Raw genomic sequence first — 57671 nt, 5'->3', positions numbered from 1 at the left:
TGTGGAAATTGAACAAGGTAAGACATTGATGGTTAAACTTGTATCAATTGGAGAACCACAGCCGGATGGAAATCGTGTCCTTTACTTGGAATTTAATGGTCAACCACGTGAAATTGTCGTGAAAGACGAGAATGTGAAAGCAACAGTTGCACAACGTGTGAAAGGAAACCGTGAAAATCCAAATCACATTAGTGCAACAATGCCAGGAACGGTAATTAAAGTAGTTGTAAAAGAAGGCGATGAAGTGAAAAAAGGCGATTCTATGGCAATTACAGAGGCAATGAAAATGGAAACGACAGTTCAAGCGCCGTTTAATGGTAAAGTGAAAAAAGTATATGTTAACGATGGTGATGCAATTCAAACGGGTGATTTACTTATTGAATTAGATCACTAAAATAAAGAAAAGAGCTGTGTAAATACAGCTCTTTTCTTTATTGCAAAAAATCCCTTGCCTAATTGGCAAGGGATTTTAGTTTTAAATTATTTTGTTTGTTTAGAAGTTGATCCGGCTTCTTTTGCATTCACTTTACTTCTTGTTCCTAACATAACTAAATAGCATAGTACGGCAAACAAGCAAGAAATGAATAGAGAATGTAACAATGCCATCGCTAAACTAGCGTTTGTAAATACAACTAAAACTCCTACTACAGCTTGAAGTGTAACAAGGATAAATGAAATGATCCATCCCCAATATACTACAGGTTGCTGCTTGTAATGGCGAATAGCGAGAATCATCGCGTATAGTATCCAAGCGAAAATTAACATCGCTGCAACTCTATGGCCCATTTGAACCCATTCATGTAGTTGAGTTGGCATAGGTCTGTTTTTGCTACATAAAGGAAAATCTGGACAAGCTAAGCTAGCTCGTTCGTGACGTACTAAAGCACCTGTGTAGACGACGATATAGCTGTAAATTGTTACACCATAAATATGAAATTTCATTTTTTTGTCCATAATAAGTGAACGTGCATCAAATTTTTGGTCAATTTCAAAGATAAGACACGTTAATAAAATGACAGAAGCAAATGAAATTAAGGAAATACCGAAATGGATAGCAAGTACAGCTGGCATTTGTCCCCAAACAACTGCTGCTGCTCCCATTAATGCTTGTGCAACTAAAAATACGAAGGATAAAATTGCTAACGTTTTTGTTTCACGCACATGTTTATAATATTTCCAGGACAAAATACAAAGGAGAGTGACAAGAATTCCAGCTGATCCTGATGTTAATCGGTGGCTAAGTTCAATAATAGTTTCCATTGATAAATTAGATGGAACAAATTCACCGTTACAAAGTGGCCATGATTTACCACAACCTTGACCAGAACCTGTTTTTGTAACTAAAGCGCCTCCTAATAAAACTATTAATAAATCAAGGCTTGTAATGACTGCTAACCATTTAATAAAGCGTTGCAATCTCTTTCACCATCTTTCTGCTATGAAGTTATTGCGAAATATTTTCATTCCATTATGTATAGAATAAAACGCGCTAGTTCCTATGATATATAAAAAATAATAAAATAGCAAAGAAATGGAGGGGGAAGACAAGGGAGAGAAAATAGGTGTGAAAACAGGATTCGTAAGGAAAAATTTAGGTGAAAAATAGGCTATTTTGAAAAGAAATGGGGAGAATACGTGTTAAATAGGAGAAAATAGTTTATTATAGAATGTAACATCATGTTATGATAAGGACAACTCAGAATGAAGTTTTTTATATTCGACACAAAAAGTTCATGTTTTCTTCACAAAATGTTCGGGAAATATGATTTAATATATTGGAGTATGGGCGTAGATTAGTAGTAGAATGGGTTAACAATGTTTCTACTGTAATAATATTGCTATATAGAAGCGAATTATTTCATTTGAAATAGGCGCAAAAAGAAAGATGAAAGTTTTAAGAGGGGGTTAGAGTGATGAACCATGCAACAAGTGAGCTGCATGATGAGTCCGCTGTTACAAGTGTACCGGAAACAACTCGGTTACAAGATTTATCAGCACTCGTTAAAATGGGGATTGTAAACTCAAATACACTTACTGTATTTACAGGATTTTGGTTGGCGTTACACTTTAATGGATTAAGTGTGATGGACAATCTGGATAAGCTATTTTTTACAATCGTTGGTTCTGGATTAATTATGGCGGGGGTATGTTGTTTAAATAACTACATCGATAGAGACATCGATCCGTTAATGGAGAGAACAAAGACTCGTCCAACGGTTACTGGAAAGTATAAACCAGGATTTGCACTTACATTTGGACTAGTTATATTACTTCTTGGATTTGTATTCTTATTATTAACAACACCAATGGCAGTTTTAATGGGATTTATTGGTGCTTTCACATATGTTGTCCTATATACTTTATGGACAAAGAGAAAGTATACACTAAATACTGTTGTAGGTAGTATATCTGGAGCAGTTCCACCTTTAATTGGATGGGCAGCAATCGATCCATCTTTAGGTCATCCAATTGCTTGGATGTTATTTTTAATTATGTTTATTTGGCAAATCCCACATTTCCTTGCATTAGCGATGAAACGTGTTGATGAATATCGAAATGCAGGAATTCCAATGCTTCCTGTAGTTCATGGATTTGAAATTACGAAACGCCAAATTATGATTTGGACAGTATGTTTATTACCACTACCATTTTATATGAGTGGACTAGGGATAACATTTATGGTAATTGCAACACTGCTTAACATCGGATGGATCGCTTTAGGATTTTATGGCTTCCGTAAGAAAGATGACATAAAATGGTCCGTGCAAATGTTTGTTTATTCCCTAAATTATTTAACAATCTTATTTGTATCAATGATTGTAGTTACATTCTTCTAAGACAACGACATAATTGGATTTCTTTACGTTGAGATTTACTTTACTTAACTATAAAGTACAATCTAATTCACAAGGAAAGTGGGGGTTGTTTGTATGAAGAAACAGTGGCGACTGCTTTCGTTCGTTTCACTGCTGGCTTTACTGTTAGGGGGATGCGGTAAAGCCTTTCAATCTACTTTAATTCCGCAAGGAGAAGTAGCAAAAATGCAATATGATTTACTTCTACTGGCGAGTGCAATCATGGTAGGAGTAGTACTAGTAGTTACTATTATTTTCTTGTATGTAATTGTGCGTTTCCGACAAAAGAAAGGTCAGGAAGATTATATTCCAGAGCAAGTTGAAGGAAATCACAAGCTAGAAATTATATGGACAGTTATTCCGATTATTCTTTTACTAATCTTAGCTGTTCCAACGGTTACATATACATTCAAACTTGCTGATGTAAGTGCGATGGAGAAAAAGAATATTGATAAAGATACTATCGTTGTTGATGTAACAGCGAATCTTTATTGGTGGGAATTTTCTTACAAATCAGAAAAGATAGTAACTTCGCAAGATTTAGTCATCCCCACAGGTAAGAAAGTGTATTTAAATTTGAAGGGTGCCGATATTAAACACTCATTTTGGGTTCCATCTTTAGCTGGGAAAATGGATACAAATACAGACAATGTGAACAAAATGTGGTTAAAGGCAGATAAATCGGGCACTTATAATGGTTTTTGTACAGAATTTTGCGGCCCATCACATTCTTTAATGCAATTTAAAGTGAAAGCTTTAGATGAAAGCGAGTACAAAAATTGGCTTGCTGATATGAAGAAGATTGATGGGAAGAAAGAAGTAGCTTCAACAAAGGCGCAAGAGGGCCAAGAAATATTTAATAAAAGCTGTATTGGTTGTCACGCAGTTGGATCTAATGATAGTAGACCACCTTCCGCTCGTATCGCACCAAACTTAGCAAACTTTGCGGATCGCGATATGGTTGCCGGTATTGCCGAAAACAATGAAGAAAACTTAAAAAAATGGCTGAAAGATCCTGAAAATATGAAGCCAGGAAACAAAATGACTGGCAAATATGGCAACTTAACGGATGATCAAATTGATGCATTAAATGCATACTTACAAACGTTAAAAGTTGAAAAGTAAAGAGGGATTATTCGCGAAGGGGAGGTTGAAAACGTGAGTTCTGTAGCAAAAAAACAGGGGATGGGTGCTGTCATATGGGATTATTTAACGACAGTAGACCATAAAAAGATTGCCATTCTCTATTTAATTGCAGGTGGATTGTTTTTTGTAATAGGCGGAATAGAAGCTCTATTTATTCGCCTTCAATTAGCGATTCCTAACAACGCTTTTCTTGTTGGGGATGCTTATAATCAAGTATTGACGATGCACGGTACAACAATGATTTTCCTCGCAGCTATGCCACTCGTGTTTGCATTTATGAACGCCGCTGTACCACTTCAAATTGGTGCACGTGATGTAGCGTTCCCGTTTTTGAATTCACTCGGATTTTGGTTATTTTTCTTTGGTGGAGTATTTTTAAATTTAAGTTGGTTTTTAGGTGGAGCACCTGATGCAGGATGGACATCTTATGCATCTTTAGCTTTAGCCTCTAAGGGTCATGGTGTTGATTTCTATGTACTCGGTTTGCAAATCTCAGGTATTGGTACATTAATTGGAGGTATTAACTTCCTTGTAACCATTATTAATATGCGTGCGCCAGGAATGACGTATATGCGTATGCCGATGTTTACATGGACGACATTTGTAACATCTTCGCTTATATTATTCGCTTTTCCACCGTTAACTGTAGGATTAGGACTTTTAATGTTAGATCGTTTATTTGGAACAAGTTTCTTTAATCCAGCATTGGGCGGGAATACAATTATATGGGAGCATTTATTCTGGATTTTCGGTCATCCAGAAGTATACATTCTTATACTCCCAGCTTTCGGAATATTCTCAGAAATATTCGCGACATTTTCGAAAAAACGATTGTTTGGTTATTCATCGATGGTGTTTGCGACTGTATTAATTGGATTTTTAGGATTTATGGTATGGGCGCATCATATGTTTACTGTTGGACTTGGTCCAGTTGCTAATGCTATTTTCTCAGTTGCAACAATGGCGATTGCGGTTCCGACTGGTATCAAAATATTCAACTGGCTCTTTACAATGTGGGGCGGAAGTATTCGTTTTACGACACCAATGATGTGGGCAGTAGCTTTCATTCCATCATTCGTAATGGGTGGAGTTACAGGGGTTATGCTAGCATCTGCACCAGCTGATTATCAATTTCATGATAATTATTTCGTAGTAGCACATTTTCATTATGTAATCGTTGGCGGTGTTGTATTTGGTTTACTTGCAGGAGCTCATTATTATTGGCCACTGATGTTTAATAAAGTATTAAATGAAACATTAGGAAAGATAACGTTTTGGCTATTCTTTATCGGTTTCCATTTAACGTTCTTTATTCAGCATTTCCTTGGCTTGATTGGTATGCCACGCCGTTACTACACATATCTTGAAGGGCAAGGGTTGGAAATGGGGAATATGATTAGTTCTATCGGAGCGGTGTTTATGGCTCTTGGGACGATTGTTCTTCTATTCAATGTAATTAAAACGACAGTATCAAAAGAAAAAGCTGGTCGTGATCCGTGGGATGCACGTACATTAGAATGGACGATGCCAGCACCGACACCAGAATATAACTTTAAACAACTACCATTTGTTCGCGGATTAGATCCGTTTTGGATTGAAAAACGTGAAGGTAATAAAGAGATGACAGCAGCGGAACCAATTGGTGATATTCATATGCCAAATCCTTCGTTTTCACCATTTGTCATTTCTTTCGGATTGTTTATAGCGGCATTTGGTGCAATGTATATGCAGGGCGGAAAAGATAAGTTCTGGTTATTGGTAGCAATTATTGGTTTAATCATTACATTTGGCGCAATGTTCCTACGTTCAGTAATCGATGATCATGGATACCATATTCATAAGGAAGATTTAGATGATAAGGGGGGCAAGGCATAATGCATGTAGATGAAAAATTAACGAATGAAACATTTCCAGCAGAGCCTGAAAAAGCAACCCTTGAAGGGAAAAATAAGTTTGTTGGTTTTTGGTTATTTCTTGGAGGCGAAACAGTGTTGTTCGCTTCCTTATTCGGAACATATTTAGCATTAAAGAATTCTACAAATGGTGGACCAACATCTCAAGAAATGTTCCAAATGCCACTCGTTTTCATTATGACGATGCTTTTATTAACGAGTAGCTTAACAAGTGTATATGCGATGTATCACATGAAAAACTTTAACTTTAAGAAAATGCAACTTTGGTTACTAGTAACTGTATTGCTAGGTTTAGGATTTTTAGGGTTTGAGATATATGAGTTTTATCATTATACACATGAATTTAAGCATACTATGAGAAGTAGTGCGTTTGGCTCTGCATTTTATGCTCTTGTTGGTACACATGGACTCCACGTATTGTTTGGGTTGTGTTGGATTTTAACATTAATCTTTAGAAATGCGAAGAGAGGTCTAAATTTATACAATGCACCGAAGTTTTATGTTGCATCAATTTATTGGCACTTTATTGACGTAGTTTGGGTGTTTATTTTCACTGTAGTATATTTAATGGGAATGGTGGGATAAACAATGGCGATAAAGCAAACAAATAATCCTAAAGTTGATCTTGTTTATCGGAAGAGAAAAAGTGCGGAGGAAATGAAGCATCAAGTTATTACGTTTGCATTAATGATTTTTTTAACATTAGTTGCATTTGTAGCAGTGGCGTATCCAAAAACTTTTAGTCCGACTTTCTCTGTGCCATTTATTTTACTATTAGCAGTGGTACAAGTAATTTTTCAATTGTATTATTTTATGCATATGAGCCATAAAGGACATGAAGCAGCAAGTTTCTTTCTATACTCTGGTCTGCTAATAGGGTTAATTACAATTTTAGCTTTTATGACAATTGTGTGGATTTGAAAAGTGAAATATAAGGGAGCTTGTGTTGTCACAGCTCCCTCTTCATATTATGGGATAACCTTACGAAGGTAGGTGTGAAAATGAGTAACTTGTGGATATTTGGTTTTCAGGCTTTATGGAGTCCAATTTTTTTATTATTTATGCTTTCGATTCTTATTGGGTACTTCTTAATTATTGGACCTTATAGAATGCGATTTGAAAATGCGACGAAGGTAAGTAAGAAGCAAATTTTTTATTTTACGACTGGTATTGTTCTTTTGTATTTTGTAAAGGGAGGGCCTATTGATTTAATTGGCCATATTATATTTAGTGCTCATATGTTTGAAATGGCAGTCATGTATATTGCAGTTCCACCGTTACTGTTGCTTGGTATACCAACTTGGTTATATCGTTACATTACTTCTTTTAAGTTCGTTCAAATTATATTAAAGGTATTTGCTAAACCACTTATTGCGTTGTTTGTATTTAACGGCCTGTTTTCTTTTTATCATTTACCAGTTGTTTTTGATACGGTAAAACAAAGTCAAATTGCTCATCCTATTTGTCTCGCTATATTGTTTTTTACAGCAATCATGATGTGGTGGCCGATGTTAAATCCATTACCAGAATATCAAACGTTAAGTGATATAAAGAAACTTGGTTACATGTTTGCTAATGGTATATTATTAACGCCTGCTTGTGCGTTAATAATTTTTGCGACAGCCCCGTTATTTGCAACGTATACGGATCCGGCTGCTTGGATGAAAGCGATGGAACTATGTGTACCAGCGGGCACTTTATCAGATTTAAATATAACGGGACCGGAATTTTTGCACTGGATGCCAGTAGTACAAGACCAGCAAACTGGTGGTATCATAATGAAAATTGTCCAGGAAATAGTGTACGGTACAATTATAGGCTATGTATTCTTTAGATGGGCACGTAGAGAACGTGAAAAGGATAAGGAGCAGTTGCAACAATTGCCGCCGTATTTACAAACTAAGTAAAAAAAGTGTATGGGATTCCATACGCTTTTTTTACTTAGTTTTAGTTTTTCATGAAAGATTGAATTTTCTAATTATTTATGTTAAGTTAGTGTAGGCGTGTACTAAAAGTGGATATAAAATTTACTACTAGCTTTCATGCGTAATAATTCCATATGTGGTGCAAGTTTTTTAGAGAGTTACAAAAATATATTGTTATCTTTAATAAACACGAACTATTTTAAGGGGGAATTTTAATGGGTAGTAGTGGAAGTATGGTAAAGCCGATTAGTGGTTTTTTGACAGCACTAATTCAATATCCAGTACCAGTAGTAGAGTCACGTGCGGACATTGATAAACAAATTCAACAAATCATAAAAACAATTCATTCGACCAAATCAGGTTATCCTGGATTAGAATTAATAGTATTTCCTGAATATAGTACACAAGGGCTCAATACAAAAAAATGGACCACAGAAGAATTTTTATGTACAGTGCCTGGGCCAGAAACCGACTTATTTGCTGAGGCATGTAAAGAATCTAAAGTATATGGTGTTTTTTCGATAATGGAAAAAAATCCTGGTGGTGGAGAGCCATATAATACAGCAGTTATTATTGATCCACAAGGTGAAATGATTTTGAAGTATCGTAAGCTAAATCCTTGGGTACCAGTCGAGCCTTGGAAAGCTGGAGATTTAGGCTTACCTGTTTGTGTTGGACCTGGAGGAAGTAAATTAGCTGTTTGTATTTGTCATGATGGCATGTTCCCTGAAGTAGCTCGTGAAGCGGCCTATAAAGGTGCAAATGTCTTGATTCGTATTTCTGGATATAGCACACAAGTTAGTGAACAATGGATGCTAACCAATCGTTCAAATGCATGGCAGAATTTAATGTATACATTGTCGGTAAACTTAGCGGGTTATGATGGTGTATTTTATTACTTTGGTGAAGGACAAGTATGTAATTTTGATGGGACTACTTTAGTACAGGGGCATCGAAATCCTTGGGAGATTGTTACTGCTGAAGTATATCCAGAACTAGCAGATCAGGCTAGATTAGGATGGGGATTAGAAAATAATATATATAATCTAGGTTCAAGAGGATATGTAGCAACTCCTGGTGGGGTGAAAGAAAACCCATATACGTTTATAAAAGATTTAGCTGAAGGTAAATATAAGGTTCCTTGGGAAGATGAGATTAAAGTAAAAGATGGATCTATTTATGGATATCCAGTAAAAAAAACGATTCATTCTTAGGGAAGGGAAATAAAACAAGCGCATCATATTGATGCGCTTGTTTTTGTTAATCAATAATTTGAAGTTCTTTTAACTCTTTTTCGACATTTTGTAGGAGTTGTTCACTTTTTTGAAGTACATTCGTTGGGAAAGTCTCATCATCGCCATATTCAACGCCGTGAGGATAATAATGTTTTCCTAATAAGGGGGGGAGTAGTTTTACTTCAGCGTGTCTACTGCCGATGTCACCTTCAACAGCAACTCCTTGCACTCGTAAATAATAAATATCCTTTAATATTTCAAATTTATAATCGTATGTAACCCGTTCATAATCCCACTGTCCAGCAAGTACGAAGTGGTTGTTTTCCATGATTTCAGTTAAAAGAGTTAATTCAACGACGGCTCCATTAAATTTCGTATTTGTAAATTGCATATAATACCTCCTTTTTTAATGTTACACCATTATTTTTATAATAGTATGAATAATGAGAAAGTGCAATTCATATTGAGAGAAAAGGGATAATCCAGACTTTTTTCACGAAAATATGATATAGTGAAAAGAGTACGGTACACACAAAAAGAAAGAAAAGGATTTGTGTATATCTCAATTTTATGTTTTGTTCAGGAGGTATATCGTTTGAAGAAATTATTGCGTATCGTAATGATTACATTTTTAATTTTAGCTGTTGATTTATACGGAAAATTACTCGTTTCACAATATATATTAACCCCATCTCAATCAAAGCAAGAAAATAAAATTGTGAAAAAGAAAAAGCAAATTAAGGAAGACTCCTCAGACACTGTTTTAAATATGATTGGTGAAGACTCTGAAAATTTATTGGCGAAGTGGGGAGAACCCTCTCGAATAGAGCCGTCTGCATACGGATATGAATGGTGGGTATACAATCAGGATTTAACTCAGTATGCTCAATTTGGAGTTTCTGAACGTAAAGTTGTAACGGCGTATGCTGCTGGTGAACAAGTTAAGGTTCCACCTTATTATATAAATGAAAAATATGAAGAAGTATATAAAAAAAGTCCGCCTTCGCATGAAATTGCGTTAAAAAGAGGGAAAAATAGTTATCAATTTGAACTATCTGATACCGAAGTCATGGAACAACCGTTAATACCTGTAGAAGATGGATGGGCGCAATTGTATTTTGATCAATTTACACATGAGCTTGTGGGTGTTCGTTATATGGATGATGAAACATTATTACGCCAAAGACCGTATCAGCTCGTTTATTCAGGTGAATTAATAGCAGAACAACCATTGACTCCAGAAAAAATAAAACAAGTAGAAAATGGGAATATGCAACAAATTTTTGATTTAACAAATATCATTCGAAGTCGTCATAAATTATCATTATTAACATGGGATCAGGAAACAGCAGATGTTGCTGTTGGTCACAGTAAAGATATGAAAGACAATAATTATTTTTCTCATGACTCACCTACATTAGGTACGCTAGGAGATCGATTGCAGCGCGGGAAAGTAGGATTTCAACTTGCTGGTGAGAACATAGCGGCGCAACATAGTGATGGAATTGCGGCAGTGCAAGGTTGGTTAAATAGTGAGGGGCATAGAAAGAATTTATTAAATGAACAATTTACAGGATTAGGTGTTGGTGTATACGATAAATTTTATACACAAAACTTTATTCGAAAATAAAGCGAAACTGTAAGCGGTGGGGTGTTACATCACCTAATTAGTTACTTCGTATTCACTGAATTGTAGGTGGGAATCTGACCGTATGCAAATAGCAGAAAAAAAGGTGCATGAATCGTCTGAAAATAGGCGAACCATGTGCCTTTTTTTTCTTACTATATAGTAGATATACATGGAGAGGTGAGGATTATGCCAACAACAAAAGGGCCGTTACATCCATCGGTTCAACAGTTTAAAGAATTTGTAAACCATCACCCTAAAATGGTTCATGAGGTTAGAAATGGTCACAAAACTTGGCAACAATTTTATGAAGAATGGTACTTACTTGGTGAAGAAGATCCAATATGGGCAACTTATAGACCGGATGGAGCGCCTGCGTTTTCTTCGGTAAAAGAAAATAAAAAAGAAAAAGATAATCGAACTGAAGAGGAAAAAACTGCTGATGTGATGGGGCAAATGCTTTCTTTTTTTAAAAAGTTGGACGTGGAACAAATGCAGAACCATTTAGCCAATGTGACGAGTGCTATTGGGAGCGTGCAACAAGTTATTCAGCAATTTCAAGGTAACCGTACGCAGCAAGAACAAAGTACTTCAGAAAATAACCCGTTTTTCTTTCAAAAGGATTAGGGGGGAAAGATGATGAGAGCAGAAATTATGGAGTTTATAAAGGCTGATGAGGATTTATCTCGCTATATTAGAGAGCAACCGTACTGGTATAGAAAATTAACACGAAATCCTGAAGAAAAAGAGGCTTTTGAGTTAGCGGCGATGCAACATTTCAAAAAAACAATACCAGATAAAGTGGAAAAATTTCAAAATCAATTGGCTGTTGCTTCGATCATGATTGATATGTTTCAGTATATGAAGCAACAAAATGCAACCTAATTGCAAGTGAAAAATATGTCCGTCATGCAGAACTTTTGTTACAATAGAGATTGATTATTTAAAAAGGAGTTGCAGCATGACGGAAATTTGTTTAGTACGACATGGACAAACTGATTGGAATTTTCAAGAAATTATTCAGGGGCGAGAAGATATTCCGCTTAATGAAGTTGGTAAGAAGCAAGCGAGTCAAAGTGCAGCTGCTTTACAAGAAGAAACGTGGGATATCATTATAAGTAGCCCGTTAATTAGAGCGCAAGAAACGGCTAATGAAATCGCAAAGGCGGCTGGATTACAATCGATTTTATTAGATGATCGATTTGTTGAACGGAATTTTGGAGAAGCTTCAGGGAAGCCAGTTGCGACTGTTAGAGAGTTGATTGCTGAGGGTAAAGTAGAAGGTATGGAGCAAGATGAAGAGATTGTAGCTCGTTGCTTTGCTGCTTTAGAAGATGTTGCAACAACTCATTTTGGCAAACGTATTATTATTGTTGCTCACTCACACGCGATAAAAGCAATTTTACATGCCATTGAACCAGATGAAATTACATTTAAGACACCATTAAAAAATGCGTGTATTAGTTATGTGAAACAAAATAGTGGGAAATGGGATGTTCTTAAATATAATATAGCGGAACATATTAATGTATAAGTGTGTACGGATATAGTGTGAAAATAGTTTCATTATATCTTTCTTTTGAGTAAGTCACTTCAATTAGTAGTTCTAATCTAAATGTGGTATGATGGATACTCGGAGGTGTCTCTCATGATTGTAGCGACGCTAGAAAGCGTATTAATATTAGATAAGGCAGAGCAGCTTGCAAAAGCGATTATCTGTTCAGATATAGCAGAAGATTATCGTAAGTATTATAGAGAATTACATGAAGATATAGAACTTCAGACGTTAATTCAGCAATTTACAGCGATGAAAGAACGGTATGAGGAAGTACAGCGTTTTGGAAAATACCATCCTGACTACACTACCGTATCGATGAAAATGAGAGAATTAAAGCGTTCTGTGGACTTACATGATAAGGTTGCAGCTTTTAAAAGAGCAGAAACTGCTTTGCAGAAGTTATTAGATGAAGTTAGTGTAGCAATCGGTTCGGAAGTGTCTTCTTCCATTAAAGTACCAACAGGAAATCCATTCTTTGATGCTGGTGGCTGTGGTGGAGGTTGTGGTACTGGCGGAGGTTGTGGTTGTAAAAAAACGGGGTGATGTACCCCGTTTTTTAGAAGTTGGAAGAAAACGTATACAGAGTTTGTCCTGTAATGTTATAAATTTCTGATTGGTTTTCATAGAATATAAAATATATGTTTTTAAAAGGAGAAGATGGAGAAGATTATGTTCGGGCAACGACAAAGTATGATTGTTTATTTACATTCATTGAAACATGCCAAGATTTTAAGGAAATATGGTAACATACATTACATATCAAAACGATTAAAATATGCTGTAGTATATTGTGACATGGAACAAATTGAGCATATGATGCATAAGTTGAACAAACTTCCTTTTGTGAAAAAGATAGAACAGTCGTATCGCCCGTATTTAAAAACGGAATTTGAAAATTCCCGTCCTGATCGAGCAAAAGAATACGATTATAGCTAATAGAAAAAATCCCCTGCTAAGTTTAGCGGGGGATTTTTTAATTGAAATAAAGTGTTATTTCATCGGAGGAATGAAATTGTTCATTCGTAAAATGCCAATTAAATGATTAAAAAATAGTTCTTTTTCTGGGAAAGTTGTAGATGGCTTTACAGTAAAAGTAGCCACTTTTTTTCCGAGTTGCTCTGCCGTTTCTTCAAATAAAATGACACGTTTACTTTTTTTATTTTCAAATACAGGAATGCCTTCACGACATATGTATAATGGTTGGAAATCACCAGTAGTAGTTGGTTTTAATATTACAACAAGCGAACACACTTTTTTATCGTTTTTTATCGTTTCAAATTGTAACATATGTGCTATACGTTCTTGATTTGTTTTGGCAATTTCAAGTAATTCATATAAATCAGAGTAGCCTTCTCCGAGTTCTATAAAGCGTTGAATCATATTTTTTCCTCCTCTTTCTTTTACTGTACCATTTCACTTTTTAAATGAAAAGCACACAAAGAAAAAAAACCCTGCATAGCAGGGCCCTTCTTATACTAGCATGTACTAGTAAGAAGGAAAAGGGAGAGGAGAAACCGGAGGAAGAACTTATGGGGAAACGTAAGTCTTCTCCGCGGTTGGCAACAACATCGAAGGTGATGTTGTTATAATTATTTATGTCCAATCTAAATGAAGATATACATAATGAAATTAAATTTTATGTTGGGCTTTTTATTTTTCTTTTTTTTATTTTGTGATAGGATAAAAAAGATAAAGTGGAACTAATATACATATTGGATTCATATTAGTGAATGATGAGATGAATACATAAAAATAATGAGCGGTTATTTGATGGTGAGTTTTCCGATATTTAGGTGAATGTAATTTGTTAACGGTTACCGAAGTGGGAATGGCTTTGTATAATCGCTCGATAGATTGAAATAAAGGTAGTGACAACAGATGAGAGTAGTTTCAGGAAAATGTAAAGGACACCCACTTAAAGCGGTTCCTGGTAATACAACACGTCCAACGACAGATAAAGTAAAAGAATCTATTTTTAATATGATAGGTCCTTATTTTGATGGTGGTATTGCCCTTGATTTATTTGGTGGTAGTGGTGGTCTTGGAATTGAGGCTTTGAGCAGAGGGATCGATAAAGCGATTTTTGTTGATAGGGATAGTAAAGCGATAAAAGTAATTCATCAAAATTTAGAAAGTTGTAGAATACAGGAACAAGCTGAAGTATATCGAAATGATGCGGAACGTGCAGTAAAGGCGCTAATAAAACGTGAAATGTCATTCGATCTTATATTAATAGATCCTCCATATAAAGAGCAAAAAATTGTATCTTTAATTAGTGTAATGGATCAACATGGATTGCTGCATAGTGATGGATTAATTATGGCAGAGCATGGTAATGATGTGGTTTTACCTAATTCAATAGGCAGGCTTGTGAAAGTACGAGCTGAGAATTATGGGATTACTGCAATATCGATTTATAAGTATGAAGGTGAGGGGACAGAATGACAAGTATAGCTATTTCTTCAGGAAGTTTTGATCCAATTACCCTTGGGCATCTGGATATTATTAAAAGGGGAGCAAAAGTATTTGATGAGGTGTACGTAGTCGTTTTAAACAATTCATCAAAAAAACCATTCTTTTCAGTTGAAGAGCGATTAGAACTAATTCGAGAAGCGACAAAGGATATCCCGAATGTAAAAGTAGATTCGCATAGTGGGCTGTTAGTAGAGTATGCAAAAATGCGTAATGCAAATGCAATATTACGTGGTTTACGAGCAGTTTCTGATTTTGAATATGAGATGCAAATTACTTCTATGAATCGAAAATTAGATGAAAATATTGAAACATTTTTTATTATGACAAACAACCAATATTCATTTTTAAGCTCGAGTATTGTGAAAGAAGTTGCGAGGTATGGAGGAAGTGTAGTAGATCTTGTACCTCCTATTGTGGAGCGTGCTTTAAAAGAAAAGTTTCAAACCCCGTTAAAGTGAACGGGGTTTTTCTTTATACGTGCGCAAAAATAATAAAATAATATATAAGTATAGACAAAATAATGTAAAAATTGGTCCGTAATGTATAAAAGATGTCCAAATTTCATGTAGTATAGAAGGATGCTTGGATAAAAATACAGGAATATCTTTTGGTATAGGTGAGAAAGAACTCACTTTCTCATAAAATGGTGTCCAAAATACAAATGTAAAAATAGGGGCAAGAATACTTTGAATAATTCGTGCGAAAAAATAGGGTTTAAATCGGATATCTGTTTCAGCTAATATGCTAGCAACTTGTGCCTGAATAGAAAGACCGCTAAATGCTAAAATGAAGCTTGTTACCATAGCTTGTTGTAAGAGCGGTGTTTCATTTATTTGACTAATCATTTGGCTTCCGAGTGTCATTTCGAAAATACCTGATAATATAGGTATACTAAAATCCGTACTTAGTTGGAAGAATGATAAAATATGTTGCATAATAAAAGAAAGAGCTGCTGTAATGTGGAATACAGTAATCATTTTATTTAACACAGAGAATAAAATAATAAATCCGCCAATCATAAGTAATGTTTGAATAGAAGAAACGATAGCATCCCCAAGTAATTTACCGATTGGCCTTTTTTCTTGTAAGCGCGTCTCGTGAAGAATTAAAAAAGGGTTTTGAAAGCGGCGTTTTTTTGTAGTGTGTGTATTATTTTTGTAAGCGGTATTATGTCCGTAAAAACGCATAATTAATCCGACGGCAAAGTTACTGAAATAATGGGCAGCCGCTAATATAATTCCTAATTTCGGATTATTAAAAAAACCGATAGACACAGCACCGAAAATAAAAAGTGGATTAGAAGAATTTGTGAAAGAAACGAGGCGCTCCGCTTCAATCTGAGTTAAAAGATTGCTTTTTCGTAGTCTAGCGCTTAATTTGGCGCCTGCAGGGAAACCAGAAGCCATTCCCATGGCCCAAACAAATCCACCTATCCCTGGAACGCGAAAAAGTGGGCGCATGAGTGGTTCTAATATAACGCCAATAAATTTTACAACACCGATACTAATTAGAAGTTCTGCAATGATGAAAAACGGTAGTAGTGAAGGGAATACAACTTCCCACCATATATTTAACCCGCGAATAGAAGCTTGCAAAGCGGCTTGGGGGTGGAGTACAAGAGAAAAGGTTAAAAATAGCGTTGATATGGTAAGGAAAGCGGTTTTCCATTTTTCATACATGTAAGTAAATCCCCCTTTGTCCCAAAAAACGTTCATTTCAGTATACGTGGATACGTAGTGAATTTAGACCATAAGTATGAAAAAGGAATGAAAAAAATTAAAGGGTGAGAAAAATGAAAGAACCAAAGATTGGTTTAGCGCTTGGGTCTGGAGGAGCGAAAGGGTTTGCTCATATTGGTGTAATAAAGGTTTTAAGGGAAGCGGATATCCCTATTCATATGATTGCAGGAAGTAGTATGGGGGCGCTAATAGGTACGTTTTATGCGGCAAGTAGTAACGTTGAAAGATTGTATAAATTGGCATCTGTTTTTAAGCGGAAGTATTATTTAGATTTCACGGTACCAAAAATGGGATTTATTGCTGGAAAACGTGTCAAAGATATGATTAAAATGTTTACATATAATAAAAATTTAGAAGAGTTAGATATCCCGACGGCTGTTGTGGCTACTGACATACTGAAGGGGGAAAAAGTGGTTTTTACAAGTGGGCCAGTTGCAGATGCGGTTAGGGCTAGCATATCTGTTCCTGGAGTGTTTGTACCAGAAAAAATAGATGGACGATTATTAGTGGATGGTGGAGTTATTGATCGCATCCCAGTATCGGTTGTGAAAGAGTTAGGGGCCGATATTGTTATCGCTGTTGATGTATCTCCAATTAAGGTGAATGGAGATGTTACGTCCATTTATGACGTAATCATGCAAAGTATTGAAATTATGCAGCATGAGCTTGTAATGAATCGGCAAATTGCATCGGATTTAATGATGCGACCAGCTGTAGAGCAATTTAGTTCACGTGCTTTTACGAACATTGAAGACATTATTCGAGTTGGAGAAGTAGAAGCGGAAAAACATGTTTCAAATATTTATTTATTAATTGAGCAGTGGAAGGAGAAACATAATGTTTAAGCGTTTTCGGTTTATATATGCAATCTTAATAGGGGTTATATTGGCGATGTTACTTGTTTACGTACGTTTACCGTATTATGTAACAAAACCAGGAATGGCTGCCAAATTAGAGCCTTACGTTCAAGTTGAGGGTGGAACGAAAGAATCTGGTGATTTTATGCTTGTTACGGTTTCAATGGGGCCAGCAAATGTGGTGAATTTAATAGCGGCACAGTTTAATAAATATACACATATTTCGAAAGCGGAAGAAATATTGCAAAAAGGTGAGAGTGATGAAGAATATCAATTTCGCCAAAATTATGCGATGAAAGATTCACAAAATGCCGCAATTTATAATGCATATAAACGTGCAAATCGCTCTGTTTCTTTTGAAAATAAAGGTGTATTAGTTGCTGGTGTGGCAAAAGGAATGCCGTCAGAAGGAAAGCTTAAGCTTGGTGATGTTATTATAGCTGTTGACGGAAAAACATTTGAAAAGACGGAGCAATTTATTGAATATATGACTGGGAAAAAAGAAAGCGATGCTGTAAGTATTGAGTACATGAGAAATGGAAAACAATTGAAAGAAAATTTAAATGTAAAGACGATTCCTAATGGAAATGGACGTGTCGGTATAGGTGTTTCTATCGTTACGGAAAGAGAATTAGTGGTCGATCCGAAAGTGAAAATTAATTCTCATGAAATTGGTGGACCATCCGCAGGTTTAATGTTTACATTAGAAATATATAATCAACTTGTGGAAGAAGACTTAACAAAAGGACATGAGATAGCTGGAACAGGTACAATTAATGAAAAAGGAGAAGTGGGCCCAATTGGTGGTATAAATCAAAAAGTGGTGGCTGCTAGCGATGCCGGGGCTGAAGTGTTCTTTGCGCCAAATGAAAAAGGTGCGGAGAAATCGAACTATAAAGATGCACTTGAGACTGCAAAGGATATTAAAACAAAAATGAAAATTATACCAGTGGATACGCTGGATGATGCGTTAACATATTTAGAAAAGATGGATAAGGAAAAAACCTCTCTGAAATAGAGAGGTTTTTTTATAGGAATTTTGTAGTTGTTTCATCATAGCGAATAGGATGGTGTGTTATATCCTGTTTTAATAGTTGCGTGCGTAACGGTTCGTGCATGATGGAGAAATATACAGAGTTTGCTTTTTTCTCTATATCTAAAGCGGCATGGTCAAATGTTTTTGTATGAGTAAGGATTGGAAGTTCGATTTTTTTCTTGTTTTTTGAAAGATAAGTTTGTCCTTTTTGTGACATGCCTAACAGGCGGATATATGGTGCGTGTTGTTCTATATTTGCGCTACGTATTTCCTCTTTTGTTGTGTTTGTTAAAATGTGTGTACAAGCTCTTTGTAATCTAGTCCATGTATAACGTTTTGTTTTTAATGCTTCCATGAATGAATAGAAGGAGGAACTGTTTTGTATTTTTGATAAAATACGATGCTCTAAACCTTCTTCTATTTCATATATATGTCGTAAGTCCCCTGGAGACATCGTCATGAGTTTATATTTAAAAAATGAAAAGTATTGTTCCCAATTATGTAATATCCCGTAGTTTTGTTTGTAATTTGCTAAAAGCGAAGTGGTTGCCTGTGGGAGAAAAGGTTCAATTGTTGTAAATGATCCTTCTTCGCTAAAGAGTTGTTTTCGGATGCTTGTCGCGCTTGCAATATATTGGTCATTAAATGTTTCATCATGATAATGAGAGGCAAATCTTTGTATAGTTTGAGCTTGTATAGAACTATTCTGTGACAGAATTGCTTTCATATATTGGAAGCCTAAAATATTATTTGGTTGTGACATATCAATGTTGTTTTCGGATGTTAAAATGTGTGAGAAAGCATCTGATGTTGCTTTTGCATAACTATTACCAGCGTCCATGAATTGTTTTACAAGGCAGTTAAAAGTCTCTTCTTCGTTTTTTTGTACGGAGATGGTATTATAAAAGTTTTTGATTTGTCCATCCTCACTACCGAAACAAATTTCAGAAACACGTAGGGCATTTAAAATGGAAATAGCACCATTTGCGAAGGTTTCAGCCTTTTGTGTTGCAAAGACGTATGGAAGCTCTACAACAAGGTCTACGCCGTTTGCTAAGGCCATTTTAGTGCGATACCATTTGGAAATGAGTGCGGGCTCACCACGCTGTAAAAAAGGACCACTCATAACGGCAATTATTATATCGGATTGTGTTAACTTTTTTGTCTGTTGCACATGATAAAGATGACCGTTATGAAAAGGGTTATATTCAACAACAATACCACCAGCTTTTATGGTAATCTCTCCTTTCGATGTAGCATCTTTTTGAAAAACGTGATACTCTATATATTATTTACTATGATGACTTCATTATAGTGTAAAGAAAAAACATTGACAAATATAAAATGGCTAGCTATAATTTTGTTTGTTGCCTTGAGGTGATATGATATGAAATGGTCCATCCATCAATTGAATAAATTGAGAAATAAAGGATTGACATTGGATGAGATGGTAGATGTAAGTGAGCTAAAAGAGGTCGAGAAAGATATTCGTGAAATTAATCCTGTGCATGTAATGGGAAGAGTTGATTTTGGCTCCGGTAAGTTTACGTTTCATCTACATATAACTGGAAGCATGGTTTTACCATGTTCTCGCTCTTTAGTAGATGTGACATTACCATTTGACATTAAAACAACTGAGGTGTTCCAAACTTCACAAGAAGAATTTGAAACTGAAGCTGAAATTCATTCTTTAGAAGGAGAAGTACTTGACTTACTGCCCGTAATCAAGGAAAATATACTTTTGGAGATTCCAATGCAAATTTTCAGTGATGATGTTTCTGGTGGAGCACCGACGCAAGGTCAAGACTGGCAAGTGATTTCGGAAGAAGACAAAGAAAAGACTGTTGATCCAAGATTGGCAGGACTTGCAAAGTTTTTTGACAAATAATCGGAAGACTGGTTCAGGCCTTCATATGAAAATAACTATTTCTTTTAAGGAGGTGGGAAGAATGGCTGTACCTTTTAGAAGAACTTCTAAAACAGTAAAAAGAAAGCGTCGTACGCATTTCAAATTATCAGTACCTGGTATGGTAGAGTGCCCAAGCTGTGGTGAAGCGAAATTAGCTCACCGTGTATGTAAAGCATGCGGTACTTACAAAGGTAAAGAAGTAATCAGCAAGTAATTGCGGGAAAATAAACGCAGAAGATATCTTCTGCGTTTATTTTTTTTTGTCTTAATCTTTAGTTGTTGTATTCTATCTTTTCTAGTAACTGCATATGCTTAATAAAAAATGCATAGGGAGGACTAGAGAGATGGCGACAACAAGACAAGATGCTTGGACTGATGATGAAGATTTGCTTCTGGCAGAAGTAGTACTCCGGCATATTCGAGAAGGTGGAACACAACTTTCTGCCTTTAAGGAAGTGGGAAAAAATTTATCACGTACACCAGCAGCATGTGGATTTAGATGGAATTCTTACGTAAGAAAGCAATATAAAGAACGTATTGAGGAAGCAAAGCAACTTCGTAAAGTAGAAAATTATGAAGTGAAAGAGACGAAGGTGTTAGAACCTACGTCAATTACGTTGAATGATGTTATTGACTTCTTGCAAAATTATAAAGATGAAAACTCTTTAACGGTGTTGCAACAACAAGTTGAATCATTACAAACAGAAAGAGAGCGTCTTCTGGAGCGATTATCAGTATATGAGGAAGAGTATAGAACATTACTTGATTATATCGATCAAAAAAGAAGTGTAATGGTAGTGGAAAGAAACAACGCTCGCTCGAATGAAAAGTTAGAGAAGCTTAAAAAATAAAAAACAGCTGTTATACAGCTGTTTTTTTTATTTATTTATTAAGCCGATTCTTCGTTTGTAACCGCATTCAAATTTGTTTCTGGATGCCAAATATAAAAATCTCCATCAGTTACTGATACGGGGTTGAAACTTAATTTATCCCAAAAACCAGATGAATGAATACGCGCTATCGTTTTAATAGGAAATTGCATTTGTTTCGCATGATTTACAAGCATTTGCCCGAATCCTTGTTTTTGAAAAGTTGGTAATACTTCAAGTTTATAAAGTTCTAGGTAAGGACCTGTAATTTCGAATGGTTCTCCGCCGTTTCTTTTCATATATAGACTCATACGTGCAATTAGTGATCCGCCATAATAAATACCGTAAAATGGAGATTCACTGTCGTTTTCAATAATGTTTGCTTGCAATTCTTCCAGCATAGATAGTTCTTGGGCTCCGCACCCTTTAAATTTTTTAAATTCATCTAACGTTTTATAATTGATGAGCAAGCGCTCAACTTTTGGGAATCCCATTACATCACATCCTTTTCTTATCTCGTTGAATGCAGAAAAGTAAAAATATTTACAATAATAGTATAACTCATTTTTTTATTTTTATGAAGAAGATAGTATATTTCTTTTATTATTTTTTTGAGGATTTGCTAAACTAAGAGTATAAGTGTATTAATAGGCAGTATATACGTAGTGAAAAATGAGAGTGTATTTGTTTGGCAGAGGACAACGAAATTATAGGGCGTGCTCATGTACTTTAAAAAGATATAAAAAAAGGGGGGCGGCAAGGGCGCTTAATGTGAATCCCTTGTGTGAAAATGAAAATTGGAATTGTCGGACCAGGTGCTATTGGTCTATTGTATACATTTTATTTACAAAAAAGTAACCAAAATGTTACGTTGTTTACAAGAACAGCTAAGCAGGCTGAAGAGTTAAATGAAACAGGTGTAACTTGTATTAGAGATAGAACATGTGAAACAGTATATCCATCTGTTTTACCGATAGAAAGTATGGTAGCGCAAAATTTAGATTATATATTTATTGCTGTGAAGCAATATCATATAGATGACATACTACCGTTTGTGGAAGGGGCAGCATCATTAATCTTTTTGCAAAACGGAATGTCACATCTTCAAAAGATGCTGAACATAGGGTGTGAAAATATAGCTGTTGGTATTGTAGAACATGGTGCGAAAAAAGAGGGAGGGCATATCGTTCATCATACTGGAGTTGGGGTAACGAAATTTGGAGTGGTTTGTGGTCAATCTATACATTTCGAAAGTGTATTCCATTCTTTTCCCGTGTCTTATTTTCCAGTTCAAATAGAAACGGATTGGAAAGAGATTATGCATAAAAAATTAGTGGTAAATGTATGTATCAATCCGTTGACGGCGTTATTGGGAGTTAAGAATGGTGAATTAACCAAGAATCGTTTTTTTTATCAAATGATGGAGCAAGTGTTTCAGGAGGTCGCCTTTCTTATTAGAGGAGAAAAAGAGATGGTATGGCAAATGGTACGCAATGTGTGTGAAGGAACGTCTCGTAATACATCCTCTATGCTAGCCGATGTAAGAGCGAATAGACAGACGGAAATTAATGCGATTGTTGGATATGTATTAGAAGAGGCTAAGAAACAGCAACGACCAGTTCCGACACTTCAATTTTTGTTCGATGCAATAAAAGGGTTAGAAACAAGAGTATAAGTGTTATTCTTTGCTTTTACGTGAAACATTGACTACAATGTGGATTGGTGAGAGAACTGGATACGAAAGGAAGAATTATATGGAGATAAAAGAAATCTCTGTTCCGCAACAAGGTGTTGTAGCGGACTATATGAACGGTAAAAAAGAGATACAGTCATGTTTTGATTATATGTTAACAGAAGATGCTTTTAAACAGCGTTTACATGATTTGCGTGAAAGGGAGTTTTTCCGCCAAGATGTAGTAGCGCATTTATTAGAATATAATACAAAATTACAAGCGGGAGAATCTACACTTCAAAATGTAAAAGCGCTTGGAGATGAAAATACATATGTTGTAATAGCTGGACAACAAGCGGGGTTATTAACTGGACCGCTTTATACAATTCATAAAGTTATTTCAATTTTAAAGCTTGCAAAGGAAAAAGAAGAAAGTTTAGGGGTGAAAGTTGTCCCTGTCTTCTGGATTGCGGGTGAAGACCATGATATGGATGAGATTAACCATACTTTTTTAGCGAAAAATAAAAAGATGAAAAAAACTATTTTTTATGATCGTAATCCGAAAAAGGCGAGTGCTTCTGAGTCTGAACTTTCTGTTGAAGATTGTAGAAATTGGATTGAAGAGATTTTTAAAACATATCCAGAAACAAATTTTACAAAGGATGTATTAAAATTTGTTGATGATGCTTTGGAAAAATCGAATACGTATGTAGATTTCTTTGCTCATCTTATTACGAAAATCTTTGCTAATTCTGGTTTAATCCTTGTTGATTCACATCATCCTGAATTAAGAAAGTTAGAAATTCCATTTTTTAAGCGAATTATAAGTAAGTATAAAGAGGTACAAGAGGGCCTTCGTAATCAGCAGGAAGTAATTAAAGAACTAGGATACAAACCGATTATTGAAACGAAGTCTCATGCAGTGCATATATTTATGGAAATAGATAATGAACGAGTATTGCTTGAAGAGCATCAAGGTAAGTTTGTTGGAAAGGATGGGGCGCATTCATTTTCATACGAAGAGTTGATTGAAGAGATGGAGAGAAATCCGGCACGTTTTAGTAATAATGTTGTAACACGTCCTCTTATGCAAGAGTATGTATTTCCTACGCTCGCATTTATTGGAGGTCCAGGGGAATTAGCTTATTGGAGTGAATTACAACAAGTATTCCATACTGTCGGTTTTCAAATGCCACCTGTCGTTCCTCGTCTTACAATTACTTATGTGGAGAGATGTATAGCGACAGATTTATTCGATCTGCAATTGAGAGAAAGTGATCCGTTTTTAAATGATGTCGATAAACTGCGTGAAAACTGGTTGTCTAATCAAATAGAGGAACCGATTGATAATCATTTTGAAAAGGCGAAAAAAGAAATTGCCGATATTCATACATCTTTACAGCAATTTGTAAAGAAAATAGAGCCGGGGTTAAGTGCGTTTGCAGGGAAAAACGAATTGAAAATTAATGAACAAATTGAACTGCTGGAAAGAATGTTGAAAAGAAATGTTGAGAAAAAGTATGAGGTTCAGCTAAATAAATTTCGCCGTATACAATTCGCACTTCGTCCATTAGGTGCGCCGCAAGAACGTGTGTGGAATGTATGTTATTATTTAAATCAGTTTGGTTTGGATTTCGTTGATCGTGTAATGGAAAACCCTTTTTCTTGGGACGGAAAACATCATGTTATAAAACTATAAAATCTTGCTCCTTGGAGCAGGATTTTATTTTTATTCCGTTGAATTTACTGTGAAGTGATTTTTTTCTGAATTATCAATCAAAAAAATAGATGTGATAATTGTGTTGGATACTTAAATATATGACAAAATAGCACAAAATGTAAACGTATTATTCGCTTTTTCGACAGTTTTTTATTTAAATTCCCGCAAAAGATGATAAAATTTAGTATATAATAAAAGAAAATAGCGATTTGTATAGTATGTTGCCTTTATTGGTAAGTTAAATGAGTCGTTCTTTCGTATTATTTCATTCTCTAAGCGTGAAAGATGTGTTTAGAGGAAGGGATACATTCAACATAATTAATTGGAAAAAGAGTAGGTGCAACAATGTTTAAACACGTAACAGTGCTTTTAAAGGAAACAGTAGACGGCTTAGATATAAAGCCAGATGGTACATATGTAGATTGTACACTGGGGGGAGGAGGACATAGTTCTTATTTATTATCCCAATTAACTGAAGGTGGAAAATTAATAGCGTTTGATCAAGATGAGATAGCGATTCAAAACGCGAAAGAAAAGTTCTCTTCATACGGTGAACAGTTTATAACAGTAAAGAGTAACTTCCGCTATTTAGCTGAAAAACTGCAGGAAATAGGTATAACAGAAGTAGACGGTATTTTATTTGATTTAGGTGTTTCATCCCCACAATTAGATACACCAGAGCGAGGCTTTAGTTATCATCATGATGCACCGTTAGATATGCGGATGGATCAAGATGCCCCATTAACAGCATATGATGTTGTAAATAGTTGGTCATATGAACAACTTGTAAGGATTTTCTTCCAATACGGTGAAGAGAAATTTTCAAAACAAATTGCAAGAAAAATTGAAGCTTATCGTGAGAATAAAGCTATTGAAACGACAGGAGAATTAGTAGAGCTAATTAAAGAAGGTATTCCGGCTCCTGCTCGTAGAACTGGTGGGCATCCTGCTAAGCGAGTGTTTCAGGCAATTCGTATAGCTGTAAATGATGAATTAAAAGTATTTGAAGAAGCATTGGAATCTGCTATTGAGATGGTTAAGCCAGGTGGAAGAGTTAGTGTTATAACATTCCATTCATTAGAAGATCGTATTTGTAAAACAACGTTTAAGCGAAATAGTACTACGCCACAATTGCCGCCAGGATTACCGATTATTCCTGATGAATTTAAGCCAAAATTAAAGCTTATTACAAGAAAACCGATTTTACCTTCTGATATAGAGCTAGAAGAAAATAATCGTGCGCGTTCTGCGAAGTTGAGAATCGCTGAAAAACGATAAAAGGGAGAGAGAGGTATGACTAATTTAGCTGTAAAGTACAAACAACAAGCGCAAGAAGAGGTGCAAATTCAAACGCCCCCACAGCAGATGGTTAAGCCGAAAGTTAAAGCGAAAATTACAAGAATCGAAAAACTGTTGTATGTAGCGTTTATTGGCTTTTTATTGTATGCCTGTGTCGCGTTTATTGGAAATAAAGCAGGCCTTTATCAAGTTAATGTAGAAGCAGCGACGATAGAAGAAAAAATTGTACAGCAGCAAAAAGAAAATCAAGAATTACAAGCTGAAGTAGAGAAGTTAAGTCGCTATGAACGAATCGCTGAAGTTGCAAAAAAACACGGGCTAGAAATTAATGCGAATAATGTGAAAGGCCTCAAATAAGGCAATAGGTGTGAAGGAACGATGAAGAAGAATATGACTAAATTTCATACCAATAAGGGAGCAGGTTATTTTATGATATTTTTCCTCCTGCTCTTTTTGCTGTTATTAGCCCGATTTTTTTACATACAATCAACAGGAACAGTTCATAATCAAGATTTAGATGCACTTGCTAAACAAAAGCATAGTAAAACAGGAGTTCTTGAAGCGAACAGAGGAACCATTTATGATCAAAACGGTCATGTGTTAGCGCAAGACGCAAACTCTTATAAAATAGTAGCCGCCCTAAAAGGTGCTAACTCTGTTGAGAATAAAGAAGATACTGCAAAGAAAATTGCAGGAGTACTTGGAAAAGGCGAAGAGGATATTTTAGCTTCTTTAAATAAGGAAGGTAGAAGTCAAGTCGAATTTGGAACGTTAGGTAAGGATTTGACGAAAGAAAAGAAGGAACAAATAGAAGCGTTGAAGTTGCCGGGAATATCTTTTATTACAGAAAATGCAAGGGTGTATCCAAACGGTGATTTCGCATCTTACGTTATAGGTCATGCAAAACCAAATGAGAATGGAACCTCGGTAGGTCAATTTGGCATAGAGAAAAGCTTGGATAAATATTTAAGTGCTTCTAACGGAGAAGTAGCATATACAGGTGACCGTAAAGGTGTGTCTCTTGATGGTGGAAAAGTTAATGTAAAGGCACCTAAAAATGGAGATAACGCGTATTTAACAATTGATCACCGTGTCCAAAGTTATTTAGAAGACGCGATGAAAGCAGCAAGTAAGCAATATGAACCAGAAAGTTTAATAGGGATTGTTGCAGATCCGAAAACTGGAAAAATATTAGCGACGTCTACTAAACCTAGTTATGACCCTAATGATCGTCAAATTAAATATTTCTTCAATGACGCAATTGCCAATGCATTTGAACCTGGATCAACAATGAAAATTTTCACGTTAGCGGCAGCTATTAATGAAGGTGTGTACAAAGGGCAAGATTATTATCAGTCCGGGACATATCAAGTCGGAAATAGGAAAATAAAAGATCATAACGGCGGTGCTGGTTGGGGCTCTATCACGTTTGATGAAGGGGTAGAACGTTCTTCAAACGTAGCGTTTGCAATTTTAGGAGATCAAAAACTTGGTCCAGAACGTTTCCGAAAATATATTCATAGTTTTGGATTAGATGAAAAAACGAACATTGATTTATCAGGTGAAGGATCGAATACAATTTTATTTGATCAGCAAATACAACAAGTGACAACAGCTTTTGGACAAGGTTCCACTGTAACACCAATTCAGCTTGTACAAGCTGCAACAGCTATTGCAAATGATGGGAAAATGATGAAACCTTATGCAATTGATAAAATTGTAGATCCGATAACAGGGAAAGTAAAATTAGAACATAAGCCAGAAGAAGTAGGAAAACCTGTTACAAAGGAAACAGCAGCGCAAGTAAGACAGTTATTAGAACGTGTTGTTACATCTCCGAAAGGTACAGGGACAGCTTATAAAATTGATGGATATTCAGTTGGTGGTAAAACAGGTACAGCGCAAATTCCGGATGGAAAAGGCGGCTATATGACAGGAAGACAGAATTATATATTCTCATTCTTAGGTATGGCACCAATGGACGACCCACAACTTGTTGTTTATGTAGCTGTAAAACAGCCGAAATTAAAAGATGATGAGAACGGTGCACAGCCTTTAGCTGATATTTTTAAATATGTAACAAAAAATAGTTTAGAGTATTTAAAGATTAAGCCAAATGAAGTGAAAGATCCGAAAAAACATCTGAAAGAGCAACAAACTACTGTTCCAGATGTAACTGGTAAAACGATGGCTGAAGCGGAGAAAGCAATTGATAAAGCAAAACTTCGTCCAATCGTATTAGGTGAAGGGAAAGTACAGCAACAAGTACCAAAAGCGACTGAACAAACATTGAAAGGCGACCGAGTCTTCTTGGTAGGAGATAAGCCTACAATGCCAAATATACAAGGATGGGCACTGCGTGATGTTATGAATTTAGCGAAGACATTACAGCTTAACTTGAAGCCTTCTGGTACAGGATACGTAACAGAACAAAGTGTGGCGGAAGGAACATTATTACAACCTGGTACAGAATTAGGTGTCACACTCGTACCGCCACTCGAACCACAACAAGAAGCAGAAAAGCCGTAATGGTAAAAGAGAAGAAGTTCTAATTAAATAAGTACAAGCATATATTGGAACAAGCTAGGCGTAAGGGAGGCTTGTTCCGATATGCGTGTATCAAATGTAACAGTTAGAAAACGACTTATTTTTATACTTATATCAGGTATACTTATCTTCACTATTATCGATATTCGTCTTGGATATGTGCAATTTTTTCTTGGGAATATGTTAACGGATCGTGCGAAAGATTCATGGAGTCGTAATATTACTTTTGAACCCGAACGTGGGAAAATTTTAGACCGAAATGGTGTGGAACTTGCCACGAATAAAAGTGCTCCAACTGTCTTTGTTGTACCGAGGCAAATTGAAAAACCAGCAGAGACTGCAGAGAAGTTAGCTGCAGTATTAGGTGTGGAAAAAGATGAGATTTATAAGAGGATTACAAAAAAAGAATCGATTGTAAGGTTAGATAAAGGCGGAAGGAAAATATCACATGACAAAGCGAAAGAGGTACGAGGCTTAAGTTTGAAGGGCGTGTATATCGCAGAGGATTCTATCCGGTACTACCCATTTGGGAATTTTTTATCACATGTATTAGGTTTTGCAGGTAGCGATAACCAAGGTCTTATGGGACTAGAAAAATATTATGATAAGGAGCTAAATGGGGACAAAGGTCATGTGCGTTTTTTTGCAGATGCGAAAGGACAAAGGATGCCTAATGTTGGTGATGATTTCAAAAAACCAGAAGCTGGTTTAAATTTAGGATTAACAATCGATGCGCGTATTACAAGGATTATGGAAAGAGAAATGAATATTGCGGAGTCAACTTATAATCCAGACGGTATGATTGCGATTGCAATGAATCCTAAAAATGGTGAAATTTTAGGTATGTCTAGTCGGCCGAGTTTTGATCCAGCGGATTTTCAAAGTGTCTCTCCAGAAGTGTATAACAGAAATCTACCTGTGTGGAGTACGTATGAGCCTGGTTCAACATTTAAGATCATTACATTAGCTGCAGCATTGAATGAAAATTTAGTAGACTTAGAGAAGGATACGTTTTATGATGATGGAGCAGCTGAAGTCGGTGGAGCTAGATTGAAATGCTGGAAAGCAGGAGGTCATGGCAGTCAAACGTTTTTAGAAGTCGTTCAAAACTCATGTAACCCGGGATTTATTGAACTTGGTGATCGCCTTGGTAAAGACCGATTATTTAAATACATTCGTAATTTTGGTTTTGGGCAGAAGACTGGAATTGACTTGCAAGGTGAAGGCAGTGGGATTTTATTTAATTTAGATAAAGTTGGTCCAGTAGAGCAAGCAACAACTTCATTCGGCCAAGGGGTTTCTGTTACACCAATTCAACAAGTAGCAGCTGTAGCGGCGGCTGTAAATGGTGGAACATTGTATCAGCCGTATATAGCTAAGGAGTTTATTGATCCAAAAAATAATCAAGTTGTTAGTAAAAAGACACCTGTTGAGAAAAGAAAAGTTATTTCCAAGGAAACTTCAGAAAAAGTTCGTTATGCATTAGAGAATGTTGTAGCGAAAGGTTCTGGTAAAGGAGCTTATATTGATGGATATCGTGTAGGTGGAAAAACGGGTACTGCTCAAAAGGTGAAAGATGGTAAATATTTAGAGAATAATTATATTGTATCTTTTATCGGATTTGCTCCAGCGGATGATCCAGAGATTGTTGTGTATGTTGCTGTGGATAATCCAAAAGGGGTTACACAGTTTGGTGGAGTGGTAGCAGCTCCAATTGTCGGGAATATCCTTCGAGATGCTCTTCCTGTTATGGGAGTGAAACCGAGAAAAGAACAAGTTGAGAAAGAATATAAATGGGGCGATACACCAACTGTGGAAGTTCCGAATTTAATTGGAATGAAAAAGAAAGACTTACAAACACAACTCGTCGATTTGCAGCTTGATATAAGTGGAGATGGAGAGAAAGTAATTAAGCAATCACCAGAAGCGGGAGCTAAAGTAAAAGAAGGCTCAAAAATTAGAATTTACTTCGGGAATTAAAGGTAACATAGTACGTTTTATGGTACAATTGGTGGAAGTGAGTTCTTTATAGAACAGTTACTTAATGTGAGACAATAAGTGTCTCATTCATAAATAGGCCAGTAGCACTTACCTCCTTATATAGGAGGTAATGTGTTGCTTACTGAAAAAAAGATAAATAAACAATGTAGAGAGGGTTTAGTGAAATGAAGTTGCATACACTTTTATCATGTTTGCATGATTTTCCAGTTGTTCCAAAAGAAAATCCAGAAATCACATCTATAGAAGCTGATTCACGTAAAGTGAAAGAAGGAAGCTTATTTGTATGTATGAAAGGATATACGGTTGATAGCCATGATTTTGCTAAGCAAGCAGCGGCACAAGGAGCGGCTGCTATTGTTGCGGAAAGACCAATTGATGTTGACGTTCCAGTTGTACTTGTGAAAAATACTTTTCGTTCGTTAGCGGTTTTAGCTGATTATTTTTATGGTCAACCGACACACAAGTTACATTTAATCGGAATTACAGGTACAAATGGAAAGACAACAACATCGCATATTATGGATGAGATTATGCGAGCACATGGTCATAAAACAGGGCTAATTGGGACGATTAATATGAAAATCGGTGATGAAACATTTGAGGTGAAAAATACAACACCAGATGCACTAACACTTCAACAGACGTTTTCAAAAATGGTTGAACAAGGTGTGGACAGCACGGTAATGGAAGTTTCGTCACATGCGTTAGATCTTGGTCGTGTACACGGATGTGATTACGATGTAGCGGTGTTTACGAATTTAACACAAGATCATTTAGATTATCATAAAACGATGGAAGAATATAAACATGCAAAAGGGTTACTATTTGCACAGCTTGGCAATAGTTATAATCATAATCGTGAAAAGTACGCTGTGCTGAATAGCGATGATAATGTAACAGAAGAGTATATGAGAAGTACTGCAGCAACAGTTGTAACATATGGTATTGATACAACAAGTGACATTATGGCAAAAAATATCGTTATGACGAGTGGCGGGACTACATTTACGCTTGTCACACCGTATGAAAGTGTAAATGTTACGATGAAATTAATAGGTAAATTCAATGTATATAACGTACTTGCAGCAACAGCAGCAGGACTTGTTTCGGGTGTGAAATTACAAACAATCATTGCTGTTATAAAAGAACTAGCTGGGGTTCCAGGACGTTTTGAAGTTGTTGATGGCGGACAAAATTATACAGTTATTGTTGATTACGCGCATACGCCAGATAGTTTAGAAAATGTATTAAAAACTGCAAAACAATTTGCAAAAGGTGATGTGTATTGTATCGTTGGTTGTGGCGGCGATAGGGATCGAACAAAGAGACCGATAATGGCAAGTGTTGCAACAAAATATGCAACTCATGCAATTTATACATCAGATAATCCAAGAAGTGAAGATCCAGCGGCTATTTTAGATGATATGGTACAGGGTGCAAGTGGGAATAATTATGAAGTGATTATTGATAGAAAAGAAGCGATACACCATGCGATCGCTAATGTGAAAGCAGATGATATCATTATTATTGCTGGTAAGGGTCATGAAACGTATCAAATTATTGGTAAAGAAGTTCATCATTTTGATGATCGTGAAGTTGCGAAAGAAGCAATTACAGGGCGTTTAAACAACGAAGAGTAACAACGTGAGAGGAGGACTACATGTGCTTGAGCAAGGTTTATTAGTAACGGCTGGGGTAGCATTCTTAATTTCTGTTGCCCTTTCGCCATTGTTTATTCCATTTTTAAGAAAATTAAAGTTCGGACAGAGTATTCGTGATGAGGGACCAAAGTCACATCAAAAAAAATCAGGGACACCGACAATGGGCGGTATTGTCATATATGTATCTATGATGGTCACTTCACTTATTATGGCGATTAAGTTTAATCATTTAGGTGCAGAGGTTTCGTTATTATTATTAGTGACATTTGGTTATGGATTGATTGGATTTTTAGATGACTACATAAAGGTAGTTAAGAAGAGAAATCTTGGTTTAACATCAAAACAAAAATTAGTAGGTCAGCTTGTTATTGCTATTGCGTTCTTTTTAATTGGAAAAGGGCAAGCATTTCACACATATATCATGATTCCAGGTACGGATGTTAAGTTTGAATTAGGTTGGGCGTATTTTGTACTTGTACTATTTATGCTAATCGGTGGCTCGAATGCGGTTAACTTAACTGATGGTTTAGATGGTTTATTATCAGGAACAGCGGCTATTGCATTTGGAGCATTTAGTATTATTGCAGTAGCACAAGAACAATTTGGAGTTGCGATATTCTGTATGGCAGTTGTCGGAGCAGTACTGGGATTTTTAGTATTCAACGCGAATCCAGCAAAAGTATTTATGGGGGATACAGGTTCCTTAGCTTTAGGTGGAGCTATCGCAGCTGTAGCAATTTTATTAAAACAAGAATTACTACTTGTAATTATTGGTGGAGTATTCGTAATGGAAACTTTATCTGTTATTATTCAAGTTATTTCGTTTAAAACAACAGGAAAACGTGTCTTTAAAATGAGTCCATTACACCACCATTATGAATTATGTGGTTGGTCAGAATGGCGCGTTGTTGTAACGTTTTGGTCTGTAGGATTTTTATTAGCTGTGTTAGGAATTTATATCGGGGTGTGGATGTAATTGAAAACTGTAACTGAATTTCAAAATAAAAATATTCTTGTATTAGGCATTGCAAAGAGTGGTTATGCAGCAGCTACTTTGTTGCAAAAATTAGGGGCGAATGTCATTGTAAATGACGGAAAGCCTTTAGCAGACAATGTACTTGCTGCAGAATTACAAGCAAAAGGAATGGACGTTGTATGCGGTGGCCATCCTTTAGAATTATTAGAGAGAAATATTTCTCTTGTCGTTAAAAATCCAGGAATCCCGTATTCTAATCCAATATTAGTTGCTGCGAAAGAAAAAGAAATTCCAATTGTTACGGAAGTTGAATTAGCATATCGTATTTCAAAAGCACCATTTGTTGGAATTACAGGGTCTAATGGTAAAACGACGACAACAATGCTGACATTTGAAATGTTAAAAGAGGGACAAAAGCATCCTGTTATTGCAGGGAATATAGGAACTGTAGCTTGTGAAGTAGCACAGGATGCAAAAGAAAATGAAGTTGTAGTTACAGAGCTTTCATCGTTCCAATTGATGGGAGTAGAATCGTTCCAACCTAAAATTGCAGCGTTCTTAAACTTATTTGAAGCCCACTTAGATTATCATGGGACGAAGAAGGAATATGGTTTAGCAAAAGCAAATGTTTTTAAAAACCAAACAGAAAACGATTATAGTGTAATAAATGCGGATGATGCAGATGTGATGGAGTTATCTGCGGATACTAAAGGTCAAAAAATCCTGTTTTCGACAACGAAAGAAATTGAAGATGGCGCGTGTATAAAAGATAACGCTCTTTATTTCAAAGGTGAAAAAGTTGTTGAAGTAAGTGATATCGTTTTACCTGGTCAACATAATCTAGAAAATATTTTAGCTGCGATGAGTATTGCGAAATTATTAGGTACTTCTAATGAAGCAATTACGGTCGTGTTAAAACGTTTTACTGGTGTAAAACATCGTTTAGAATATGTAACAACGATTAACAACCGTAAGTTTTATAATGATTCAAAAGCAACGAATATGTTAGCGACTGAGAAAGCACTATCTGCGTTTACACAACCGATTGTGTTACTAGCAGGTGGGCTTGATCGCGGAAATGAATTCGATGATTTAATTCCGTATTTCAAAAATGTAAAAGCGATTGTAACATTTGGACAAACAGCTCCCAAACTAGTAAGAGCGGCAGAAAAAGCGGGATTAGATATAATTGAAAGTGTCGATACTTTAGATGAAGCAGTGGTGAAAGCTTATGCTCATTCTAAAGAAGATGATGTTGTTCTTCTTTCTCCAGCGTGTGCAAGCTGGGATCAATTTAAAACATTTGAAGAAAGAGGAGACATTTTTATACAAGCTGTGCATAAACTTATATAAAGTAAATCAAAACATCAGTAGGCTAACACCTACTGATGTTTTGTTACATAGGGCAAAAGGTTCTGCCTAAAGAGGTGGTGTTTGTGGGTAATGAAGAAAACGCCTGATTTTATTCTCATCATCGTAACACTTTCATTGTTGACAATCGGAATGATTATGGTTTATAGTGCGAGTGCAGTTTGGGCCTCTTATAAAATGGGGGACTCATTCTTTTTTGCCAAAAGACAATTACTGTTTGCGGGTCTTGGTGTAGTAGCTATGTTTTTTATTATGAAAATTGATTATTGGGTGTGGCGTACGTATTCAAAAGTAATTTTGCTAGTTTGCTTCATTCTTCTTATTCTCGTTCTTATTCCTGGAGTAGGTCTTGTTCGAGGAGGAGCACGAAGTTGGATTGGGATCGGAGCATTTTCGATTCAACCGTCAGAATTTATGAAGTTTGCGATGATTATTTTCTTGGCAAAGTTTTTAGCGGAACGGCAAAAATTGATTACATCTTTTAAACGTGGTTTATTACCGGCTCTTAGTTTTGTGTTTCTTGCTTTTGGGATGATTATGTTACAGCCAGACCTTGGGACAGGAACGGTAATGGTTGGGACATGTATCATTATGATATTTATTTCGGGAGCGAGGGTCTTTCACTTTGCGATGTTTGGTTTGCTTGGTGTAGCAGGGTTTGTAGGGTTAATCGCATCAGCACCGTATCGAATGAAGCGCATTACATCATATTTAGACCCGTGGGCAGATCCGCTTGGAAGTGGATTTCAAATTATCCAATCATTACTCGCAATTGGACCCGGTGGATTATTTGGACTTGGGCTTGGACAAAGTAGACAAAAATTTCTTTATTTACCTGAACCACAAACTGACTTTATATTTGCAATCTTATCCGAGGAATTAGGTTTTATTGGTGGTTCATTTGTGTTATTATTATTTAGTCTATTATTATGGCGCGGGATTCGTATCGCATTAGGAGCGCCAGATTTATATGGTACGTTTTTAGCAGTAGGTATTGTGGCGATGATTGCGATTCAAGTAATGATTAATGTTGGTGTTGTAACAGGACTGATGCCCGTTACGGGTATTACCTTGCCGTTTTTAAGTTATGGTGGATCAAGTTTGACATTAATGTTAATGGCAGTAGGTGTATTATTAAATATAAGTCGCCATTCTCGCTACTAAACCCTGTTTATAAGACAGGGTTTTTCGTATGTGTGTAAAAATGCAATATGTATATAGAAATAAATATAATGGAAATAAGAAAAGAGAAGCGGAGGAGTTAGTAGTGCGTGTATTAGTGAGTGGTGGGGGTACTGGTGGTCATATTTATCCAGCTCTTGCTTTAATTAGAGAAATAAAAAAGTTAAATCCAGAAGCAAGATTTTTATATATTGGTACGGAAAATGGACTAGAGAGTACAATCGTTCCAAAAGCAGGTATACCATTTCAATCTATTGTTATAAGCGGATTTAAACGAAAAATATCATTAGATAATGTGAAAACAGTAATGCGTTTTCTAAAAGGTGTACAGGATAGTAAACGATATATTCGTCGTTTTAATCCGGATATCGTAATTGGAACGGGTGGATATGTATGTGGACCAGTTGTATACGCTGCAGCCAAATTAGGTATTCCGACTATTGTACATGAACAAAATAGTGTACCAGGTGTAACGAACAAATTTTTAAGTCGTTATGTTGATAAAGTTGCTGTTTGTTTTGAAGCAGCTACAGAGCATTTTCCAGAGTCAAAAGTGGTAATGACAGGTAATCCGCGAGCATCAGAGGTAATGGATCAAAATGGAATGAAAGGGAAACGTTCAGTTGGGCTTTCTCTTCCTAAAAAGTCTGTACTTATATTTGGTGGAAGTCGTGGGGCTAGACCGATTAACGATGCCTTCGTTGAAGCAATTGAACAGTTTGGGAACAAAAGCTACGAAATACTATATGTAACAGGTGAAGTACATTATGACAAAGTGATGGAAGCCGTGAAGCAAAAAGGGAACCCGAACAATGTTATTATTAAGCCGTTCATTCATAATATGCCAGAGGTACTAACTGGTGTAGACCTTGTTGTTTCAAGGGCTGGGGCAACAACACTTGCAGAATTAACAGCGTTAGGAAAACCAAGTGTGTTAATACCGAGTCCGTACGTAACAAATAATCATCAGGAAAAGAATGCACGTTCAGTTGTTGATAAAGGAGCGGCAAAAATGTTACTTGAAAAAGATTTAACAGCTGAAACACTTATTCGTGATATTGATGAGATTTTATTGGATGCACAAACATTACAAAATATGAAGCTAGCTGCTAAGAAACTAGGTATTCCAGATGCAGCAAATAAGCTGTATGAAGTAATGAATAAGCTTGTAAAAAAATAAAGTGAGGCTTTAATCAGTGGGGAGTGATTCTCTCTCGTTGATTATTACCTTTCACTAATCGGATGTTTACTGGCATCCCGATACCGCCTAACTTCTTTGTTACCGCCGAATTTTGATTTAGGAGCTGTAATGCCCGTAAATAGAGGGATAACGTTAGGTGAACGCCCTGCATATTATTGTCATAAGGAGACTTAATATGGGGGAGATTGTCTATGGAACAATTAGTAAATGAGCTTATAGAAGCAGACGTTGGTCGTGTTTTAGTTAACGAGTCGTTAGCGCGTTATACAACTATGAAAATAGGTGGACCAGCGGATATTTTAATTGTGCCTAAGCATGTAGCCGGTATTGAAAAAACATTACAGTTAGTAAAGCAATACAAAACGAAGTGGACTGTAATTGGGCGCGGTTCAAACCTTCTTGTATCTGATCGAGGCATAGAAGGTGTTGTTATTCGTTTAGGAGAAGGATTAGATCACTTAGAGGTCGAAAAACATAAGGTAAGAGTTGGTAGTGGATATTCTCTTATTAAATTGTCAACTTTACTTAGTCGTCAAGGGTTAGCTGGATTGGAGTTTGCAAGCGGTATTCCAGGAAGTGTCGGTGGTGCAGTATATATGAATGCAGGTGCACATAAATCGGATATATCGAGTGTATTATCGAAGGCTCTCATTCTGTTTGAAGACGGTACAATTGACTGGTTAACGAATAAAGAACTGGAGTTTTCTTATCGGGCATCTGTATTGCAAACGAAACGGCCTGGTATTGTTTTAGAGGCGGAGTTTCAATTACAGGCGGGAAAACGTGAAGAAATTGTACGTAGCATGCAAAATAATAAAGATTACCGCCGTGAAACGCAACCATGGAATCACCCGTGTGCAGGAAGTATATTTCGGAATCCAATCCCACATTTTGCAGGCGATTTAGTAGAAAAAGCAGGGCTTCGTGGTTATAGGATTGGTGGAGCTCAAATTTCTCAAATGCATGGCAATTTTATTGTTAATACCGGGGGAGCTTCAGCGCAAGATGTATTGTCCTTAATTGAATTAATAAAACATACAATTAAGGATAAATTTGATGTAGATATGCACACAGAAGTAGAAATCATTGGAAGATAACGGTTATTCGTTCCGCTCATTATCATTTATGTTATAATAAGAAGATAAGAACGGCATGAGGAACATGCCGTTCTTTATGTTACATAGGGGGATCGTACATGAATAATAGTAAAGTGATTAAACTACAAGATCGTGTACCAAAATTGAAAAATCAAAAGAAAAAAAACAAAAAAAATGTTAATCATCGATTGATTTTATACATATCAATTTTATTTTTATTAGTGCTCTTTTTAATTTATTTTCGGTCTCCGCTTAGTAATATAAAAAAGATTAGTGTGTTTGGAAATCATTATATGACGGATGAGCAAGTAATGAAGGATTCAGGCGTGACATATGATACAAGTTATTTCCGAGTGACAGCACATAAAGCTGAAGAAAACTTAACGAAGCGAAAAGAAATTAAAGCAGTAAATGTAAAAAAACGTTTTCCAAACAAGATTGATGTTCATATTGAAGAATATTTAACGATTGGTTATATAAATAAAGAGGGAAAATTACAACCGTTATTAGAGAATGGAAAAACACTTGATGTACTACCTAATGGAAAACTTCCTGTTGCAGCACCGATTTTCGAACCTTTTAAAGAAGAGAAAATGAAGGAGTTAATCGCTGAACTAGAAAAATTAACACCAGCTATTTTAAAATCTATTTCGGAGATTCGCTATTCTCCAACGAATGCGAATGAAGATCATCTTACTTTATATATGAATGAAGGTTATGAAGTGAGCACTACGATTCAAAATTTCGCAAAACGTATGGAAGCCTATCCGCTTATTTTAAAAACAATTGAACCAGGTAAGAAGGTATTAATTGATTTAGAAGTAGGTGCATATACGAAAGAATTAGGTGCGGGAGAAAAAAAAGAATAGAATGGTAGTTTTCGTTGCTTATAGCAGAAAAAACAAAACAAACGTTCTATTATATGCATACGAATTTAGAAGAATGGTTCATTTGATGAAAAATATGTAAAAATTCTTAGATTCATACTAGTATTGGTACAAGTTTCACTTTTCTATGAGTACATCTTAGTGTAGACTTATACTTGGCGGTAAACTTTACACTCGAAATAGAATTATTTCAAGATAAGCAGTTATTCATAGTTTACTGCGATATTCTTAATTGAATGCTAAATAAAAATAAGAAAAATATAGGGTTAAAAAAGGGAAACGTATAAAGACGTTGAATATTTTTCTTATAAATAGTAAAGTTGCGATTGTTGTTCCATATATTGAGTTGTATGGTATAAATAAAGAAGGAGGTGCCAAAGAATGAACAGCAATGAAATATATGTTAGTCTTGACATCGGTACATCCAATGTTAAAGTCATCATTGGTGAAATGGTTAATGACAGCTTAAACATTATTGGTGTTGGAAATGTAAAATCAAATGGTTTAAAGAAGGGATCGATAGTTGATATAGACGAGACTGTTCGATCAATTAAAAAAGCAATTGAACAAGCTGAGCGTATGGTGGGAATCCACATTGAGCAAGTTGTAGTAGGTGTCAATGCAAACCAGGTACAGCTACTTCCTTGTCACGGAGTAGTCGCTGTTTCAAATGAAGATCGTGAAATCGGGAATGAAGATGTCTTACGCGTTCTAGATGCAGCACAAGTTGTGTCAATTGCTCCAGAACGTGAGTTTATTGATGTGGTACCTCGACAGTTCATCGTAGACGGTCTTGACGAGATTAACGATCCACGCGGGATGATCGGTGTAAGATTAGAAATGGAAGGCACACTTATTACAGGCTCGAGAACTTTACTACATAACCTACTTCGTTGTGTAGAAAAAGCAGGTCTTGAAATTGTTGATATTTGTCTTCAACCTTTAGCGGCTGCAACAGTTGCTATATCTTCAGATGAAAAAAATAGAGGAGTAGCCCTTGTTGATATGGGGGGAGGATCTACAACTTTATCTATTTTTAAAGACGGAGAGTTACAAGCGACGAGCGTATTACCATTAGGTGGAGACCATATAACGAAGGATATTGCAATTGGGTTGAAAACTTCAACAGAAAATGCAGATCAAATTAAGTTGAAATATGGACATGCTTTTTATGATACAGCATCTGAAGAAGAGATGTTTACGGTTCCTATTATGGGAAGTGATCAAACAGAACAATATTCTCAGTTGGAATTATCGGATATAATAGAGGCTCGTGTAGAGGAAATTTTAATGTTTGTTCAAGATGAAGTGCGTAAGTTAGGAGTAAAGCAAGTGGCTTCTGGTTATGTACTAACTGGCGGAATTGCTTCTATGCCAGGTGTTCTTGATCTTGCATATGATATTTTACATGAAAATGTTCGTGTAGCAACTCCTGATTATATTGGTGTGCGTGAGCCCCAATATACAAGCGGAGTTGGATTAATTAAACATTCTTATCAAAAAGCTAAATTACGTGGGAAAAATGTGCAGGAAAAGCAAGAGCATTTTGAAACAGTACCAGCACCAGCACCAACGCCGGTACAACAGCAACCTGCGAAACAAAAAACTCGTAATCAAAACAATAATAATCAAAATGATGACCGTATGATGTCAAAAGTAAAACGTGTATTCCGTTATTTATGGGATTAAAATTGGACACGAAAAATGAGGTTCTAGGGGGATTTCGACATGTTAGAGTTTGATACTACTCAAGATCAATTAGCGAATATAAAAGTTATCGGTGTCGGCGGTGGCGGAAACAATGCTGTAAACCGTATGATTGAACACGGTGTACAAGGTGTAGACTTTATCGCTGTGAACACTGATGCACAAGCATTAAATCTATCAAAAGCTGAAACGAAAATGCAAATTGGTGGAAAATTAACGCGTGGACTTGGTGCAGGCGCAAACCCTGAAGTAGGGAAAAAAGCTGCAGAAGAAAGTAAAGAACAGATCCAAGAAGCACTTCGTGGTGCGGATATGGTCTTCGTAACTGCTGGTATGGGCGGTGGAACTGGAACTGGTGCAGCTCCAGTTGTTGCTCAAGTTGCAAAAGAATTAGGTGCTTTAACAGTTGGTGTTGTAACACGTCCATTTACTTTTGAAGGACGTAAACGTGCAACGCAAGCAGCATCTGGTATTGCAGCATTTAAAGAAAATGTAGATACTCTTATTGTAATTCCAAACGATCGCTTATTAGAGATCGTTGATAAAAATACGCCAATGTTAGAAGCATTCCGTGAAGCTGATAACGTATTACGTCAAGGTGTTCAAGGTATTTCGGATTTAATTGCAACGCCAGGTTTAATTAATTTAGACTTTGCAGACGTAAAGACAATTATGTCTAATAGAGGTTCTGCTTTAATGGGTATTGGTTCTGGTAACGGGGAAAATCGTGCTGCAGAAGCTGCGAAAAAAGCGATTTCTAGTCCATTACTAGAAACATCTATTGATGGAGCTCAAGGTGTTATCATGAATATTACGGGTGGCGCTAACTTAAGCTTATATGAAGTACAAGAAGCGGCAGATATCGTAGCCTCAGCTTCAGATCCAGAAGTAAATATGATCTTCGGTTCTGTTATTAACGAAGGATTAAAAGATGATATCGTTGTAACTGTAATTGCAACTGGTTTTGATGATAGCATTGCAACTCAACCACCAAAACCAATTATTCGTCCGAATGCGAACCACACGCAACAACAGCAACAACCAGTAGCTCAACCTTCAAAACAACGTGAAGTAAAACGTGAAATGAAGCGTGAAGAGCCAGTTGTACATGAACGTCATTCAGATTCAGATGATATCGATATTCCAGCATTTTTACGTAACCGTCGTAGACGATAAAAAAAGGAGCTTTCATGCTCCTTTTTTGTTTTTTAAATGGAAAAGACCTGCTAAGCAGGTCTTTTTTTATTTGGTATATTTCAATATATTTTGTTGGTGAAAATAAGAGTATATCATTCTATGAATTTGTACTTTTATTCTTTACCGACAGATTATGTCTAGAAATCACAAAATAACAAAAAAACACCTCCGCAAATTGACACACTTTCCTATTGGATATGCATTATACTAGTCTCAACTTGAAAAAAGAGGTGAATTGTTTGGTTGTTTACGCCGACGTTGTTTGGTTGTTAAACGCCTGCATTGATTTTCTTTTGCTTTTATTAACAGCTACCGTGTTAAAAAAGAAAATCAAAAGATGGAGGCTTGTGTTAGGGGCATTTATAGGTTCAACTATTGTTATTTTTGCCTTTACTCCTTTTGCTTCTATGATGACACATCCAATTATGAAACTACTGTACTCGTTACTTATTGTGTATACAGCATTTGGGTTTACAACATTTAGAAATTATGCACAGACTGTTTGTACTTTTTACTTTGTAACCTTTATGGTTGGCGGAGGATTAATTGGAACTCATTTCTTTTTGCAAACGAATGAAATGGTAAATGGATTGGTTCAATCTCAGTCAATTTCTTACGGCGATCCAATTAGTTGGTTATTTGTTATTTTTGGTTTTCCGGTAATTTATTATTTTTCTAAAAAGCGTATTGAAAGCGTAGAGGTCACGAAAATACACTATGACCAAATTGTGAAAGTAAAAATTCAATTGGCCGAAGAAGAACTAGAACTGGCAGGTCTTATTGACAGTGGGAACCAACTTTACGATCCATTAACAAAAACACCCGTTATGATTATGCATGTTTCATCATTAGAACATTGCTTACCATCTTGGTTAACAGAACAAATTTATTCCAAAACAGAAATTCCTCAAATACCAGAAAATGATTCTGGTTGGGCGACAAAATTACGTTTAATTCCTTTCCGTGCAGTAGGAGTAGAAAGTCAATTTTTGTGGGCAATTAAGCCTGACAGTGTGCAAGTTGATCATGAAGGTAGTTCTATTGTTGTAAACAAAGTATTAATTGGATTAAATACACAACAACTGTCTACAAATGGGGAGTATCAATGTATTGTGCATCCAAAAATGTTGATTTCACAAAAAATGGTGATCGCTTAATAATGAGAGGCGGGATAATATGATGAAATTAAAATTTTATTTAGTATACCTTTGGTATAAAGTATTGCTGAAATTAGGAATTAAGACCGATGAAATTTATTATATTGGTGGAAGTGAAGCGTTGCCACCACCGTTAACGAAAGAAGAAGAGGAAGTTCTTTTGAATAAATTGCCAAAGGGAGATCAGGCAGCAAGGTCATTACTTATTGAACGTAACTTAAGGCTCGTTGTATATATAGCAAGAAAGTTTGAAAATACAGGGATAAATATTGAAGATTTGATTAGTATAGGAACAATCGGCCTTATTAAAGCGGTAAATACATTTAATCCAGAAAAGAAAATAAAATTAGCAACATATGCATCGCGTTGTATAGAAAATGAAATTTTAATGCATTTACGTCGAAATAACAAAAATCGTTCAGAAGTTTCTTTTGATGAACCGCTAAACATTGATTGGGATGGGAATGAACTGTTGTTGTCTGACGTGTTAGGTACAGATGATGATATTATTACAAAAGATTTAGAAGCTACTGTAGATCGTCACCTTTTAATGAAAGCATTACACCAATTAAATGATCGTGAAAAACAAATTATGGAACTTCGGTTTGGTCTTGCTGGAGGAGAGGAAAAGACGCAAAAAGATGTGGCGGATATGCTTGGGATTTCACAGTCATACATTTCGCGTTTAGAAAAAAGAATTATAAAAAGATTACGAAAAGAATTTAATAAAATGGTGTGAAGAATAAGACCAGCCGTTATGTAGGCTGGTCTTATTCTATTTAGTTGTATTAGGAAAGATAATTTAAATAAAAAATCGTGAAAAAACCATATGCATAAAATCCCCTTCAAAGGAAATACTTTACACTGTACAGCAACTCCCGATAGGAGGGAACACTTTGACGAGAAACAAAGTAGAAATTTGCGGTGTTGATACAGCTAAACTTCCAGTATTAAAAAATGAAGAGATGCGTAAATTATTTCGTGAAATGCAAAGTGGAGAGATAAGCGCAAGAGAAAAATTAGTGAATGGAAACTTACGTCTTGTACTGAGCGTCATCCAAAGATTTAATAACAGAGGAGAATATGTTGACGATTTATTTCAAGTTGGTTGCATTGGACTTATGAAATCAATTGATAATTTTGATTTAGGCCAAAATGTAAAATTTTCAACGTATGCTGTGCCGATGATTATTGGGGAAATACGCAGATATTTGCGTGATAATAATCCAATTCGCGTATCGCGCTCATTGCGAGATATTGCGTATAAAGCTTTGCAAGTAAGAGAAAAGTTGATTGCAGAAAATTCAAAAGAACCAACAGCAATGGATATTGCAAAAGTGCTAGAAGTAACTCATGAAGAGATAGTATTTGCTTTAGATGCGATTCAAGACCCGGTTTCATTATTTGAACCGATTTATAATGATGGAGGAGATCCTATCTTTGTTATGGATCAGTTAAGTGATGAAAAACAAAAGGACGAGCAGTGGGTTGAAGAATTAGCATTAAAAGAAGGAATGAAGCGTTTAAATGATCGAGAGAAAATGATTATTAGAAAACGTTTCTTCCAAGGAAAGACACAGATGGAAGTTGCAGAAGAAATTGGGATTTCCCAAGCGCAAGTATCACGTTTAGAGAAGTCAGCCATTAAACAAATGAATAAAACGATTCAAGGATAAGGTCTCACCAATTATGGTGAGACCTTTTTATATGTAATATGGTTTGTGCTCATAGTAGGGGATTAGTGTTCATATAATGAAACTAGCATGGTGTTTCGTATAGGTGGCTTCCTGTAAATATGAGAAACAGTTTCCAATTCGTCATATAAGGGAGAGGATAAAAATGGTGATACGAATTTCAGAGTTACAGATGAAGGATGTTATAAATATTTCAGATGGAAAAAGGATTGGGAATATTGGAGATATTGAAATTGATATGAACACAGGGAAAATTTGTTCTGTTATTATTTCCAAACAGACACGTATGCTAGGTATTTTTGGAAAAGATGTTGAGATTGTAATTCCTTGGAAGGAAATTGTGAAAATTGGGGAAGATGTCATACTTGTAAGAGTAAATCCTGTTAATTCTGTAACAGAATCAATACAAACACCGACAATTTCATAAAGAATATTACAAATTCCTCTTTTTTTTCTGTTAGGATTATGAAAAAATAAAAGTATGGTAAAATAGACAGGAAGTACCATGCTTTTTTCTGTTATTTTAATTAAAAGGAGCCGCTTTATTATGAGAGAACCATTTAAATATGTGGACGGTATACTGTATTTACAAGCGTGGAAAGAACTTGGAAACATTACTGCTGGATTTACGACAAAAGATGGTGGGATAAGTACGGGCTCCTTTCATGCGATGAATTTAGGATTACATGTGAATGATATCGTGGAGAACGTTCATGAAAACAGACGCATTTTAGCAAATAAGTTACAAAAACCATTAGAAAACTGGATTTGCTCTGAACAAGTTCATGCTCATCATGTTGAAAAAGTAGGGCAACAGGAAAAAGGAAGTGGCGTCTATTCATATGAGGACGGCATTTCAAAAACAGATGGCATTTATACGAGTAATGAAGATGTTCTGTTAACGTCTTGTTACGCGGATTGTGTTCCGCTCTATTTTTATGCACCATCACATGGTATGATAGGACTTGCGCATGCTGGATGGAAAGGCACTGTACAAGAGATTGCAAAGGAAATGATTCAAAAGTGGAATGCAGAAGGTATTTCAAGTGATGAAATTCATGTTGCAATTGGGCCGTCGATCGGATCTTGTTGTTATGTTGTGGATGATCGTGTATTAACAGCAGCACAGGAAGTAGTTAGCGGTGCTGTTCCTCATCAAAAAATTTCTGACGGGCAGTACGCAATTAATTTAAAAGAAATTAATCGTATATTATGTGTACAAGCAGGCATAAAAGAAGAGCATATTGTAATGTCATCTCTTTGTACAAGCTGTGAAGAGCAACTATTTTTCTCTCATCGTCGTGATCAAGGTAAGACAGGAAGAATGTTGAGTTTCATAGGTTTTAAGGAGGAAGGAAGCAAGTGACAGTACAAGAAAATTTAGTGATTGTAAACGAAGCTATTAAAGAATCTTGCGCTCGAGCTGGACGTTCGTTGCAAGATATTAAACTTGTTGCAGTGACAAAAACTGTAGGGATTGAAAAAACAAACGAAGTAATTGAAGCTGGAATTATCGATTTAGGTGAAAATAGAAATGAAGGTTTCTTACAGAAATACGAGCATTTCGGTTCAAAAGTTAATTGGCACTTTATTGGCTCATTACAAACGAGAAAAGTAAAAGAAATCATTAATGAAATTGATTATTTACATTCGTTAGATCGTCTTTCCCTGGCGAAAGAAATTCAGAAACGTGCTGATAAGAAAGTGAAATGCTTTATTCAAGTGAAAACCTCATCCGAAGAATCGAAGCAAGGATTGGCAATAGAAGAGGTTGTTTCTTTTATTCAAAGTTTGCAAGAATTCGATAAAATTGAAGTGGTCGGACTAATGACGATGGCTCCATTTACAGAAGAAGAGGAAGAAATCAGACGCTGTTTTAAGGAATTACGTATGCTACAAACAGAGGTGCAGGAGCTAGAGTTATTACATGCGCCATGTAAAGAATTATCAATGGGAATGTCCAACGATTACACGATTGCAATTGAAGAAGGGGCTACATATATTCGTTTGGGAACGATTTTAGTAGGAAAAGCGTAAAAGGAAGGAGAATCTTATTATGAGTTGGTCAAAAGTAAAATACTTCTTTTTTGATACACCGGAAGAAAAAGAAGCAGCTCAATATGGTTATGAAAAGGAGCAAACAGACATGAAAAAGCAGCAAGATCCACCAGAACAACAAGATGTTACGTTTCCGAAAGCGCAACCGAAGCAAAATGTTGTGAGTATTGAAACAGCAAAACAATCTTCAAAAGTTGTTTTATTAGAACCACGCACATATTCGGAAGCGCAAGGGATTGCGGACCACCTAAAAGGTAGACGAGCTGTTGTAATTAATTTGCAGAGAATGTCTACTGATCAAGCGGTACGTATCGTTGACTTTTTAAGTGGTACTGTATACGCTATAGGCGGGGACATTCAAAAAATAGGACCGAAAACATTTATGTGTACACCTGAAAATGTTGATATTGTTGGTGCAATTTCAGAGTTATTCGGTGAAGAAGAAGAAACAAATATAAAGAGGTGGTAATACGCCATGACAACAGTTTTAATGGTGTTAAGTTCTGCTATCGAGATTTACTCGTGGGCACTGATTATTTACATTCTCCTATCATGGTTTCCTGGTGCAAAGGAATCATCTTTTGGAGAGTTCTTGGCGCGAATTTGTGAACCGTATTTAGAACCATTCCGCAGATTTATTCCGCCGCTGGGTATGATTGATATTTCTCCACTCGTTGCGATTTTTGCGTTAAAACTTGCTAAAAGTGGTTTGTTCAGCTTGTTCGGCTATTTCTTATAGTAAGAGGTTAAATACATGAGCATTTACGAACATTTTAGGCCTGATGAAGAGGTCTTTGTAGATAAAGTGCTAGAGTGGAAGCGAACGGCGGAGTACCATCAAGTGAAATTAACAGATTTCCTTGATCCAAGACAGCAACAAATTGTTTCTATGGTAATTGGACAAGGAGATGTTGCTGTGCAATTTGGTGGTGCAACGCCTAATGCAGAGCGTAAAAGAGCACTCATTTATCCAGACTATCTAGAATTAAATGAAGAAGAATTTCAAGTAGAAGTATTAGAAATTGACTATCCTTCCAAGTTTTATACGCTAGAACATAGGCAAATATTAGGTACATTTATGTCTCTTGGTTTAACGAGAGAAAAATGTGGTGATATTTTGCTGCAAGAAAATCGTGCCCAAATTGTAGTTGCGAAAGAAATCGTATCGTACATTGAGATGAACTTACAAGCAATAGGAAAAGTAAAAGTCTCCTTATCAGCAGTACAAGGAGAACAAATTCTACAGATACATGAAACGTGGGGGGAGAAATCTGGAACGGTTTCTTCACTTCGTTTAGATGTTATGTTAGCTGAAATGTTACATTTATCTAGACAGAAAGTACAACCTTTCATTAAAAATGGTTTAGTAAAAGTTAATTGGAAAATAGTGGAACAAACTTCTTATGAATGTTATCCAGGAGACGTTTTCTCTGTTAGAGGATATGGCCGAAGTAAATTATTTTCTGTAGAAGGTAGAACAAAACGCGACAAATGGAGAATTTTGTATGGTATACTAAAATGATTGGTTTTTTAGAAGGAAATCCTCCTATTTTGTCGAAGAAAAGATATAATTGAAAGAGGAAATTTAGATAACTACTTGGAGGTGGCGTTGTGCCGTTAACACCATTAGATATTCATAACAAAGAATTTGGTCGCGGATTCCGTGGCTATGATGAAGATCAAGTAAATGAGTTTCTTGATCAAATTATCAAAGATTATGAATTGGTCATTCGTGAGAAAAAAGCTTTAGAAGAAAAAGTTGCGCAGTTAGAAGGGAAGTTAGATCATTTCTCTAATATTGAAGATACGTTAAACAAATCTATCGTTGTTGCGCAAGAAGCAGCGGAAGAAGTAAAACGTAATGCGCAAAAAGAAGCGAAATTAATTGTGCGTGAAGCTGAAAAGAATGCTGATCGTATTATTAACGAAGCATTAGTAAAATCAAGAAAAGTTGCTTTTGATATTGAAGAGTTAAAGAAACAAGCGAAAGTATTCCGAACTCGTTTCCGTATGTTATTAGAAACACAGCTTGAAATGTTAAACAACGATGATTGGGATAAACTAATTGAGTTAGAAGACGAAGTAGATGAACTGTTGAAAAAAGAAGAAACAGTGTAAGCTTGACGTTTTTCTCATTATTACATATAATTTTAAACAACATATTTATTAAGAAAAACGAAGATAGGGATAAGTACCTTTTCAAACCTTATATAGCGAACTGAGGACGGTGTAAGCTCAGGATAAGGAGATAGTGGGAATATCACCCTGGAGTTCCGCGCTGAACAAATAGAGTAAGCGTAGGCGTGTATTCGCGTTAAGAATATAAGAGGATTCTATACATATGTATATGATCTACTAGGGTGGTACCGCGGGAGACTTTCTCGTCCCTTTTTGGGATGAGAAAGTCTCTTTTTTATTCCGTTTTTTAAGTATTTCTTATATACATGTAAGGAGGAATTGAGCATGGAGTACAAAAATACATTACTGATGCCGAAAACAGAGTTCCCAATGCGTGGGAACTTACCAAAACGTGAGCCTGCAATGCAAGAAAAATGGGCTGAAATGAATATTTACGAAAAAGTACAAGAACATACAAAAGGTCGTCCTTTATTTGTATTGCATGATGGACCTCCATATGCGAATGGTGACATTCATATGGGACATGCATTAAATAAAGTATTAAAAGACTTTATTGTTCGTTATAAATCAATGACTGGTTTTAGTGCGCCATATGTTCCAGGATGGGATACGCACGGTTTACCAATTGAACAAGCTTTAACAAATAAAGGTGTAAAGCGTAAAGAAATGACAGTTGCTGAGTTCCGTAAGTTATGTGCAGAGTATGCATATGAACAAGTAGAACGTCAACGTGAACAATTTAAGCGTCTAGGTGTACGTGCAGATTGGGATAATCCATATATTACTTTAGAGCCCGCTTATGAAGCACAACAAATTAAAGTGTTTGGTGACATGGCGAAAAAAGGTTATATCTATAAAGGTCAAAAACCAGTTTACTGGTCTCCAACGAGTGAATCTGCTTTAGCAGAAGCTGAAATTGAATATCAAGATAAAAAATCAGCATCTATTTACGTAGCATTCCCTGTAAAAGATGGAAAGAACGTATTAGAAGGTGATGAAAAGTACATCATTTGGACAACAACACCTTGGACATTACCTGCAAACTTAGGTATTTCTGTTCACCCAGAGCTTGAATATAGCATTGTAAAAGTAAATGATGAGAAATATATCATTGCTTCTGAGCTGTTTGAGACAGTTGCAAAAACGTTAGAGTGGGAAAATGCTGAAGTTGTGAAAACAGTAAAAGGTAGCGAACTGGAGTACACAGTTGCAAAACATCCATTCTACGATCGTGATTCATTAGTAATGCTAGGAGATCACGTAACAACAGATGCAGGTACAGGTTGTGTTCATACAGCACCAGGACACGGGGAAGATGACTTCGTTGTTGGTAAAAAGTATGGATTAGAAGTACTTTGCCCAGTTGATGATAAAGGTGTATTAACAAATGAAGCACCTGGATTTGAAGGCTTATTCTATGATAAAGCTAACAAGCCAATTACAGAAAAATTAGAAGAAGTAGGCGCGTTACTGAAACTAACATTCATTACGCATTCATACCCACATGATTGGAGAACGAAAAAACCAATTATTTTCCGTGCGACAGCACAGTGGTTTGCATCTATTGAAGCATTCCGTAAAGAATTAATAGAAGCTGTAGCGGAAACAAAATGGGTACCAGCATGGGGAGAAACTCGTCTTCATAATATGGTTCGTGACCGTGGTGACTGGTGTATTTCTCGTCAGCGTGCATGGGGTGTGCCAATTCCGGTATTCTATGCTGAGAATGGCGATCCAATTATTACAGATGAAACAATTAACCATGTAGCAGATTTATTCCGTGAACACGGTTCTAACGTATGGTTTGAGCGTGAAGCGAAAGATCTATTACCAGAAGGATTTACACATCCAGGTAGCCCAAATGGCGAATTCCGTAAAGAAACAGACATCATGGATGTATGGTTCGATTCAGGTTCTTCTCACCAAGCTGTATTAGAAGAGCGCGAAGATTTACAGCGTCCAGCTGATTTATATTTAGAAGGATCTGACCAGTATCGTGGTTGGTTTAACTCTTCATTATCAACAGCAGTTGCTGTAACAGGTAAAGCTCCATATAAAGGCGTACTAAGCCACGGTTTCGTACTAGATGGTGAAGGACGTAAAATGAGTAAGTCGATTGGAAACATCGTCGTACCGAAGAAAATCATGGATCAATTAGGCGGAGACATCTTACGCTTATGGGTATCTTCTGTTGACTATCAATCTGACGTACGTATTTCAGATGATATTTTAAAACAAGTAGCAGAAGTGTATCGTAAAATCCGTAACACATTCCGTTTCTTATTAGGAAACTTAGACGACTTTAAGCCAAGTGAAAATGCAGTAGCTGTAGCTGAGCTTCGTGAAGTAGATCGTTACATGTTAGTGAAATTAAATGACTTAATTACAAAAGTTAAAGAAGCATATGAGACATACGATTTCGCTGCTGTGTATCATGCAATTCATAACTTCTGTACAATTGATTTAAGTTCATTCTACTTAGATTTTGCAAAAGATATTTTATACATTGAAGGTGCAAACCACGAAGATCGTCGTGCAATTCAAACTGTATTATATGATGTTCTTGTTGCGTTAACGAAACTTGTAACACCAATCTTACCGCATACAGCTGATGAAGTATGGCCATACATTCCAGGCGTAACAGAAGAAAGTGTACAATTAACTGATATGCCAGAAGCTGTACAATTAGATGACGCGGAAGCATTAAAAACAAAATGGGATGCATTTATGACATTACGTGATGACGTGTTAAAAGCACTAGAAGTAGCTCGTAATGAAAAAGTAATCGGTAAGTCATTAAATGCAAGCATTACGCTATATCCAACTGCAGAAATGAAAGCTATGTTAGAGTCTATTAGCGAAGACTTAAAGCAATTATTCATCGTTTCTGAGTATAAACTTGGTGGTATGATGGAAGAAGCGCCAGCAGATGCACCGAAGTATGAACATACAGCGGTTGTTGTTGCTCAAGCAACTGGTGAAACATGTGAACGTTGTTGGGTAGTTTCAGAAACAATTGGTAAAGATGCTGAACATGAAACATTATGTGAGCGTTGTGCAACAGTTGTGAAAGAAAACTATGTAAAATAATAAAAAACTGACTGCTATTTATGCAGTCAGTTTTTTATTTTGATGATATATCAAAATAACTTTCAGGCTCTTTCCTGTGAAGGAAAAATGTGTGTGAGGTAAGCAAATAAATTTCGGACACACTAACTGTACATTACAGCTAGGAGGAATGTACACGTGAATGAAATCTACATGGAAATAAAAGAAGAATTGCAATTGATGAGAAAAGAGTTGCAAGAGAGACTAGCTAAAGAAGTAATGCACAAATATGATGTCGAGTTCAGCCAAGAGCTTGGATATGAAATTAAGGAAGAGATAAAGAAAAAATTGCTATTACATGATATAAAAGAGGATTTAAAGGATGTAGAACGTGCATTATTTAAAATGGAAATAGACATGTACGGTATTTGTGAAGAGACCGGGAGATTAATTTCGACAAAGCAAATGAAAACAATGCCGACTGCCCGAACAATTCATGAATTTTTCTATGAAAAGGTAAATGTATGAATACGCACAACGATATTATATTACCTTTTTTTAATTTATTTTATTCTTCTATAAAGGTTCATTGTGAAAAGGTAGCAGCTATGCTAAAATTTTGAGGTACACTGTCTTTGTGGGGGAAATGAAAATGATATATTATGTAATAGCGTTATTTGTCATTGCTATCGATCAAATATCGAAGTGGTTAATTGTAAAGAACATGGAATTGGGTACGAGTATTCCAATTATCGACAATGTATTATACATAACATCACATCGAAATAGAGGCGCTGCCTGGGGTATTTTAGAAAATAAAATGTGGTTCTTCTACATTATTACAGTTGTTTTTGTAGTGTTTATCGTATTTTATATGAAAAAGTATGCGAAAACAGATAAGCTTCTAGGTATTTCGTTAGGCCTAATTTTAGGCGGGGCAATTGGTAACTTTATTGATCGTGTATTTAGACAAGAAGTAGTGGATTTCATTCACGTGTATATTTTCTCGTACAACTATCCAGTATTCAATATAGCTGATTCAGCGTTATGTATTGGTGTTGTATTAATTATTATTCAAACATTATTAGAAGGCAAGAAAGCGAAGGAGTAATTGAATGAGTGAAGTAGTACAAGTAACAGTTGTAGAAGAGCAAAAAAATGAGCGAATTGATAAATTCGTTGCAGGAATAAATAACGAATGGTCACGTTCACAAGTACAGCAATGGATTAAAGATGATGTTGTGACAGTAAACGGGAAAGCAGTAAAAGTGAATTATAAAGTAAAAGAAGAAGATGAAATTACAGTAACGATTCCTGATCCAGAAGCGTTAGATATTCAACCAGAAGATATCAATTTAGAAATTTATTATGAAGATGCAGATGTGCTTGTTGTAAATAAACCACGTGGTATGGTTGTACATCCAGCGCCAGGACATACAAGTGGTACGCTTGTAAACGGCCTTATGCACCATTGTACAGATTTATCAGGTATCAACGGTGTAATGCGTCCAGGTATTGTGCATCGTATTGATAAAGATACATCTGGATTATTAATGGTTGCTAAGAATGATATGGCGCATGAATCACTTGTAAATCAACTTGTAGCAAAAACAGTAACAAGACGTTACAAAGCAATTGTGCACGGTGTTATCCCGCATGATAAGGGGACTATCGATGCACCAATTGGTCGTGATAAGAAAGAGCGTCAAAGTATGACAGTTGATGAAAATGGTAAAAACGCTGTTACTCACTTCCAAGTGTTAGAACGCTTTAAAGACTTTACACTTGTAGAATGTCGCTTAGAAACGGGACGTACGCACCAAATTCGTGTTCATATGAAATATATTGGCTATCCACTTGCAGGAGATCCGAAGTATGGTCCCAAGAAAACGTTAGATATGAATGGACAAGCACTTCATGCAGGTATTTTAGGCTTTGATCATCCTCGTACTGGTGAATATATTCAGTTTGAGGCACCGATTCCAGAAGTATTTGAAGAAGCATTAAATATTTTACGGAAATAGTATTGACAAATCACAAGAAAACTGAGATACTGACAACAGTTAAATAATGATCCTTTAACACAGCCCCGTGAGGTTGAGAAGGTAACGGTTTGAAATACTTAGGGTATGTTGTACCCTTTTTTCAAAAGTCCTCTCGCACACGCTGAGAGGACTTTTTTTATACCATTACTCTCACGCAAGAAAAAAAGCTTGGAGGTGTAGAGCATGCAAGAGAAAGCTGTCGTTTTAGATGACCAAATGATTCGCCGTGCTTTAACACGAATTAGTCATGAAATCGTGGAACGAAATAAAGGTGTCGATAATTGTGTTCTTGTCGGAATTAAAACTCGTGGAATTTTTATTGCACAACGTTTGGCAGAACGAATTGGTCAAATTGAAGGAAAAGAAATGGAAGTTGGAGAGTTAGACATTACGTTATATCGTGATGATTTAACACTGCAATCCAAAAATAAAGAACCACTTGTAAAAGGTTCTGATATCCCTGTAGATATTACGAAGAAAAAAGTTATCCTTGTGGATGACGTGTTATATACAGGAAGAACAGTTCGAGCAGCAATGGATGCTCTTATGGATTTAGGTAGACCATCTCAAATCCAACTGGCGGTTCTTGTTGATAGAGGTCATCGTGAACTACCAATTCGCGCTGATTATGTAGGAAAGAACATCCCAACATCAAGTGAAGAGCGTATCGAAGTTGATTTGCAAGAGACAGATCAACAAGATCGAGTAAGCATATACGATAAGTAAAGCCCTTTTAAATGTAGTCCTGTGAGGCTGCCAAAGGGTCTTGGCTTTCATATGTCAAATTTGGCATACGAAAGTGTAGGACTCTTTGTGCACAGGCACAAAGAGTTTTTTTATTGCAAAGATTTAAACTGAAGGAGGATGTAACAATGGAACAAAAGCCAGTGTTAGACGTTAATGAAGTACCGAAACCGGGAAAATGGTTATTTTTGAGTATACAACATTTGTTCGCGATGTTTGGATCAACAGTGCTTGTTCCGTTTTTAACAGGATTGAATCCATCAGTAGCATTAATATCAAGTGGATTAGGAACGTTAGCGTTTCTTCTTATAACGAAAGGTCAAGTACCTGCCTATCTAGGATCATCATTCGCCTTTATCGCACCGATTATAACAGCGAAAACGGCAGGTGGACCGGGAGCAGCAATGCTTGGTGGTTTGCTAGCAGGGCTTGTGTACATCTTAATCTCACTCGGAATTAAGAAATCAGGATCAGAGTGGATTATGAAATTACTTCCGCCAATCGTAGTTGGACCGGTAGTAATGGTAATCGGTTTAGCGTTAGCACATACAGCAGTTAATATGGCGATGAACGGTGCGGATGGCAAATATAGCTTTATACACTTTTCAGTAGCATTAGTAACATTAGCAATTACAATTATATGCTCGATATTCGGAAGAGGATTTTTCAGTATCATACCAGTGTTACTTGGCATTATCGGCGGATATATCTTCGCTTACTTCCAAGGGCTAGTAGACTTAAAGCCGGTAGCTGAGGCAAAATGGTTTGTTGTACCAGATTTCACAGTACCATTTGTCACATACACACCAGAGTTTTCATGGAAGATTGTACTCTTGATGGTACCAGTTGCACTAGTAACAATATCAGAACATATCGGACATCAAATTGTACTTGGAAATGTTATTAAAAGAGATTTAATTGAAAAACCAGGTTTACACCGTTCGATTTTCGGTGACGGAGTAGCAACATTAATCGCATCACTAATCGGCGGGCCACCGAATACAACGTATGGTGAAAACATCGGTGTGCTAGCAATTACGAGAGCATACAGTGTATACTTATTCATCGGTTCAGCAGTATTCGCAATCATGTTCGGATTTATCGGTAAGATTTCTGCGCTGATTCATTCGATCCCAACACCAGTTATGGGTGGGGTATCAATCTTACTATTCGGTGTAATTGCATCAAGCGGATTACGCATGATGGTAGATGATAAAACAGATTTAAGTGACAAACGAAACTTAATGATTGCATCAGTAATACTAGTAATCGGTATTGGTGGAGCGGTACTTCACGTAGGAGAATCGTTCCAAGTAGAAGGAATGGCACTAGCAGCAATTGTAGGTGTACTGTTAAATCTACTACTACCGGAAACGAAACAAATAAAACAACCTAAGCAGATTGCTTCATAATAATAACCTTTTAATTCAGTCCTGTGAGACAGAAAAGGGTGGCTTCTTCCTTGCACCCTAGTCTTACATGACTAGGGTATTTTTATACAAATGTTGTTATAAAAATACAAAAATGGTAACATAAAAATCAGAAAGATGAGGGATGACGATGAGCCATTTGTTAACGATGAGTGAATTATCGGAAGTAGAAATTTCAGAAATCCTAAAAGACGCAGAAGATTTCGCGAATGGAAAAGAGAGCAAAACGACAGAGCAAACTTTTGTTGCGAACTTGTTCTTTGAGAATAGTACGAGAACGAGATTTAGCTTTGAAGTTGCTGAGAAGAGATTAGGACTAGATGTTTTAAACTTTTCAGCGGATGCATCTAGCGTACAAAAAGGAGAAACTCTATACGATACGATAAGAACACTAGAATCAATCGGAACAAAAGCGGTGATCGTCCGCCATGAGCAAGATCGCTACTTCGATGAACTAAAAGATCAGGTAAATATCCCAATCTTAAACGCTGGAGATGGATGTGGAAACCACCCAACGCAGTGCCTACTCGATCTTCTTACAATTAAACAAGAGTTTGGAAGATTTGAAGGATTAAAGATTGCGATAGTAGGAGATGTTCGTCATAGCCGAGTAGCACGTTCTAATGCAGAAGCATTAACGAAACTGGGTGCAACAATTTACTTTGCAAGTCCAGAAGAGTGGAAAGATGAAGACAGCACATTTGGAACATACAAACCATTGGATGAACTTGTTCCAGAAGTGGATGTAATGATGTTACTTCGTGTACAACATGAGCGTCATGATCATTATGAAACAGACATTATGAAAGAGTATCATGAGAGACACGGATTAACAGTGGAAAGAGAAAAGCGTATGAAAGAAGGAAGCATTATTATGCATCCAGCTCCTGTAAACCGTGATGTTGAAGTTGCAAGTGAACTTGTTGAGTGTGAGCGTTCACGCATATTTAAACAAATGGAAAATGGAGTTTACGTAAGAATGGCTGTACTAAAACGCGCCTTACCAAATGTATTAGGAGGAATGAAACATGAATTACTTGTTTAAAAATGGTCGTTATATGAATGAAGAAGGAAAAATCGTAGCAACAGATCTTCTCGTACAAGACGGTAAAATCGCTAAGGTAGCAGAAAATATTACGGCAGATAATGCTGAAGTAATCGAAGTGAACGGAAATTTAATCGCACCTGGATTAGTAGATGTACACGTACATCTTCGTGAACCAGGTGGTGAACATAAAGAAACAATTGAAACAGGTACACTAGCAGCGGCAAAAGGTGGATTCACTACAATTTGCTCAATGCCAAATACACGCCCAGTACCAGATTGCAGAGAACATATGGAAGACCTGCAAAAACGTATTAAAGAAAAAGCGCATGTCAACGTACTACCATACGGAGCAATTACAGTACGTCAAGCTGGTTCTGAAATGACAGATTTCGAAACATTAAAAGAACTTGGAGCATTTGCTTTCACAGATGACGGCGTAGGCGTACAAGATGCTAGCATGATGTTAGCGGCTATGAAACGTGCAGCGAAATTAAATATGGCAGTAGTTGCGCACTGTGAAGAGAATACGCTTATTAATAAAGGTTGTGTACATGAAGGGAAGTTTTCTGAGAAACACGGATTAAACGGTATCCCATCAGTATGTGAATCTGTACATATTGCAAGGGATATACTGCTTGCTGAAGCA

The 57671-nt window shown here is 36.2% G+C and carries 60 protein-coding genes and 1 other annotated feature (2 of these 61 cut by a window edge); of the genes, 54 read left to right on the top strand and 6 right to left on the bottom strand.

The features are described 5' to 3' along the window. A protein-coding gene (gene pyc / locus AC0ONG_RS18430) for a pyruvate carboxylase (RefSeq protein ID WP_000164056.1) crosses the window boundary here: on the top strand, positions 1-394 show its final stretch. Its footprint begins 3053 nt before the window's first position; 394 of the gene's 3447 nt are visible here — the last part of the coding sequence; the start codon falls outside the window, past its left edge; its stop codon occupies positions 392-394. 86 nt (positions 395-480) lie between these two features. On the opposite strand, the gene ctaA is transcribed toward pyc, so the two are convergent. Then, entirely contained in the window at positions 481-1416 is a 936-nt protein-coding gene (gene ctaA / locus AC0ONG_RS18425) for a heme A synthase (protein WP_001188745.1), read from the bottom strand. Positions 1417-1913: 497 nt separating this feature from the next. Here ctaA and ctaB point away from each other — a divergent pair, with 497 nt between their 5' ends. The 7 genes from ctaB (at position 1914) to AC0ONG_RS18390 (ending at position 9053) form a co-directional block, all read left to right on the top strand. Continuing rightward, positions 1914-2837, top strand: a complete 924-nt coding sequence (gene ctaB / locus AC0ONG_RS18420) for a protoheme IX farnesyltransferase (RefSeq protein WP_001015060.1) — start codon at positions 1914-1916, stop codon at positions 2835-2837. Between the two features lie 93 nt (positions 2838-2930). After that, positions 2931-3980: a cytochrome c oxidase subunit II gene (coxB, locus tag AC0ONG_RS18415; RefSeq protein ID WP_000745273.1), complete on the top strand. Its 1050-nt coding sequence runs from the start codon at positions 2931-2933 to the stop codon at positions 3978-3980. 60 nt (positions 3981-4040) lie between these two features. Then, positions 4041-5876, top strand: a complete 1836-nt coding sequence (ctaD, locus tag AC0ONG_RS18410; RefSeq protein ID WP_153587159.1) for a cytochrome c oxidase subunit I — start codon at positions 4041-4043, stop codon at positions 5874-5876. Then, complete coding sequence (gene ctaE, locus AC0ONG_RS18405) at positions 5876-6499, top strand: cytochrome c oxidase subunit III (protein ID WP_000557861.1); 624 nt, start codon at positions 5876-5878, stop codon at positions 6497-6499. The genes ctaD and ctaE overlap by 1 nt, the downstream gene beginning before the upstream one ends. Positions 6500-6502: 3 nt before the next feature. After that, positions 6503-6835, top strand: a complete 333-nt coding sequence (gene ctaF / locus AC0ONG_RS18400) for a cytochrome c oxidase subunit IVB (RefSeq protein ID WP_000985703.1) — start codon at positions 6503-6505, stop codon at positions 6833-6835. A gap of 80 nt (positions 6836-6915) precedes the next feature. Then, positions 6916-7821 (top strand): cytochrome c oxidase assembly factor CtaG, encoded by a 906-nt coding sequence (gene ctaG, locus AC0ONG_RS18395; protein ID WP_000069031.1) that lies wholly within the window; start codon positions 6916-6918, stop codon positions 7819-7821. A 233-nt stretch (positions 7822-8054) separates the two neighbouring features. Continuing rightward, on the top strand, positions 8055-9053 hold the full coding sequence (locus AC0ONG_RS18390) for a formamidase (RefSeq protein WP_000535809.1): 999 nt from the start codon (positions 8055-8057) through the stop codon (positions 9051-9053). Between the two features lie 46 nt (positions 9054-9099). Here AC0ONG_RS18390 and AC0ONG_RS18385 read toward each other — a convergent pair whose 3' ends face one another. Continuing rightward, positions 9100-9465: a YugN family protein gene (locus tag AC0ONG_RS18385; RefSeq protein ID WP_001160945.1), complete on the bottom strand. Its 366-nt coding sequence runs from the start codon at positions 9463-9465 to the stop codon at positions 9100-9102. 204 nt (positions 9466-9669) lie between these two features. On the opposite strand from AC0ONG_RS18385, the gene AC0ONG_RS18380 reads away from it, so the two are divergent. The 6 genes from AC0ONG_RS18380 (at position 9670) to AC0ONG_RS18355 (ending at position 13195) form a co-directional block, all read left to right on the top strand. After that, positions 9670-10704, top strand: a complete 1035-nt coding sequence (locus AC0ONG_RS18380; RefSeq protein WP_000735371.1) for a CAP domain-containing protein — start codon at positions 9670-9672, stop codon at positions 10702-10704. Positions 10705-10890: 186 nt separating this feature from the next. Next, positions 10891-11328 carry a YlbD family protein gene (locus AC0ONG_RS18375; protein ID WP_001143333.1) on the top strand — a complete coding sequence of 146 codons (438 nt, stop codon included), beginning with the start codon at positions 10891-10893 and terminating at the stop codon, positions 11326-11328. Between the two features lie 12 nt (positions 11329-11340). Next, the gene (locus tag AC0ONG_RS18370) at positions 11341-11586 is read left to right on the top strand and encodes a YlbE-like family protein (protein ID WP_001200990.1); all 246 of its coding nucleotides are present in this window, start codon (positions 11341-11343) and stop codon (positions 11584-11586) included. Positions 11587-11662: 76 nt separating this feature from the next. Further along, entirely contained in the window at positions 11663-12235 is a 573-nt protein-coding gene (locus AC0ONG_RS18365; protein WP_000134944.1) for a histidine phosphatase family protein, read from the top strand. Between the two features lie 114 nt (positions 12236-12349). Beyond that, the gene (locus tag AC0ONG_RS18360) at positions 12350-12802 is read left to right on the top strand and encodes a YlbF/YmcA family competence regulator (protein ID WP_000634361.1); all 453 of its coding nucleotides are present in this window, start codon (positions 12350-12352) and stop codon (positions 12800-12802) included. A 126-nt stretch (positions 12803-12928) separates the two neighbouring features. Next, the gene (locus tag AC0ONG_RS18355) at positions 12929-13195 is read left to right on the top strand and encodes a YlbG family protein (protein WP_002082261.1); all 267 of its coding nucleotides are present in this window, start codon (positions 12929-12931) and stop codon (positions 13193-13195) included. Positions 13196-13249: 54 nt separating this feature from the next. Here the strand turns inward: AC0ONG_RS18355 and AC0ONG_RS18350 are convergent, their stop codons facing one another. After that, positions 13250-13639 carry a DUF7147 family protein gene (locus AC0ONG_RS18350; protein ID WP_000616017.1) on the bottom strand — a complete coding sequence of 130 codons (390 nt, stop codon included), beginning with the start codon at positions 13637-13639 and terminating at the stop codon, positions 13250-13252. Positions 13640-14137: 498 nt separating this feature from the next. On the opposite strand from AC0ONG_RS18350, the gene rsmD reads away from it, so the two are divergent. Further along, positions 14138-14704, top strand: coding sequence for a 16S rRNA (guanine(966)-N(2))-methyltransferase RsmD (gene rsmD, locus AC0ONG_RS18345; RefSeq protein WP_001266977.1), 567 nt, complete (start codon positions 14138-14140; stop codon positions 14702-14704). Next, positions 14701-15192 (top strand): pantetheine-phosphate adenylyltransferase, encoded by a 492-nt coding sequence (coaD, locus tag AC0ONG_RS18340; RefSeq protein ID WP_000200601.1) that lies wholly within the window; start codon positions 14701-14703, stop codon positions 15190-15192. Before rsmD ends, coaD begins: the two co-directional genes overlap by 4 nt. Here the strand turns inward: coaD and ylbJ are convergent. Next, on the bottom strand, positions 15184-16413 hold the full coding sequence (gene ylbJ, locus AC0ONG_RS18335) for a sporulation integral membrane protein YlbJ (RefSeq protein ID WP_000273087.1): 1230 nt from the start codon (positions 16411-16413) through the stop codon (positions 15184-15186). The genes coaD and ylbJ overlap by 9 nt on opposite strands. 113 nt (positions 16414-16526) lie before the next feature. Here ylbJ and AC0ONG_RS18330 point away from each other — a divergent pair, with 113 nt between their 5' ends. Further along, the gene (locus tag AC0ONG_RS18330) at positions 16527-17318 is read left to right on the top strand and encodes a patatin-like phospholipase family protein (RefSeq protein WP_000662584.1); all 792 of its coding nucleotides are present in this window, start codon (positions 16527-16529) and stop codon (positions 17316-17318) included. Beyond that, positions 17311-18348 carry a SepM family pheromone-processing serine protease gene (locus tag AC0ONG_RS18325; protein ID WP_000476296.1) on the top strand — a complete coding sequence of 346 codons (1038 nt, stop codon included), beginning with the start codon at positions 17311-17313 and terminating at the stop codon, positions 18346-18348. The genes AC0ONG_RS18330 and AC0ONG_RS18325 overlap by 8 nt, the downstream gene beginning before the upstream one ends. Before the next feature lie 10 nt (positions 18349-18358). Here the strand turns inward: AC0ONG_RS18325 and AC0ONG_RS18320 are convergent, their stop codons facing one another. Beyond that, complete coding sequence (locus AC0ONG_RS18320) at positions 18359-19540, bottom strand: nucleotidyltransferase (protein ID WP_003307657.1); 1182 nt, start codon at positions 19538-19540, stop codon at positions 18359-18361. A 213-nt stretch (positions 19541-19753) separates the two neighbouring features. Between AC0ONG_RS18320 and AC0ONG_RS18315 the strand changes: the two genes are divergently transcribed. The 3 genes from AC0ONG_RS18315 (at position 19754) to AC0ONG_RS18305 (ending at position 21126) form a co-directional block, all read left to right on the top strand. Next, positions 19754-20254, top strand: a complete 501-nt coding sequence (locus tag AC0ONG_RS18315; protein ID WP_000872137.1) for a YceD family protein — start codon at positions 19754-19756, stop codon at positions 20252-20254. A 61-nt stretch (positions 20255-20315) separates the two neighbouring features. Beyond that, positions 20316-20489 (top strand): 50S ribosomal protein L32, encoded by a 174-nt coding sequence (gene rpmF, locus AC0ONG_RS18310; RefSeq protein ID WP_001984764.1) that lies wholly within the window; start codon positions 20316-20318, stop codon positions 20487-20489. A gap of 130 nt (positions 20490-20619) precedes the next feature. Next, positions 20620-21126 carry an RsfA family transcriptional regulator gene (locus tag AC0ONG_RS18305; RefSeq protein ID WP_000246470.1) on the top strand — a complete coding sequence of 169 codons (507 nt, stop codon included), beginning with the start codon at positions 20620-20622 and terminating at the stop codon, positions 21124-21126. Between the two features lie 38 nt (positions 21127-21164). On the opposite strand, the gene AC0ONG_RS18300 is transcribed toward AC0ONG_RS18305, so the two are convergent. Further along, positions 21165-21638 (bottom strand): N-acetyltransferase, encoded by a 474-nt coding sequence (locus AC0ONG_RS18300; RefSeq protein ID WP_000506698.1) that lies wholly within the window; start codon positions 21636-21638, stop codon positions 21165-21167. 296 nt (positions 21639-21934) lie between these two features. On the opposite strand from AC0ONG_RS18300, the gene panE reads away from it, so the two are divergent. The 33 genes from panE to pyrC all read left to right on the top strand — a co-directional run. Continuing rightward, positions 21935-22819, top strand: a complete 885-nt coding sequence (gene panE, locus AC0ONG_RS18295; RefSeq protein ID WP_002082267.1) for a 2-dehydropantoate 2-reductase — start codon at positions 21935-21937, stop codon at positions 22817-22819. Between the two features lie 79 nt (positions 22820-22898). Beyond that, complete coding sequence (gene bshC / locus AC0ONG_RS18290) at positions 22899-24515, top strand: bacillithiol biosynthesis cysteine-adding enzyme BshC (protein ID WP_000403044.1); 1617 nt, start codon at positions 22899-22901, stop codon at positions 24513-24515. A 366-nt stretch (positions 24516-24881) separates the two neighbouring features. Beyond that, positions 24882-25814: a 16S rRNA (cytosine(1402)-N(4))-methyltransferase RsmH gene (gene rsmH, locus AC0ONG_RS18285; RefSeq protein ID WP_000472508.1), complete on the top strand. Its 933-nt coding sequence runs from the start codon at positions 24882-24884 to the stop codon at positions 25812-25814. 15 nt (positions 25815-25829) lie between these two features. Then, a complete protein-coding gene (ftsL, locus tag AC0ONG_RS18280; protein ID WP_000182806.1) occupies positions 25830-26192 on the top strand; it encodes a cell division protein FtsL in 363 nt (120 codons plus the stop codon). Positions 26193-26213: 21 nt separating this feature from the next. Then, positions 26214-28364, top strand: a complete 2151-nt coding sequence (locus AC0ONG_RS18275) for a penicillin-binding protein (protein ID WP_474203624.1) — start codon at positions 26214-26216, stop codon at positions 28362-28364. Between the two features lie 81 nt (positions 28365-28445). Next, entirely contained in the window at positions 28446-30362 is a 1917-nt protein-coding gene (locus AC0ONG_RS18270; RefSeq protein ID WP_001266235.1) for a stage V sporulation protein D, read from the top strand. 185 nt (positions 30363-30547) lie between these two features. After that, entirely contained in the window at positions 30548-32023 is a 1476-nt protein-coding gene (gene murE, locus AC0ONG_RS18265; RefSeq protein ID WP_000766291.1) for a UDP-N-acetylmuramoyl-L-alanyl-D-glutamate--2,6-diaminopimelate ligase, read from the top strand. A 22-nt stretch (positions 32024-32045) separates the two neighbouring features. Beyond that, complete coding sequence (gene mraY / locus AC0ONG_RS18260; protein WP_000893058.1) at positions 32046-33020, top strand: phospho-N-acetylmuramoyl-pentapeptide-transferase; 975 nt, start codon at positions 32046-32048, stop codon at positions 33018-33020. Then, positions 33021-34373 carry a UDP-N-acetylmuramoyl-L-alanine--D-glutamate ligase gene (murD, locus tag AC0ONG_RS18255; protein ID WP_000860096.1) on the top strand — a complete coding sequence of 451 codons (1353 nt, stop codon included), beginning with the start codon at positions 33021-33023 and terminating at the stop codon, positions 34371-34373. A gap of 90 nt (positions 34374-34463) precedes the next feature. Then, the gene (gene spoVE, locus AC0ONG_RS18250) at positions 34464-35555 is read left to right on the top strand and encodes a stage V sporulation protein E (RefSeq protein WP_000753521.1); all 1092 of its coding nucleotides are present in this window, start codon (positions 34464-34466) and stop codon (positions 35553-35555) included. Between the two features lie 103 nt (positions 35556-35658). Then, positions 35659-36753, top strand: a complete 1095-nt coding sequence (gene murG, locus AC0ONG_RS18245; RefSeq protein WP_014894899.1) for an undecaprenyldiphospho-muramoylpentapeptide beta-N-acetylglucosaminyltransferase — start codon at positions 35659-35661, stop codon at positions 36751-36753. Positions 36754-36965: 212 nt separating this feature from the next. Continuing rightward, positions 36966-37871: a UDP-N-acetylmuramate dehydrogenase gene (murB, locus tag AC0ONG_RS18240; protein ID WP_000437031.1), complete on the top strand. Its 906-nt coding sequence runs from the start codon at positions 36966-36968 to the stop codon at positions 37869-37871. A 98-nt stretch (positions 37872-37969) separates the two neighbouring features. After that, entirely contained in the window at positions 37970-38740 is a 771-nt protein-coding gene (gene divIB, locus AC0ONG_RS18235) for a cell division protein DivIB (protein WP_001065792.1), read from the top strand. Between the two features lie 399 nt (positions 38741-39139). Continuing rightward, a complete protein-coding gene (ftsA, locus tag AC0ONG_RS18230; RefSeq protein ID WP_001087559.1) occupies positions 39140-40447 on the top strand; it encodes a cell division protein FtsA in 1308 nt (435 codons plus the stop codon). 39 nt (positions 40448-40486) lie between these two features. After that, complete coding sequence (gene ftsZ, locus AC0ONG_RS18225) at positions 40487-41641, top strand: cell division protein FtsZ (RefSeq protein WP_000888984.1); 1155 nt, start codon at positions 40487-40489, stop codon at positions 41639-41641. Positions 41642-41901: 260 nt separating this feature from the next. After that, complete coding sequence (spoIIGA, locus tag AC0ONG_RS18220; protein WP_000261973.1) at positions 41902-42819, top strand: sigma-E processing peptidase SpoIIGA; 918 nt, start codon at positions 41902-41904, stop codon at positions 42817-42819. Positions 42820-42838: 19 nt separating this feature from the next. Next, a complete protein-coding gene (gene sigE, locus AC0ONG_RS18215; protein ID WP_000976948.1) occupies positions 42839-43558 on the top strand; it encodes an RNA polymerase sporulation sigma factor SigE in 720 nt (239 codons plus the stop codon). A 157-nt stretch (positions 43559-43715) separates the two neighbouring features. Continuing rightward, complete coding sequence (gene sigG, locus AC0ONG_RS18210) at positions 43716-44495, top strand: RNA polymerase sporulation sigma factor SigG (protein ID WP_000197755.1); 780 nt, start codon at positions 43716-43718, stop codon at positions 44493-44495. A gap of 163 nt (positions 44496-44658) precedes the next feature. Then, positions 44659-44940, top strand: coding sequence for a YlmC/YmxH family sporulation protein (locus AC0ONG_RS18205; RefSeq protein ID WP_000236745.1), 282 nt, complete (start codon positions 44659-44661; stop codon positions 44938-44940). 120 nt (positions 44941-45060) lie between these two features. Beyond that, entirely contained in the window at positions 45061-45879 is an 819-nt protein-coding gene (gene pgeF, locus AC0ONG_RS18200) for a peptidoglycan editing factor PgeF (RefSeq protein ID WP_001209008.1), read from the top strand. Further along, positions 45876-46550 carry a YggS family pyridoxal phosphate-dependent enzyme gene (locus AC0ONG_RS18195; RefSeq protein WP_000218005.1) on the top strand — a complete coding sequence of 225 codons (675 nt, stop codon included), beginning with the start codon at positions 45876-45878 and terminating at the stop codon, positions 46548-46550. The genes pgeF and AC0ONG_RS18195 overlap by 4 nt, the downstream gene beginning before the upstream one ends. A 19-nt stretch (positions 46551-46569) precedes the next feature. After that, positions 46570-47040: a cell division protein SepF gene (locus tag AC0ONG_RS18190; RefSeq protein ID WP_000119129.1), complete on the top strand. Its 471-nt coding sequence runs from the start codon at positions 46570-46572 to the stop codon at positions 47038-47040. A 6-nt stretch (positions 47041-47046) separates the two neighbouring features. After that, positions 47047-47310, top strand: a complete 264-nt coding sequence (locus AC0ONG_RS18185; protein ID WP_000214323.1) for a YggT family protein — start codon at positions 47047-47049, stop codon at positions 47308-47310. A gap of 15 nt (positions 47311-47325) precedes the next feature. Then, positions 47326-48093, top strand: a complete 768-nt coding sequence (locus AC0ONG_RS18180; protein WP_000029712.1) for a YlmH family RNA-binding protein — start codon at positions 47326-47328, stop codon at positions 48091-48093. Between the two features lie 89 nt (positions 48094-48182). After that, positions 48183-48689 (top strand): septum site-determining protein DivIVA, encoded by a 507-nt coding sequence (gene divIVA / locus AC0ONG_RS18175; protein ID WP_001131611.1) that lies wholly within the window; start codon positions 48183-48185, stop codon positions 48687-48689. Positions 48690-48740: 51 nt separating this feature from the next. Further along, positions 48741-48963, top strand: a binding site (T-box leader). A 71-nt stretch (positions 48964-49034) separates the two neighbouring features. Beyond that, entirely contained in the window at positions 49035-51800 is a 2766-nt protein-coding gene (gene ileS2 / locus AC0ONG_RS18170; protein WP_000455953.1) for an isoleucine--tRNA ligase, read from the top strand. Positions 51801-51956: 156 nt separating this feature from the next. Next, on the top strand, positions 51957-52286 hold the full coding sequence (locus AC0ONG_RS18165) for a TraR/DksA C4-type zinc finger protein (RefSeq protein ID WP_001002956.1): 330 nt from the start codon (positions 51957-51959) through the stop codon (positions 52284-52286). Between the two features lie 124 nt (positions 52287-52410). Beyond that, a complete protein-coding gene (gene lspA / locus AC0ONG_RS18160) occupies positions 52411-52869 on the top strand; it encodes a lipoprotein signal peptidase LspA (protein ID WP_000642180.1) in 459 nt (152 codons plus the stop codon). Between the two features lie 4 nt (positions 52870-52873). After that, entirely contained in the window at positions 52874-53782 is a 909-nt protein-coding gene (locus AC0ONG_RS18155) for an RluA family pseudouridine synthase (RefSeq protein ID WP_474203623.1), read from the top strand. Between the two features lie 204 nt (positions 53783-53986). Continuing rightward, positions 53987-54529 (top strand): bifunctional pyrimidine operon transcriptional regulator/uracil phosphoribosyltransferase, encoded by a 543-nt coding sequence (gene pyrR / locus AC0ONG_RS18150; RefSeq protein ID WP_001156491.1) that lies wholly within the window; start codon positions 53987-53989, stop codon positions 54527-54529. A 146-nt stretch (positions 54530-54675) separates the two neighbouring features. After that, complete coding sequence (gene uraA, locus AC0ONG_RS18145) at positions 54676-55959, top strand: uracil permease (RefSeq protein WP_000435925.1); 1284 nt, start codon at positions 54676-54678, stop codon at positions 55957-55959. A 148-nt stretch (positions 55960-56107) separates the two neighbouring features. Beyond that, positions 56108-57022, top strand: coding sequence for an aspartate carbamoyltransferase (gene pyrB, locus AC0ONG_RS18140; RefSeq protein ID WP_000018846.1), 915 nt, complete (start codon positions 56108-56110; stop codon positions 57020-57022). Then, a protein-coding gene (pyrC, locus tag AC0ONG_RS18135; protein WP_001108387.1) for a dihydroorotase crosses the window boundary here: on the top strand, positions 57006-57671 show its 5' portion. Its footprint extends 621 nt past the window's final position; 666 of the gene's 1287 nt are visible here — the first part of the coding sequence; the start codon lies at positions 57006-57008; its stop codon lies beyond the right edge, outside the window. Before pyrB ends, pyrC begins: the two co-directional genes overlap by 17 nt.

The organism is Bacillus sp. TCT6, from assembly GCF_056033845.1.
Note: the sequence above shows the minus strand (reverse complement) of the source record. Positions and strands in the feature narration are given on the sequence as shown.

Coding starts and splice junctions, on each gene's coding strand:
- ctaB (WP_001015060.1), top strand. CDS start 1,914: ATGAACCATGCAACAAGTGAGCTGCATGATGAGTCCGCTGTTACAAGT.
- coxB (WP_000745273.1), top strand. CDS start 2,931: ATGAAGAAACAGTGGCGACTGCTTTCGTTCGTTTCACTGCTGGCTTTA.
- ctaD (WP_153587159.1), top strand. CDS start 4,041: ATGGGTGCTGTCATATGGGATTATTTAACGACAGTAGACCATAAAAAG.
- ctaE (WP_000557861.1), top strand. CDS start 5,876: ATGCATGTAGATGAAAAATTAACGAATGAAACATTTCCAGCAGAGCCT.
- ctaF (WP_000985703.1), top strand. CDS start 6,503: ATGGCGATAAAGCAAACAAATAATCCTAAAGTTGATCTTGTTTATCGG.
- ctaG (WP_000069031.1), top strand. CDS start 6,916: ATGAGTAACTTGTGGATATTTGGTTTTCAGGCTTTATGGAGTCCAATT.
- AC0ONG_RS18390 (WP_000535809.1), top strand. CDS start 8,055: ATGGGTAGTAGTGGAAGTATGGTAAAGCCGATTAGTGGTTTTTTGACA.
- AC0ONG_RS18385 (WP_001160945.1), bottom strand. CDS start 9,465: ATGCAATTTACAAATACGAAATTTAATGGAGCCGTCGTTGAATTAACT.
- AC0ONG_RS18375 (WP_001143333.1), top strand. CDS start 10,891: ATGCCAACAACAAAAGGGCCGTTACATCCATCGGTTCAACAGTTTAAA.
- AC0ONG_RS18370 (WP_001200990.1), top strand. CDS start 11,341: ATGAGAGCAGAAATTATGGAGTTTATAAAGGCTGATGAGGATTTATCT.
- AC0ONG_RS18365 (WP_000134944.1), top strand. CDS start 11,663: ATGACGGAAATTTGTTTAGTACGACATGGACAAACTGATTGGAATTTT.
- AC0ONG_RS18360 (WP_000634361.1), top strand. CDS start 12,350: ATGATTGTAGCGACGCTAGAAAGCGTATTAATATTAGATAAGGCAGAG.
- AC0ONG_RS18355 (WP_002082261.1), top strand. CDS start 12,929: ATGTTCGGGCAACGACAAAGTATGATTGTTTATTTACATTCATTGAAA.
- AC0ONG_RS18350 (WP_000616017.1), bottom strand. CDS start 13,639: ATGATTCAACGCTTTATAGAACTCGGAGAAGGCTACTCTGATTTATAT.
- rsmD (WP_001266977.1), top strand. CDS start 14,138: ATGAGAGTAGTTTCAGGAAAATGTAAAGGACACCCACTTAAAGCGGTT.
- coaD (WP_000200601.1), top strand. CDS start 14,701: ATGACAAGTATAGCTATTTCTTCAGGAAGTTTTGATCCAATTACCCTT.
- ylbJ (WP_000273087.1), bottom strand. CDS start 16,413: ATGTATGAAAAATGGAAAACCGCTTTCCTTACCATATCAACGCTATTT.
- AC0ONG_RS18330 (WP_000662584.1), top strand. CDS start 16,527: ATGAAAGAACCAAAGATTGGTTTAGCGCTTGGGTCTGGAGGAGCGAAA.
- AC0ONG_RS18325 (WP_000476296.1), top strand. CDS start 17,311: ATGTTTAAGCGTTTTCGGTTTATATATGCAATCTTAATAGGGGTTATA.
- AC0ONG_RS18315 (WP_000872137.1), top strand. CDS start 19,754: ATGAAATGGTCCATCCATCAATTGAATAAATTGAGAAATAAAGGATTG.
- rpmF (WP_001984764.1), top strand. CDS start 20,316: ATGGCTGTACCTTTTAGAAGAACTTCTAAAACAGTAAAAAGAAAGCGT.
- AC0ONG_RS18305 (WP_000246470.1), top strand. CDS start 20,620: ATGGCGACAACAAGACAAGATGCTTGGACTGATGATGAAGATTTGCTT.
- AC0ONG_RS18300 (WP_000506698.1), bottom strand. CDS start 21,638: ATGGGATTCCCAAAAGTTGAGCGCTTGCTCATCAATTATAAAACGTTA.
- panE (WP_002082267.1), top strand. CDS start 21,935: ATGAAAATTGGAATTGTCGGACCAGGTGCTATTGGTCTATTGTATACA.
- bshC (WP_000403044.1), top strand. CDS start 22,899: ATGGAGATAAAAGAAATCTCTGTTCCGCAACAAGGTGTTGTAGCGGAC.
- rsmH (WP_000472508.1), top strand. CDS start 24,882: ATGTTTAAACACGTAACAGTGCTTTTAAAGGAAACAGTAGACGGCTTA.
- ftsL (WP_000182806.1), top strand. CDS start 25,830: ATGACTAATTTAGCTGTAAAGTACAAACAACAAGCGCAAGAAGAGGTG.
- AC0ONG_RS18275 (WP_474203624.1), top strand. CDS start 26,214: ATGAAGAAGAATATGACTAAATTTCATACCAATAAGGGAGCAGGTTAT.
- AC0ONG_RS18270 (WP_001266235.1), top strand. CDS start 28,446: ATGCGTGTATCAAATGTAACAGTTAGAAAACGACTTATTTTTATACTT.
- murE (WP_000766291.1), top strand. CDS start 30,548: ATGAAGTTGCATACACTTTTATCATGTTTGCATGATTTTCCAGTTGTT.
- spoVE (WP_000753521.1), top strand. CDS start 34,464: ATGAAGAAAACGCCTGATTTTATTCTCATCATCGTAACACTTTCATTG.
- murB (WP_000437031.1), top strand. CDS start 36,966: ATGGAACAATTAGTAAATGAGCTTATAGAAGCAGACGTTGGTCGTGTT.
- divIB (WP_001065792.1), top strand. CDS start 37,970: ATGAATAATAGTAAAGTGATTAAACTACAAGATCGTGTACCAAAATTG.
- ftsA (WP_001087559.1), top strand. CDS start 39,140: ATGAACAGCAATGAAATATATGTTAGTCTTGACATCGGTACATCCAAT.
- ftsZ (WP_000888984.1), top strand. CDS start 40,487: ATGTTAGAGTTTGATACTACTCAAGATCAATTAGCGAATATAAAAGTT.
- sigE (WP_000976948.1), top strand. CDS start 42,839: ATGATGAAATTAAAATTTTATTTAGTATACCTTTGGTATAAAGTATTG.
- AC0ONG_RS18205 (WP_000236745.1), top strand. CDS start 44,659: ATGGTGATACGAATTTCAGAGTTACAGATGAAGGATGTTATAAATATT.
- pgeF (WP_001209008.1), top strand. CDS start 45,061: ATGAGAGAACCATTTAAATATGTGGACGGTATACTGTATTTACAAGCG.
- AC0ONG_RS18190 (WP_000119129.1), top strand. CDS start 46,570: ATGAGTTGGTCAAAAGTAAAATACTTCTTTTTTGATACACCGGAAGAA.
- AC0ONG_RS18185 (WP_000214323.1), top strand. CDS start 47,047: ATGACAACAGTTTTAATGGTGTTAAGTTCTGCTATCGAGATTTACTCG.
- AC0ONG_RS18180 (WP_000029712.1), top strand. CDS start 47,326: ATGAGCATTTACGAACATTTTAGGCCTGATGAAGAGGTCTTTGTAGAT.
- ileS2 (WP_000455953.1), top strand. CDS start 49,035: ATGGAGTACAAAAATACATTACTGATGCCGAAAACAGAGTTCCCAATG.
- lspA (WP_000642180.1), top strand. CDS start 52,411: ATGATATATTATGTAATAGCGTTATTTGTCATTGCTATCGATCAAATA.
- AC0ONG_RS18155 (WP_474203623.1), top strand. CDS start 52,874: ATGAGTGAAGTAGTACAAGTAACAGTTGTAGAAGAGCAAAAAAATGAG.
- pyrR (WP_001156491.1), top strand. CDS start 53,987: ATGCAAGAGAAAGCTGTCGTTTTAGATGACCAAATGATTCGCCGTGCT.
- uraA (WP_000435925.1), top strand. CDS start 54,676: ATGGAACAAAAGCCAGTGTTAGACGTTAATGAAGTACCGAAACCGGGA.
- pyrB (WP_000018846.1), top strand. CDS start 56,108: ATGAGCCATTTGTTAACGATGAGTGAATTATCGGAAGTAGAAATTTCA.